Source organism: Undibacterium paludis (assembly GCF_022568815.1).
Classification (GTDB): domain Bacteria; phylum Pseudomonadota; class Gammaproteobacteria; order Burkholderiales; family Burkholderiaceae_D; genus Undibacterium.
Genome location: NZ_JAKZHX010000012.1, coordinates 57672 through 115342, shown reverse-complemented (window position 1 = coordinate 115342; position 57671 = coordinate 57672). Strand labels below are relative to the sequence as shown.

Annotated in this window: 47 protein-coding genes (2 of these 47 cut by a window edge); 21 read left to right on the top strand and 26 right to left on the bottom strand. The window is 54.3% G+C overall.

Translation table 11 applies throughout. The features are described 5' to 3' along the window. The 10 genes from LZ463_RS20465 to LZ463_RS20420 all read right to left on the bottom strand — a co-directional run. Positions 1-298 carry the 5' end (the start) of a hypothetical protein gene (locus tag LZ463_RS20465; protein WP_241457892.1) on the bottom strand. The gene continues 350 nt to the left of window position 1, outside the view, so the window shows 298 of its 648 coding nt (coding positions 1-298); it begins with the start codon at positions 296-298; the stop codon falls past the left edge of the window. 23 nt (positions 299-321) lie between these two features. Beyond that, positions 322-1266, bottom strand: coding sequence for a 4-hydroxy-tetrahydrodipicolinate synthase (dapA, locus tag LZ463_RS20460; RefSeq protein WP_241457890.1), 945 nt, complete (start codon positions 1264-1266; stop codon positions 322-324). A gap of 44 nt (positions 1267-1310) precedes the next feature. Next, the gene (locus LZ463_RS20455) at positions 1311-1538 is read right to left on the bottom strand and encodes a hypothetical protein (RefSeq protein WP_241457888.1); all 228 of its coding nucleotides are present in this window, start codon (positions 1536-1538) and stop codon (positions 1311-1313) included. A 304-nt stretch (positions 1539-1842) separates the two neighbouring features. Next, the gene (locus LZ463_RS20450; protein WP_241457886.1) at positions 1843-5562 is read right to left on the bottom strand and encodes a two-component regulator propeller domain-containing protein; all 3720 of its coding nucleotides are present in this window, start codon (positions 5560-5562) and stop codon (positions 1843-1845) included. 165 nt (positions 5563-5727) lie between these two features. Further along, on the bottom strand, positions 5728-6792 hold the full coding sequence (locus LZ463_RS20445; RefSeq protein ID WP_241457884.1) for an ABC transporter ATP-binding protein: 1065 nt from the start codon (positions 6790-6792) through the stop codon (positions 5728-5730). A gap of 69 nt (positions 6793-6861) precedes the next feature. Further along, the gene (locus tag LZ463_RS20440; protein WP_241457882.1) at positions 6862-8640 is read right to left on the bottom strand and encodes an ABC transporter permease; all 1779 of its coding nucleotides are present in this window, start codon (positions 8638-8640) and stop codon (positions 6862-6864) included. A gap of 199 nt (positions 8641-8839) precedes the next feature. After that, a complete protein-coding gene (locus tag LZ463_RS20435; protein ID WP_241457880.1) occupies positions 8840-9946 on the bottom strand; it encodes an ABC transporter substrate-binding protein in 1107 nt (368 codons plus the stop codon). A gap of 84 nt (positions 9947-10030) precedes the next feature. Further along, the gene (locus tag LZ463_RS20430; protein ID WP_489686137.1) at positions 10031-11047 is read right to left on the bottom strand and encodes a Bug family tripartite tricarboxylate transporter substrate binding protein; all 1017 of its coding nucleotides are present in this window, start codon (positions 11045-11047) and stop codon (positions 10031-10033) included. A gap of 104 nt (positions 11048-11151) precedes the next feature. Continuing rightward, positions 11152-12267, bottom strand: coding sequence for an ABC transporter substrate-binding protein (locus LZ463_RS20425; RefSeq protein ID WP_241457878.1), 1116 nt, complete (start codon positions 12265-12267; stop codon positions 11152-11154). Positions 12268-12551: 284 nt separating this feature from the next. Then, positions 12552-13670: a LacI family DNA-binding transcriptional regulator gene (locus LZ463_RS20420; protein ID WP_241457876.1), complete on the bottom strand. Its 1119-nt coding sequence runs from the start codon at positions 13668-13670 to the stop codon at positions 12552-12554. A 70-nt stretch (positions 13671-13740) separates the two neighbouring features. On the opposite strand from LZ463_RS20420, the gene LZ463_RS20415 reads away from it, so the two are divergent. The 7 genes from LZ463_RS20415 to LZ463_RS20390 all read left to right on the top strand — a co-directional run bounded on the left by LZ463_RS20415 (position 13741) and on the right by LZ463_RS20390 (position 22731). After that, the gene (locus LZ463_RS20415; protein ID WP_241457874.1) at positions 13741-16242 is read left to right on the top strand and encodes a TonB-dependent receptor; all 2502 of its coding nucleotides are present in this window, start codon (positions 13741-13743) and stop codon (positions 16240-16242) included. 54 nt (positions 16243-16296) lie between these two features. Then, complete coding sequence (locus tag LZ463_RS29140) at positions 16297-16422, top strand: hypothetical protein (protein ID WP_277624120.1); 126 nt, start codon at positions 16297-16299, stop codon at positions 16420-16422. 157 nt (positions 16423-16579) lie between these two features. Further along, positions 16580-18556 (top strand): glucosidase family protein, encoded by a 1977-nt coding sequence (locus tag LZ463_RS20410; RefSeq protein ID WP_241457872.1) that lies wholly within the window; start codon positions 16580-16582, stop codon positions 18554-18556. A 67-nt stretch (positions 18557-18623) separates the two neighbouring features. Continuing rightward, positions 18624-19853, top strand: coding sequence for an extracellular solute-binding protein (locus LZ463_RS20405; protein ID WP_241457870.1), 1230 nt, complete (start codon positions 18624-18626; stop codon positions 19851-19853). Positions 19854-19861: 8 nt separating this feature from the next. After that, a complete protein-coding gene (locus LZ463_RS20400; RefSeq protein ID WP_241457868.1) occupies positions 19862-20773 on the top strand; it encodes a carbohydrate ABC transporter permease in 912 nt (303 codons plus the stop codon). Continuing rightward, complete coding sequence (locus LZ463_RS20395) at positions 20770-21594, top strand: carbohydrate ABC transporter permease (protein WP_241457866.1); 825 nt, start codon at positions 20770-20772, stop codon at positions 21592-21594. The genes LZ463_RS20400 and LZ463_RS20395 overlap by 4 nt, the downstream gene beginning before the upstream one ends. A gap of 12 nt (positions 21595-21606) precedes the next feature. After that, entirely contained in the window at positions 21607-22731 is a 1125-nt protein-coding gene (locus tag LZ463_RS20390) for an ABC transporter ATP-binding protein (RefSeq protein ID WP_241457864.1), read from the top strand. A gap of 199 nt (positions 22732-22930) precedes the next feature. Here the strand turns inward: LZ463_RS20390 and LZ463_RS20385 are convergent, their stop codons facing one another. Continuing rightward, positions 22931-24697, bottom strand: a complete 1767-nt coding sequence (locus tag LZ463_RS20385) for a methyl-accepting chemotaxis protein (RefSeq protein WP_241457862.1) — start codon at positions 24695-24697, stop codon at positions 22931-22933. A 399-nt stretch (positions 24698-25096) separates the two neighbouring features. Here LZ463_RS20385 and LZ463_RS20380 point away from each other — a divergent pair, with 399 nt between their 5' ends. The 6 genes from LZ463_RS20380 to LZ463_RS20355 all read left to right on the top strand — a co-directional run bounded on the left by LZ463_RS20380 (position 25097) and on the right by LZ463_RS20355 (position 30901). Beyond that, the gene (locus LZ463_RS20380) at positions 25097-25771 is read left to right on the top strand and encodes a response regulator (protein WP_241457860.1); all 675 of its coding nucleotides are present in this window, start codon (positions 25097-25099) and stop codon (positions 25769-25771) included. Beyond that, positions 25771-27195 carry a sensor histidine kinase gene (locus tag LZ463_RS20375; RefSeq protein ID WP_241457858.1) on the top strand — a complete coding sequence of 475 codons (1425 nt, stop codon included), beginning with the start codon at positions 25771-25773 and terminating at the stop codon, positions 27193-27195. The genes LZ463_RS20380 and LZ463_RS20375 overlap by 1 nt, the downstream gene beginning before the upstream one ends. Positions 27196-27315: 120 nt before the next feature. Beyond that, a complete protein-coding gene (locus LZ463_RS20370) occupies positions 27316-27630 on the top strand; it encodes a metal-sensitive transcriptional regulator (RefSeq protein WP_241457856.1) in 315 nt (104 codons plus the stop codon). Positions 27631-27923: 293 nt separating this feature from the next. Next, positions 27924-28685 carry a substrate-binding periplasmic protein gene (locus tag LZ463_RS20365; protein ID WP_241457854.1) on the top strand — a complete coding sequence of 254 codons (762 nt, stop codon included), beginning with the start codon at positions 27924-27926 and terminating at the stop codon, positions 28683-28685. 393 nt (positions 28686-29078) lie between these two features. Further along, the gene (locus LZ463_RS20360) at positions 29079-30374 is read left to right on the top strand and encodes an AAA family ATPase (protein ID WP_241457852.1); all 1296 of its coding nucleotides are present in this window, start codon (positions 29079-29081) and stop codon (positions 30372-30374) included. Between the two features lie 20 nt (positions 30375-30394). Beyond that, complete coding sequence (locus LZ463_RS20355) at positions 30395-30901, top strand: hypothetical protein (protein ID WP_241457850.1); 507 nt, start codon at positions 30395-30397, stop codon at positions 30899-30901. Between the two features lie 183 nt (positions 30902-31084). On the opposite strand, the gene LZ463_RS20350 is transcribed toward LZ463_RS20355, so the two are convergent. Then, positions 31085-32632 (bottom strand): B12-binding domain-containing radical SAM protein, encoded by a 1548-nt coding sequence (locus tag LZ463_RS20350; RefSeq protein WP_241457848.1) that lies wholly within the window; start codon positions 32630-32632, stop codon positions 31085-31087. Between the two features lie 776 nt (positions 32633-33408). Here LZ463_RS20350 and LZ463_RS20345 point away from each other — a divergent pair. Beyond that, a complete protein-coding gene (locus tag LZ463_RS20345) occupies positions 33409-33732 on the top strand; it encodes a hypothetical protein (protein ID WP_241457846.1) in 324 nt (107 codons plus the stop codon). A 246-nt stretch (positions 33733-33978) separates the two neighbouring features. Here LZ463_RS20345 and LZ463_RS20340 read toward each other — a convergent pair whose 3' ends face one another. Next, positions 33979-34998: an HDOD domain-containing protein gene (locus tag LZ463_RS20340; RefSeq protein ID WP_241457844.1), complete on the bottom strand. Its 1020-nt coding sequence runs from the start codon at positions 34996-34998 to the stop codon at positions 33979-33981. Positions 34999-35287: 289 nt separating this feature from the next. Between LZ463_RS20340 and LZ463_RS20335 the strand changes: the two genes are divergently transcribed. Further along, positions 35288-36295 (top strand): alpha/beta hydrolase, encoded by a 1008-nt coding sequence (locus tag LZ463_RS20335; protein ID WP_241457842.1) that lies wholly within the window; start codon positions 35288-35290, stop codon positions 36293-36295. Here the strand turns inward: LZ463_RS20335 and LZ463_RS20330 are convergent. Further along, positions 36280-37683 (bottom strand): glycoside hydrolase family 18 protein, encoded by a 1404-nt coding sequence (locus tag LZ463_RS20330; RefSeq protein ID WP_241457840.1) that lies wholly within the window; start codon positions 37681-37683, stop codon positions 36280-36282. The genes LZ463_RS20335 and LZ463_RS20330 overlap by 16 nt on opposite strands. Positions 37684-37692: 9 nt before the next feature. On the opposite strand from LZ463_RS20330, the gene LZ463_RS29240 reads away from it, so the two are divergent. Further along, positions 37693-38061: a SlyX family protein gene (locus LZ463_RS29240; RefSeq protein ID WP_347176285.1), complete on the top strand. Its 369-nt coding sequence runs from the start codon at positions 37693-37695 to the stop codon at positions 38059-38061. Positions 38062-38152: 91 nt separating this feature from the next. Here LZ463_RS29240 and LZ463_RS20320 read toward each other — a convergent pair whose 3' ends face one another. From LZ463_RS20320 to LZ463_RS20295, 6 genes are all read right to left on the bottom strand, one after another. After that, positions 38153-39304, bottom strand: coding sequence for an ABC transporter substrate-binding protein (locus LZ463_RS20320; RefSeq protein ID WP_241457838.1), 1152 nt, complete (start codon positions 39302-39304; stop codon positions 38153-38155). Positions 39305-39341: 37 nt separating this feature from the next. Next, a complete protein-coding gene (locus tag LZ463_RS20315; protein WP_241457836.1) occupies positions 39342-40586 on the bottom strand; it encodes a cytochrome P450 in 1245 nt (414 codons plus the stop codon). A gap of 68 nt (positions 40587-40654) precedes the next feature. Continuing rightward, positions 40655-41230, bottom strand: coding sequence for a DUF4399 domain-containing protein (locus LZ463_RS20310; RefSeq protein WP_241457834.1), 576 nt, complete (start codon positions 41228-41230; stop codon positions 40655-40657). An 85-nt stretch (positions 41231-41315) separates the two neighbouring features. After that, the gene (locus tag LZ463_RS20305) at positions 41316-42296 is read right to left on the bottom strand and encodes an MBL fold metallo-hydrolase (RefSeq protein ID WP_241457832.1); all 981 of its coding nucleotides are present in this window, start codon (positions 42294-42296) and stop codon (positions 41316-41318) included. A 188-nt stretch (positions 42297-42484) separates the two neighbouring features. Then, positions 42485-43336: an HDOD domain-containing protein gene (locus LZ463_RS20300; RefSeq protein WP_241457830.1), complete on the bottom strand. Its 852-nt coding sequence runs from the start codon at positions 43334-43336 to the stop codon at positions 42485-42487. A 51-nt stretch (positions 43337-43387) separates the two neighbouring features. After that, positions 43388-45070 (bottom strand): methyl-accepting chemotaxis protein, encoded by a 1683-nt coding sequence (locus LZ463_RS20295; RefSeq protein WP_277624119.1) that lies wholly within the window; start codon positions 45068-45070, stop codon positions 43388-43390. 420 nt (positions 45071-45490) lie between these two features. Here LZ463_RS20295 and LZ463_RS20290 point away from each other — a divergent pair, with 420 nt between their 5' ends. Then, positions 45491-46216 carry a glycine-rich domain-containing protein gene (locus LZ463_RS20290; RefSeq protein ID WP_241457828.1) on the top strand — a complete coding sequence of 242 codons (726 nt, stop codon included), beginning with the start codon at positions 45491-45493 and terminating at the stop codon, positions 46214-46216. Between the two features lie 20 nt (positions 46217-46236). Here the strand turns inward: LZ463_RS20290 and LZ463_RS20285 are convergent, their stop codons facing one another. Continuing rightward, positions 46237-47262 carry a GlxA family transcriptional regulator gene (locus tag LZ463_RS20285; RefSeq protein ID WP_241457826.1) on the bottom strand — a complete coding sequence of 342 codons (1026 nt, stop codon included), beginning with the start codon at positions 47260-47262 and terminating at the stop codon, positions 46237-46239. A gap of 143 nt (positions 47263-47405) precedes the next feature. Here LZ463_RS20285 and LZ463_RS20280 point away from each other — a divergent pair, with 143 nt between their 5' ends. Together LZ463_RS20280 and LZ463_RS20275 are read left to right on the top strand one after the other, a co-directional pair. Next, positions 47406-47819, top strand: a complete 414-nt coding sequence (locus tag LZ463_RS20280; protein ID WP_241458185.1) for a PaaI family thioesterase — start codon at positions 47406-47408, stop codon at positions 47817-47819. Continuing rightward, a complete protein-coding gene (locus LZ463_RS20275) occupies positions 47819-48355 on the top strand; it encodes a PaaI family thioesterase (RefSeq protein ID WP_241458183.1) in 537 nt (178 codons plus the stop codon). Before LZ463_RS20280 ends, LZ463_RS20275 begins: the two co-directional genes overlap by 1 nt. 145 nt (positions 48356-48500) lie before the next feature. On the opposite strand, the gene LZ463_RS20270 is transcribed toward LZ463_RS20275, so the two are convergent. Next, positions 48501-50162 (bottom strand): long-chain fatty acid--CoA ligase, encoded by a 1662-nt coding sequence (locus LZ463_RS20270; RefSeq protein ID WP_241457824.1) that lies wholly within the window; start codon positions 50160-50162, stop codon positions 48501-48503. A gap of 236 nt (positions 50163-50398) precedes the next feature. On the opposite strand from LZ463_RS20270, the gene LZ463_RS20265 reads away from it, so the two are divergent. Then, on the top strand, positions 50399-51781 hold the full coding sequence (locus tag LZ463_RS20265; RefSeq protein ID WP_241457822.1) for a hypothetical protein: 1383 nt from the start codon (positions 50399-50401) through the stop codon (positions 51779-51781). Between the two features lie 65 nt (positions 51782-51846). Here the strand turns inward: LZ463_RS20265 and LZ463_RS20260 are convergent, their stop codons facing one another. The 3 genes from LZ463_RS20260 to LZ463_RS20250 all read right to left on the bottom strand — a co-directional run bounded on the left by LZ463_RS20260 (position 51847) and on the right by LZ463_RS20250 (position 54856). Further along, complete coding sequence (locus tag LZ463_RS20260; protein WP_241458181.1) at positions 51847-52317, bottom strand: DUF2721 domain-containing protein; 471 nt, start codon at positions 52315-52317, stop codon at positions 51847-51849. A gap of 467 nt (positions 52318-52784) precedes the next feature. After that, positions 52785-54131, bottom strand: coding sequence for an ATP-binding protein (locus LZ463_RS20255; protein ID WP_241457820.1), 1347 nt, complete (start codon positions 54129-54131; stop codon positions 52785-52787). Beyond that, positions 54128-54856, bottom strand: coding sequence for a response regulator (locus LZ463_RS20250; RefSeq protein ID WP_241458179.1), 729 nt, complete (start codon positions 54854-54856; stop codon positions 54128-54130). Before LZ463_RS20250 ends, LZ463_RS20255 begins: the two co-directional genes overlap by 4 nt. Before the next feature lie 397 nt (positions 54857-55253). Here LZ463_RS20250 and LZ463_RS20245 point away from each other — a divergent pair, with 397 nt between their 5' ends. Next, complete coding sequence (locus LZ463_RS20245; RefSeq protein ID WP_241457818.1) at positions 55254-55799, top strand: Spy/CpxP family protein refolding chaperone; 546 nt, start codon at positions 55254-55256, stop codon at positions 55797-55799. 70 nt (positions 55800-55869) lie between these two features. Here the strand turns inward: LZ463_RS20245 and LZ463_RS20240 are convergent, their stop codons facing one another. Further along, on the bottom strand, positions 55870-57671 hold the 3' portion of the coding sequence (locus LZ463_RS20240) for a GGDEF/EAL domain-containing response regulator (protein ID WP_241457816.1). Its footprint extends 430 nt past the window's final position; 1802 of the gene's 2232 nt are visible here — the last part of the coding sequence; its start codon lies off the right edge, out of view; it ends in the stop codon at positions 55870-55872.

Genomic DNA, 57671 nt, shown 5'->3' with positions numbered 1-57671 from the left:
GCAAGGCACTGCGGCTACCCATACAATCACGGGCTTCCGCATCGATGACGATGTCATGATAATGAAACCGCAGGTTTTCCAATTCTGCCTGCAAGCCCTTGCCACTGATCTGACGTGCCATGACGGGTGCGCAACTACCAGAGTAACGACGTACCAGGCTCCAGTTCAGGGAAGCGTGGCGAGCGTCATTGTCCAGCAAGATGAGTTTGCTGCCTGTTAGCGTTCGTAGCGCAGCAAGATTGTCGGCGACGATGGATTTGGCACGGTCACCCGCCCCATGTGCAATGGTAATGATCATAGATAGTGATGTTGTCCCGGAGTTCAGCGCACCATGCGCAGGGAGCGAATATTGTTGATGACTGGTGTTGGCATAGGCCTGGCTTTGACAGGTAAAACCAAATCCGCCAGCCTCTCCAGTTCATTGGCGAGTTTGATTTTTCCTGCCAGGGACATGGCCGTCATGGGCAGACGCAGTTCCTCTTGTATCAATCCCTGCATGGCCAGGGCAGCCTTGACCGGGGCCGGATTGGATTCGGAAAAAAGCAGGCGTATCAAAGGCTGCATTTCAGCAAACAAAGCCTGCGCTTCGGGGAAATAATCAGCACGTATGAGTTCATACAGTTGCACAAACAGATCAGGCCTGACGTGGGCGGCAGCAGATATCGCACCCTGGCCCCCCATGCTCAGTGTATCCAGCAGCATGGCGTCATCACCGCACAGGACTTTCAAATGACTGCAATTGACCAGGCCCATCATTTTCGTCAGGTTGCCACTGCTTTCTTTGATAGCGATGATATTGGTCTGTTTCTCCAGCGCGATGACCGTGCTCAGATCTATGTTCACTCCTGTCCTTGCTGGCACGTTATACAGAACAATGTCTTTTTCCGTCGCCTTTGCAATTGACTCAAAATGCTGGCGTACACCTTCTTGTGAGGGGCGCAGATACGAGGGGGCGCTGACAAGAAACCCTTGCAGGTGCTGATTGGAATAAGCCCGCACTTTTTCTGCCAGTACCCGGGTGTCGCTACCGCTGATACCCATCAGTACCGGGCAAGAATTTTTCGACACTTCAAGCACGGCAGCCAGGAGTGCGGTTTGTTCATTATCAGTGAGTGTCGCAGCTTCACCTGTGGTGCCGCAGACTACCAGGCCATGGATGCCTGCTGTCATTAATTGCCTGGTCAGTTGCTGCACTTTATCCAGATCAGGTTTGCCCTGGTGAAATGGCGTGACGAGCGGAACCCAGATGCCTTCGTAAATAGACATGATGTTTGTGTGTTAGCTGAAAGGTTGTGCCGGCGTGTGTCGGGTCAGGTCGGCAGGAGTGGTGTGATTTTTCCGAATTCTGCTTGCGGCAAGGCGCGCATGATATGGCTGATGATGGTGTCCACCGAGGATTTACTGAGACACAGCCATACTTTCATTTTGCTGGCCTGGTTTACTGGTTTGACTCGCATGAACAAGACCAGGTCACCACAGGATATCAAGATCAGGTGACGTAATTCAGTGATGCTGGCAGAGTCAACTGTGATACGCATGACGAAATCATTTTGAATTAATTTCGCTGGCGTTTTATATGTCACAAGGGGTTGGTGTTGTGGCAGGGCATAGGCGCCTTTGCGCTGGCGATGATTTTCAAATAAAAATTTCTCGCGTTTGCATGATTTTAATACGTCTGAATAATTTCCAGACGTGTGACCGGGGTGCTGATTCATCGTAATCTCGTGTTGTTTGACACAGATCCAGATTAGCAGTTGAGAAGTAAAAATTCTCTAAAAATACCGGGTGCAAAGCGTAAACGCTACGTAAAATATTCGTAAGTAATGATTGAAGTTGATCAGCTTATATTTTTGCATTGTTCAGCAATTGTGCCACGGTGTCATGCAACATATCTGCCTGTACCGGCTTATGCATCAGTATCAGGTCGGCTGATCTGGCGTCCTGCGCCAGCTGGGGTGAAATGTCACCGGTGATCAGGATGCCAGGTATGTGATGATTGAATTCTTCGCGCAGCCTGGCGACGACATCGATACCGGTTTCATTCAGATTGAGGCGGTAATCGCAGATCAGCAGATCCGGGATTTTTATTTCATCCCCACAGAGTTCCAGCGCAGCAGTGCCAGAGGTGGCCGTGATGACGCGGCCGTCCCACTGTTCCAGCAGGGCACGCATGGCGTTCAGTATGCTTTCATCATCTTCGATGACGACAATTAATGCCTGCAATAATGAGGCAGTTGCATTGCTGGCAGTACGGCTCTGGCTGCCATTGATGTAAGGGCTCGATACCAGCGGCAGGGTAATGGTAAATGTCGAGCCCAGGCCAGGCGTGGACTGCAACTGTATGGCGATGTGCAGGAGCCTGACCAGCCTTTGCACAATGGCCAGCCCCAGTCCCATACCCTTGGTGCCGCGCTGTGTTTCTACCTGGAAGAACTCTTCAAAGATGGTGTCCTGGTCATGCCTGGAAATCCCTATGCCGGTGTCATTGACAGCAATGTGCAGACGGTCATTGGCTTCACTCCAGGTCACGCTGACCTTGCCTGCTTTTGTATAGCGTATGGCATTGGCGATCAGGTTGCGCAGGATTTGTTCTACCAGGGCCGGGTCACTTTCCAGCATGGCCTGGCAAGGCTGGATATGAAATTCCAATCCCTTTGCCAGCGCTTGCGGATGGAACTCCACATCAAGCTTATGGAAGATATCGGCGATGGAGAAATCCTGTATCTGTGGCTGGATAATCTGTGCATCAAGGCGTGACAGATCAAGCAGGTTGGCAAACATGTCATCCATGGTGCGTGCACAATGCCTGAGATTATTGACTACCGGACGTACATCTTCAGGCAGTTCAAATTTCACCAGTGCGCCAAGATAAAGATTCAGTGCGTGCATGGGCTGGCGCAAGTCATGACTGGCGACTGCGAGGAAGCGCGTCAGTTCGCTTTGCTGTGCTTCCTGCAATTTATTGACACGCATCAGGGCCTGGTTGCTTAATTCCAGTTCGGCTTTCTGCACACTGACTTCCATGGTCCGGTGATTGACTTCTGCTTCCAGCGCATGCTTTTGCTGCACCAGCAAGCGCACCCGCCATTGATACACGCTCCAGACGACACCGAGTAAAAATGCAGCAAGCAACAGCCTGAACCACAGGGTTTGCCAGAAGGGTGGCAGGATGGTGATTTGCAGGCTGCGGCCGGTTTCATTCCAGACACCGTCCTTGTTGGCTGCCTTGACCCTGAATACATAATTGCCCGGCGCCAGGTTGGTGTAACTGGCAAAGCGTTTGCTGGCATCGGTCATGACCCAGTCTTCATCAAAACCCTGAAGCTGATAGGCGAATTTGTTGCGCTGGGTATCTGCATAATGCAGGGCAGAAAACTCAATGGAAAAGATCGCATGTTTGTGCGTCAGTATGATTTCACTGGCATCCTGGATCTGACCTTGCATGCTGAAGCCTTCAGGGAATTTTCCGCTGGTGACAGATTGATTGAAAATCTGCAGATCGGTCAGCAAGACCTCGGGTGCTACCGGGTTGTCCCTGATGTTTTCAGGCTTGAAGCTGATGATGCCGGAAGGGCTGCCAAAATACATGCTGCCATCCTGATCCTGATAACAGGAATTGATGTAGAAACCATGTTCAGCCAGGCCGTCGGTATGGCTATAGTGCTTGAATTCTCCGGTAGCGGGATTGAAACGGGCAATTTCATTTTCCAGGCTCATCCATAGCCAGCCACGCTTGTCTTCGAGCAGGCAATTGACCGGTTGTGAGGTGGCATAATTGCTGAATTGCGGCTGGTGGTTTTTCCAGCTGCTTAGTTTGCTGAGGCCGGCTTCTGTGCCTACCCATAACTGTTTCTTACTGTCGTAAAACAGGTGCTGTACATTGTCGTTGATGAGGCTGTTTGTAGTCCTGCTGTCGTGCCGGAAATGCTGGAATTTGCCAGACTGGCGGTCAAATAATTCCAGGCCCCTGAGCGTACCTGCCCAGAACATACCCTGGTCGCCAATCAGAATGGAATTGACGTTGTCGTTGACCAGGCTATGCTCATCTTCAGCCTGGTGTTTGTAGACCTGGATGTGATCCTGCCTGGTGTCAAAGCGTAACAAGCCATTGATACTGGCTATCCACAAGACAGAATCCCCATCGGCACGCATCTGGTTGACCGAATTTTTTGTCGTCGGTTCGTCAGGCTTGGGTTGACGCAGTACCAGTTGATTGCGGTTTGCTTCAACGCGGGCAAGACCGGCGCGGGTTGCTGCCCAGGCTTGACCGGAGCCATCCTTTTGCACGGTATGGACGATATCAATATCGTCGAGACGGGTGTCCCCATCCGGGGTTTTATGAATGTGTTTCAATTCCCTGTCTGAGACCGGGTCATATACCTTAATGCCCTGGCCTATGGTGCTGATCCACAAGAGCCGGTCGGCATGTCCCGTAATCGAAGAAACCTTGCTATTGATGACCATGCCACCGCTGGTTTGCAGATTGGCAAAGTTGGTGAAACCACCGCTGGCCAGGTCGACACGATTGATGCCACCTGACCAGGTACCTAGCCAGAGCGAACCTGTGCGGTCCTGGTAGATGGACTCCAGTTGATTGTCGGACAGGCTCTCTGGCACGCCGGCCTGATGCTGGAAGGACAGGAATTTCCGGCTGGCCGCATCCCAGTGTAACAATCCTTTGTCTGCCATGGCTATCCAGATACCCTGCTCCATGTCCTGGTAAATTTTATAGGCGACACCCGGCAGCAAGCCTTCTTCGCTACCGAACTGATGTCTTTCTGGTTCTCCTATACCCAGTTTCCATACTTCCAGTCCGTTATTGCTGCCTATCCACAGGTTTTGCAGGTGGTCGACCAGCAGACCGCGCACGGTTTTTTGCGTAGCATTCCCGTCTTCCGAGGTATCGATGGAAAAATGGCTGAATTTCTTGCTGCCATGGGCCTTGCGGTCCAGTCCCTGGCTGGTCCCTACCCAGAGATTCCTTTGCCCGTCGAGGGCCAGCGAGGTCAGGCGGTTGTCAATCAGGGAATCCGGGTCATTGGCGTCATGCTGATACACGGTGAATGTCTTGCTGGCGGTATCAAAGTGTTTGAGACCGTTGCGGCTGGCCAGCCACAAGCCGCTTTCACCATCGCTGATGATGGCACGGATGGAGCCATTGCCTGCATCCGCGTTGTCGCTGGAGTAATAACGTTTGAAGCTGTTGCTGACATGGTCATACTGATGCAGCCCGCCACGGTTACTGCCGACCCAGAGTTGCCCGGTTTTATCGATGTAGAGGCTGCGTATCCAGTTGTCGTCCAGACTGCTGTTGTCATCGGGCTTATGCTTGTAACTGGTGAACTTATAGCCGTCAAAACGGCTCAGCCCCTGCTGGCCGGCTATCCAGATGAATCCCTGTTTATCCTGGACGATGTCCAGGATGGGCCCGGATTGCAGGCCCTGCCTGGCCTTGATGTGTTCAAAGTTCAGACTGCGAAAGCCGGTTGCCGTACTGATGGCAGGCCAGGCAAGGCAGGTCAGAGTGAATAGGCAAAGTAGGCAGGTACGAAAAATACGCATCTTTGATTGCTGGCAGGGGACAATAAGGCATGATGAAGGCATATGAACTTTACAGCAAGTTGTGCCAAGCCTGCTTCATACCTAAGTATGAATAAGATGTCAAAATAACAAAAATCCCCGGGATGCATTACGCATTCCGGGGATTTTTGCAGGGATATTTGTCCTTCAGTACAGCCAGAGCTTGTCCGCATCAAGTTGCAGATAATACTCACCCTGCGCCAGCTTGAAGGGTGAATAGGCACGCAAACCATCTTCGGCATGACCAAACAGGCATTCCCAGCGATCACCGAGGTACATGCAGGTGGTCAACGGCAGTTTGATGGCGTTTTCTGTATGGCTGTCGGCAATCCTGACTTTTTCCAGACGGATGATGGCAGTCACTTCTTCGCCGACATGCTTGCCGCGTACCGTCGCCTTCAATTGCTCGCCGCCTACATTGATGGTGGCCAGGTCGCCGTCACGCTGCACTATCTTGCCCTTGAGCTTGTTGTTGCTGCCCATGAACTCGGCCGTGAACAGGGTGTTTGGCGTTTCATACATGCTTTGCGGCGTACCCTGCTGCTCAATAACACCGTTGTTCAGAAGCAGGATGCGATCGGATATCGCCATCGCCTCGCCCTGGTCATGCGTCACCATCAGGGCAGACAGGTTGAGCCTGACGATCAGCTCACGCAGGAAGGCGCGCGCTTCTTCACGCAGCTTGGCATCCAGATTCGACAGGGGTTCGTCCAGCAGTATCACCGGTGGGTTGTACACCAGGGCACGGGCAATCGCCACGCGCTGCTGCTGTCCGCCAGACAATTGATGCGGGAAACGTTCGCCCAGATGGCCCAGGCCAAGCTGGCCCAGTACATCCTTGACCTTGTCGCTGATTTCGCTGCTACCAAGTTTGCGCAGCTTCAGGCCATAGGCCACATTGTCAAAGACAGTCTTGTGCGGCCACAGGGCATAGGACTGGAATACCAGGCCCAGGTTGCGCTGTTCGGCAGATACTTCCAGGCCCTTGCTGCCATCAAAGATGGGGCGATCGCCTATGCTGATGGTGCCGGTCTTGGGTGACTCCAGGCCGGCGACGGCACGCAGCAGTGTGGTTTTGCCACTGCCCGATGGTCCCAGCAGGGCGACCACTTCACCACGCTGCAAATTCATGGAAACCCCTTTGAGGATGGGGTTGGCTGTCGCACCGGAACCGTATTCCAGGGTTAAATCTTGTACGCTTAATTCTGACATAGTGTGCTCTCGTCTAATTTTTGTAAGGCTATGCAATGTTCTGTTCTTATTGTGCTATCCGTGGCTGACTCAGTGACTGAGCTTGACGCCGAAACGCAGGGCCAGACCCAGGCCTATCGCTACCAGGGTGATATTGATGAAGGACAGCGCCGCCACCAGGTCAACCGAGCCGCCAGCCCACAATGAAACGATCAGCGCACCTATTACCTCGGTACCCGGTGATAGCAGATACACACCGGTTGAATATTCACGTTCAAAGATCAGGAAAACCATCAGCCAGGCGCCGAGCAGGCCAAACTTGACCAGTGGCAGAGTGACGTCGCGGGTGACCTGGCCGCGGTTGGCGCCAACGGCGCGTGCCGCTTCTTCGAGTTCCGGCCCGACCTGCAGCAGGGCTGTCGAAATCAGGCGCAGGCCATAGGCCATCCACACCACCGAGTAGGCAATCCAGACCGAGAAGATGGTGGAGCGCAAGGCCCGCAGTTGCGGAATGACGCTTTCCACCAGCCAGACGCAGAAGGCATTGTCAAAGCCCTTGAGGCCGCTTTCCAGCCAGCTCGGCACAAACAGGAATACCCAGAGAAAGGACAGGCCGGCCAGCAGACCAGGGATGGCGCGTGGCACCAGCACGCTGTAATCAAGCAGGCGGGTAATGCCGTCAGGCTTGCGGTGCATGGCCAGTGCAATACCGGCATAGCACATCACCGCCAGTGCACCGCCGATGACACCGATCAAGACAGTATTGAAGATACCGCGCATCAGGGACGGCTGCTCCAGAATGTCCCTGAAATGCTGCAGGGTGATCACGTCGGCCAGCTTGACCCCTTCACCCCAGTAAGACACGAAAGAGCGCAAGACGATGCCGGACAGCGGCAATACGATGGTAAAGATCAGCCAGGCTGCCAGCAGGCCAAAAGCCAGCCATTTCCATTTGCCCAGCGGCAGTGGCTTCTGGCGTGAACCCTTGCCCTTGATCGATACATACTTATTGGCAGATTTCAGCATCCAGCGCTGTACCATGACCAGTGGCATGGTGACCGCCACCAGGCAGACTGCAGCTGCCGCCATCAGGTGATAAGACGGCGTGCCCAGTTTGTTGGTCAGCTTGTACAGGTAAGTCGCCAGCACCAGATGGCCTTCAGGGTCACCGAGCACCAGCACCAGGCCGAATACTTCAAAACCAAGGAAGAATACCAGCACTGCGGCAAAAGCCAGTGCCGGCATGATCATCGGCAGCGATACATGCAGGGCCACCTGGAAAGGCGAGGCGCCGGTTACCCGCGCCGCTTCTTCCACGTCCGAGCCCAGGCTCTTCAGGGCGGCAGAGGAGTAGAGATAAACATGCGGCACGTGGGTCAGGCCGGCGATCAGGACGATGCTGAAGAAAGAGTAGATATTCCAGGGTTCAACACCGGTCAACTGCTTGACCCATAGCGTGTAAAAGCCGACCGGTCCCATGGAGACGACATAACCAAAGCCCATCACCATCGGCGATACGAAGATGGGTACCAGCAGCATGGGTTCTATCCAGCTGCGTCCCGGCAAATCAGTACGTATCATCAAAAAGGCCAGCAAGCCGCCCAGAGGCACGGCGATGGCAGCCAGACCCGACGCCAGGATCAGACCATTCCAGAATGCCTGGCGAAAATCCGGGTCATCAAAAATAAAGCGATACGAATCCAGTCCCAGTTCTTTTACCGGAGAAAAGAAGGGAGCGTTCAAGAAACTCTGGAACAGTATCAGTGATAGCGGCGTAAAAATCGCCAGCAGCGTCAGTATCACAACCAGGCCGCGTGGCCAGTTGAATTGTGACAATTTGCCGCGCGCAGGAAGACTCAAGGTGCTCATGCCAGGCCCATTAAAAATATTGAAATGCGATCAGGGTGGAGAAAAGACCCACCGGGGGGAAACGGCGACCTTTACGGAGTAGAAACCAGAGGTCGCCGCATCTAGTGGACTGTAACAGTGAAAATCGGAGTGCCCGTCTTGCCCTGATGCGCCGGGCGCATGCCTTTCACTCTCGACTCCACTGTTACAGTCCACTAGCTTATTTTTTACCTGCGGTTTCTTTCCATTGCTTCAGGAAAGCGAGGCGTTTGTTTTGATCCAGATACTGCAACAGCATGGGATTGACCGGCAAAGGTTTGAGGCCGATGCCAATGAGTTTTGCCAGGTCAGAGTAAGTGGTTTCACCCTTGACGTCAGCACGTATCGCATACAGCTTGGCTTCATTCGCGATCATGGTCTGTCCGCGTTTGGACAGGGTGTAATCGAGCCACAGCTTGGCGGCATTCGGATGCTTGGCGGCCTTGCTGATGAACATCACGCGTGACAGCACCAGGGTGTAGTCCTTGGGTATCTGTACACCGATGGACGGGTCCTTGGCGGCGCGCACCAGGGCGTACGAGCCAAGGATGTTATAACCAAGCAGGTTCTCGCCTGAAGACAGGCGCTCGAGCATGGTGCCGGTGGATGACTGCACGCGCACGCTGGCATTGCCGAAGGCTTTTGCCAGGTCCCAGAATTCCTTGTTTTCACGGCTGTCCTGGGTGATGAACATAAAGCCTACGCCGGATTTTTCGATGTCGTAAGTCGTGACCTTGTTCTTGAACTTGTCGAGTTTGCTGTTGATGATCTTGGCAAATTCGGCGTGAGTCTTGGGGACTTCGTCGGCACTGACCAGGCGTTTGTTGTAGACAAACACGGCGGGTTCGAAGGTGGTGCCATAGGCAGCATTATTCCAGATCGCCCATTGCGGTATGCCACTGATTTCTGGCGACGCATATACCATGCCATAACCGTCAGAGACCAGTTTGGTCTGCAAGTCCATGGCAGAGGACCACATCAGGTCAGCACTGTTGCCGCCGGCAGCCATTTCCGAGATATAGCGGTTATACACTTCGGTGGAATTCATGTCATTGTATTCGACCTGCACATCTGGATACATGGCGCGAAAATCCTTGATCAGCGGTTCCACGGCCTTGGTGTCGGTAGCGCTATAGATGACCAGTTTGCCTTCTTTTTTTGCGCCGTCAATGATCTTGCTGTAGTCGGCAGGGTAACCGGCTGGCACCTGGGCCTGGGCGTTGAACAGGGTGATGCTGCTGATGGCGATGGCCGCCATGCTCTTGACCAGGTAATTTTTTGCTTTCATCTGTCTTCTCCTTTTATTGTTTCTGGAATTATTACTGGGTTGTTGCCATGTCTGTTACTTGTTTTTGCAGTGGTATGTTCAGGTTTAGCGCACCATGCCAAATTCCTTTGCCTGCAACCGGTAATTGTTGACTGCTTTCTGTATGTATTCCGTTAGTTCCTTGCCTGTCATGGCGAAGGGGAACAAGCCATGCATGCGCCTTTGCTCATCAAAGGCTGGTGTAGCCATCGCCTGCTGGAAATGCTCCACCCATTTCTGGTAATCACGGTCGCTGACTTGCGGGCCCATATAGACGCCACGGATGATAGGCCAGGTCACATCAAAACCCTGTTCACGTGCAGTGGGCACATTAGCCAATGGACCAGGCAGGCGGGCGTCCGACAGCACGGCCAGCACACGTATTTTGTCATCACGGGCATGCAGGCTGGCTTCCGAGGCATCGCCGGAAACGGCTTGCACATGGTCAGCCAGCAAGGCAGTAAACGACTCGCCACCGCCTTCAAACGCCACCAGGCGCATGCTCTTGGGGTCTATGCCCGCCTGTTTGCCGACCTGGGCCATTTTCAACCAGTCCTGGCTGCCTACGGTGCCGCCAGCACCAATGGCGATCTGCGCCGGCTTGCTCTTGATGGCATCCATCAGTTCGCGCAGGTTTTTGTAGGGAGAGTCCTTGCGTACGGCGATCATGCCGTAATCGGTGCCTATGGCGGCAACCCAGCGCACATTGCTGGCATCGGATTTGCCAAATTTGCCTTCAGCCAGGTTGAGCAGGGAACCACCGGAATAGGCCACCAGGGTATTGGCTTCGGCCTTTCTTTGCGAAATGATGGTGGTCCAGGCGATTGCCCCTACTCCGCCGGGCAGGTAGCTGATGTGCATGTCATGGGCCGCAGTTGCTGTCTGCGCCAGTTTGCAGGTCAGGTCCATGCCGCCGCCGGGCTTGGCCGGAACGATGCATAAGGGTTTTTCTGCCGCGGGCTTATCGAGGGCATAGACCTGGCTACTCATGCCGACAGGCAGACCGGCAAGCAGGCTTGCCAGTATCAGGGTCAGTTGTGTACGCCGGATTTGCATGATAAGACCATGTAAGGTGGATTGCATGGATCATACCGAATTGAAACTTTCAGTACGCTTTCACAAATTGCCTGAGTGCATTTCATCATCTTTGTGTCGTATTCGCTTGCCCCGGTCAGCTTACCTTGCATTTATCTTAATATCACGCCATTTTTGCCGACGATGGTCAATTCGACGAAATGTGAGCCATCATGGTCTTTGCTGCCGTAGCCTACCTGTACACCACCCAGGTCCACGTTGTGCATGTTTTCCAGTGCCTGCATGATTTTCCTGGCGTCCGGATTGCTGCCGGCACGGCGCAGGGCTTCTGTCATCAGTTTGGCTGCTACATAACCTTCCAGTACAGCATAGGACAAAGGCGGCGGGTTTTTTGTCGATTTCAGCAATTTTTGCAGGTCCCGTACCACCGGGACACCGATGTCCCTGGGGTAAGGCATGACTTGCATGACGCCGATGCCACGACCTTCACTACCGAGGGATTTGAAAAAATCGTCTGAATTGACGTTTGACAGCATCAAAAACTGTGGTTTTTGCCCGGTTTTTTGCATTTGGCGGATAAAGTCTGCACACGCAGCCGGGGTACAGGCCATCAATACCGCTTGTGGTGATGTGGCTGCAATGCTGGCTACAGCAGCATCGAGCTTCATCTCTTTCCTGTCATATTTGGCGACCACGCCAGCCTTCATCGAGCGTTGCCCCAGGCTGTTGACAAAGCCTTGCAAGCCATCTTTGCCGAAACTGTCGTCCTGATGCAGGATGGCGACCTTGCTGATCCTCAGGTCAGCCAGCGAGGCCACCATCTTGGCCGCTTCATCCTGGTAGCTGGCGCGCAAATTGAACACATAGGGCTGCAAGGGTTGGTGCAGACTTTGCGCGCCGGAAAAAGGTGCTATCAGGGGTATCGCATGTTTCTCCAGCAACGGCAGTATGGCTTCTATGGTGGGTGTGCTGCGATAGCCAAACAGGGCGACGGCATGGTCTTCATTGATCAGCTTGAGGGTATTTGCTTTGGTCAGTGCCGGGTCGCGCTTGTCGTCATAGCTGATCAGTTCCACGGTCTTGCCATTGATGCCGCCCTGCTTGTTGAGCCAGTCAAAGTATAACTGCGCCCCTTCGCGGTTTTCCTTGCCGGTGGCCTGGCCCGATAATTCGACAGACTGGCCGATAACGATTTTGCCCTCTGCGCTGGCGATGGCTGGCGTCATCAGGCAGGCGAGCAGGAATAAACTGAGGCGTAAGGGCTTCATGATGGTAGTCTCCGTGATATTTTTTGTCAGAGAGCATAGGGCCTGGCGGCTTTCAGTTTGCTTGCAGTGAGGGATTAGGAAAAATTGACTATGTTTGGCTATTCGTAAGCCAGTGTCATAGTGTCATACGCAAGGGACATTTTTTTTTGATATATCCTCATATCCGACGTATTTCCTTGACCTGGGGAGCTCCTCAGCAGAGCTTTTGCTGAACATGTCAATCAACAACCCCAGACTGTTTGAAACATGAGTTTCCGCTAATGACAGAGCACCTCATCTATTGTTCAAAAGGAGGAGCATGCAGCCGTAGTCGCGCCCAGACGAAGTGTCACAGGAACCACGATCTCGCGTAGCGGTCCTCCGTCGATCAATTGTTCCGCCAGTGCGATTGCTTCCACTGCGATGCGTTCGATGTCCTGCACGACCGTGGTCAATTCATAAGGCATGCCGGGCAGGCCATCGAATCCGACTACTGATATCTGTTGCGGTACCTGCAGCCCCAAGTCCTCCAGCGCGCCGATGGCGCCTATCGCCATCTCGTCGCTGGCGCAGAACAGTGCGGTGAAACGCAAACCGCTTTCCCATGCGCGACGTACGGCGCGATAACCACCCAACACCGAAAACTGGCCATCCAGTTCCAACTCAGGACGCAAGCCTATGCCCGCTGCGGTCAGCGCGCTACGGTAGCCATGACGGCGATCGACATCGGACTGCTGCGCGGTCGGCATGCCGACAAAACCAATCACTCGGTGACCCAACGCCAACAGACAGCGTGTTGCATCGGCGCCACCGCCTGCGTCGTCCGGCACCACAAAAGCAGCATTCGGCTGGTGACCCAGCACCACCGACGGCACTTTGCGCTTCGCCAGCAATGCCAGGCGCTCTTGCACTTCGTCGGTATTGTGTAGCAGGACAGCATCGGGCAGTCGCGCGTAGCTATCGAGCGGCGCGCTCATTTCGACAAAGCGGGTACCGCGTTCGCCAGCCACCTGCACCAATGCGCGCCAGAACAGGGTGAAGTAGGGGCCGAAGCCGCCCTTGTTCAAGGAAATGCCGACGCTGTGACGTGAGCGCAGGCTGAGCTCGCGCGCGGTACGGTCCGGCGTATAGCCAGAGGCATCCATCGCCGCCAGGATGCGCTGGCGCGTTTCTTCCGCCATGCGGCCCTTGCCATTCAACGCGCGGCTTACCGTACCTTTCGACACGCCGAGATTTAGCGCAAGTTGGTCCAGCGTCATCTTCACTACGGCTCCCCCGGCCCTGCAGGCCAACCCAAAAGCGGCATGATACCGCCATTTGTGCCCGATGCGATAAGCTTGTGTATTGCGCCGCCGCACAAAATTCAATTGCAAATAATTTTTTTGCATTGCATAATCAAATTCGTTGAGCAACCGGTTGCTCAAATAAGAAAAACCGGTTGCTCAATCATTTATGATTATGATCGCAACAAAAAGATAATAAACGGAGACTAAAATGAGGAATCGCAAAGGATTTGTGCTGTCCACCATCGCCCTCGCAGTGTGGACGCTGACGCAGCAGGTTCAGGCGCAAGAAGTAGCTGCCACTGCAACCGAGGCTGTCGCTGCCGCTAAACAGGCGCCGGCAGACGACAAACTCAATCAGGTTGTGGTCACCGGCAGCACTTCGCTCAAGCGAACTGTGCGTGAAAGCTCGGTCGCCGTCACAAGCGCCGACCGCGCCGACCTGGACCGCAAGGCACCGCGCAGCACGGCCAGCGCGCTGGAACTGATTCCAGGCATGATGGTCGAGGATTCCGGGGGCGAGGTGTCGAATAACTACACGGTACGCGGCCTGGCTGGCGGCGGTCAGAACTTCGTCCAGCTGTCCGAAGACGGATTGCCGGTGTTCTACCATCCGGGCCTGGCGGACACCATCCTCAAGCAGGAATTGTCGATTGACCGCATGGAAGCGGTTCGGGGAGGCACCTCCGGTATCCTGACCGTGAATGGCGCCGGTGCCACAGTCAACTTCATCACGGTGCGCTCGAAAGATGAACCCGAGGGGGTACTGCGCCTGACCGGCTCCGACTACGGCACCAAGCGCATCGACATACGCTACGGCGGTGCCATCGGCAATGGCTGGTACGCTGGCTTTGGTGGCTTCTACCGTAACTCGGACTCGGTGCGCGACGTTGGCTTTACCGCCGACCATGGCGGCCTGCTGCGCGCCTACGTGGGCCGCAAATGGGGCGACGGCGAATTCAGCGTCAACATAAAGCTGGTCGACGATCACAACACCTTTCTGTTACCGACCCCATTTCAGAATCCTTCCCATCCGGAGCCGGTACCTGGCTTCAACGGCAACTACGGTACTCTGCTGAGCCCGGACAACGCGGTGCAGGCTGGCCGCAATTCCAACGGCGTTCAGACCAACGACCTGACCGAAGGCGTGGCCACCAAGTCAGGCTCGATCGGCTACAACTTTGAGAAGCGCCTGAGCGATGCCTTCACCTTGCGTTCCAAGGGGCGATACACGAACTTCAAGAACGATTTCAACGCCGTCTTCACTTTTGACAACAACAGCCTGCGCAGCGCCGCGGACCGTTTGAATCCAGCACTCAACGGCGACATCAGTGCCATGCTGGCGCGCTTCCCCGGCACCATGCCGGCCATCCGCGGCGTTGCCAGCGGCACTATCTATGCGGGCGCCAATCTGGCCAATGTCAGCGGCAACGGTCTGCTGACCGACAATATCTCTGCCAAGAACCGCGCCTATCGCCAGAACTTCGTCAACGACGTAAGCCTGACATGGACGACGGCCCGCAATAGCCTGACCGCCGGCTTGCTGACCATCAATCAGGATGAGCAGAGCAGCAATGACGGCAATACGCGCTTCCTCGGCGAAGTGCGTAACAACCCGGCCCGTCTCGACATCGTCGCCATTGACGGCGCTCGCAAGGTGGTCGGTCAATTGACTGACAAGGGCGTGCTTGAATACAACCCCTGGGGCGTGGGCGTGAACCGCTCGTCACTGTCGTCGCAAAACTTCTACCTGAACGATGAATACCAGTTCAACGACCGCCTGCGCCTGGACGCCGGCGCGCGCCTGGAACACTTGCGCTACCGCGCCTGGCGGCCGCAAGGCTCGACGGTGGCGATTCCGGGATCGAGCAAGCCCGATGGCACCGATGCCGACAACATCATGGTCAATAACACCATGCCAGCGTTTAATGGCCAGTACGACTACGTCGACAATGGCTCGACCAACAACAGCTCACTCACGGCAGGGGGCAACTACCTGATCAACGACAACCTGGCCGCCTATGCGCGCTATTCGAAAAGCTACCAGGCCAATAACGAGAATCCGGTGACACCCCTCAGCTTTGGTGAACTGGGTGCGCGCTATCAGCGTCGCGGCTTCTCAGCATCGCTGACGGTGTTCCGCACTAACTTCAAGGACTACCAGTTCAGCCGCCTGCTGAAAGGTGACTCGCTGGAAACCCGGATCGCCGGCGACATCGTGGTCAACGGCCTTGAGTACGATCTGCAATGGAAGCCGGTGCGCTATGCCCGCCTGAATGTGACGGGTGTGGTGCAACACTCGACGATGAAGATCAAAAGTGTCAGCGGACCGTCGGCCGGCACCGTGGACACCGCCAGCCTGGGCTCGCACCCCGAGCGTGTGCCGGACCATAACTTCACCATCACGCCGACCCTACTGCTGCCGGATAACAAGGGCGAGGTCTACCTGTCCTACCATCAGGTCGGCAAGCGCTATTCCGATGCCGCCAACTCCTTTGTGCTACCGTCGTATCACACGGTGGCGCTGGGTGCGAATTACCAGCTGTCACCAACGCTGGCGCTCAACTTCAGCGTGCAGAACCTGACCAACAGCATCGGCCTGACAGAAGGTAATCCACGCGCTGGCTTCACTGAAGTTGCCAGTGGAAATTACTTCTTTGCCCGTTCCATCCTCGGCCGCAATATGCAGCTCAGTCTGACGGCATCGTTTTAAATGTTGTGCTCTTTACCGGGTGACGTGAAAGTCATCCGGATTTTTTTGCTATACATGGAAAAATATCCCAGCATTGTCGTGCTCCTGGGTTTCGCAGTAGTACAGACCAGCGCGCAGGATGAGCGGGCCAGCGTGGCTGTCACCATCGACCTGGCCCGTTATATAAATGATTATCAATGACTATCGATGACGCTAGCTGCCATCGGCGCAAGATGCCTTTGTCCTGGCGCTCGAAGACGTTGGAAATCCGTCGTGTCGGCGTAGACCGCGAGATCTTGACGCTGTCCTGAGCCACGTATCTGACAGTTTTTTATCACCAGTTTTTTGGAACTTATTCATGGAACAGATTCACCCGATGCCGAATACCACCGAATCAGTCTTGCGCTTCTCCCTGCCTGAGGGGCTGGTCGCCAACGAATTCCTGCGCGAGGGACCGGTCGCAGTCCACCTGTTGCTTACCTCCGGCACAGAAGCACGCCTGCTGGCTGCCTTCCCGGCCGGGAACAGCGCTACCGGCCTCTGGTTCGAGCCTGATGGCGCGGCTCTGTTCTGGCATGGGGCGACGCAACTGCAGGCCGCGCAAAGCAAGGACGACCAGGGGCGGCTGCTGGTCGGCGTCACGGTTGACATCGGCGTTGACCGCGCACGTCTGATCGTGAGCGGTGCCGTGCTGAGCTCAGCACGTGTGCTGCGCGATTACCAGCACGACCGCCGCTTGCCACCCGGTATGCACAACACCATGCATATGGGCACCAACAGCGTGCGCTGGTCGCGCGACCGCATCGACGGCTCGGCCGGTTACGCCATGGTGCTACAAGTGCTTAACGGCAGCGTCAGCACTGACGCCCACGGGCAAATCACGCTAAGTACCGCCGGGCAGATGCTGCAACTGCGCCTGACCGCCTTGACGGGCGAGCCCGCGTTGCAGCCTTTGCCTGCGGACCAGTTGCTGCGCGAACCGACGGCCGGCACCTTGCGCGCGCGCCAGAGTCTGGCGTTTCTCAGCTACCGCGACAAGCTGCTGGCCGGCTCGTGGCGCTTCAACACCTATTTCGGTCGCGATACCCTGATGTCGCTGATGCTGCTGATGCCGGCACTGACACGCCAGGCTACCGAGGCCGGCCTGGCGTCGGTGCTGGAACGGCTTGATCCTAAGGGAGCCGTCGCCCATGAAGAAGACATCGGCGAGATGGCGCTGCTGCACGGTAGCGGCGGCGTCCCCGTGTACGACTACAAGATGGTCGATGACGACTTCATGCTGGCGCCGGTCGCCAGAGCCTATTTGCTGGAGCATGCAGGCAGCGCGCAGCACGCTGCCGAATGGCTAGCCCAAAAAACTGCTGATGGAGAGTCTTACGGCACTGCGCTGTGCCGCAACTTCCAGTTGGTACAGCGACTGGCGAGCGACTACGCTCAGCGACCCGGCGTCGATACGCTGATCCACCTGCGAAATGGCCAGGTCACAGGCGACTGGCGCGACAGTGCGGACGGCTTGGGTGGCGGTGTGGTGTCGTACAACGTCAACGCCATTCTGGTGCCGGCGGCGTTGCACGCCATCGCCGCGCTTCATGCCAGCGGCCTGTTGGCGCCGTATCTGCCGGACGACGCCACGGCGGCCGGACTGGCACAGTTGTGGGAAGAACAGGTTCCGGCCTACTTTGCGGTGCAGCGCGACACCACCTCGACGCAGCTCAGTGTGCGCCGTTGCGCGCAGGAACTGGGCATCGATGCAGCACCGGCTCTGGCCAGCCTGGATGAGCAGGGGCTGGCCTTCAGCGCCATCGCGCTTGACGCACAGCACCAGCCTATCCCGGTGCTGCATTCCGACTTCGGCTTCGCGCTGCTGTTGCTGCAGCCGCCCACCGACGTGATTGAGCGCGAGCTGGCTGCCATGATGCGGCCGTACCCTGCTGGCCTGATGACCGGCGTCGGCCTGGTGGTGGCGAACGGCGCATATGCCAGCGATGCGTTGCGGCCTTTGTTTGGCCCGGACCGCTACCACGGCGCAGTGGTGTGGTCATGGCAGCAAGCCTTGCTGGCCGCTGGCCTGGCGCGGCAACTGCTGCGCGTGGACTTGCCTGTCAGCACACGCGACTTGCTGGTGGCGGCGCAGCAGGCGCTGTGGCCGGTGATTCAGTCGACCCAGGCACAAAGCAATTCCGAGTTGTGGTCCTGGACCTGGGGCGATGGCCAATATCGTCTGCAGCCGTTCGGCCCTGGTGCGGCCACTACCGACGAAGCCAACGCCGTGCAGCTGTGGAGCACGGTCTATCTGGCAGTGCGGCCGCCGCTGGCCGCTAGTACAATGACTTGATGAGCTGACTTCTATGCCGACCACACGATGCGCCGATCACGGCCAACGAAGTATCAGGAGACCAACTATGGATAAGCAAGTCGAGCGCCGGGGCATTGTCTTGCTGTGTACGATGCTGGCGCTGACAGCCCCTGCGCAAGCCGTCGAAGCCGTCACCGTGGCGGTGTGGGGTTCATCCCCGGCCGAGGTCGCGGCCTTCGACCAGGCCGCCGCCGCCTTCACCCGCAGCACCGGTATCGCGGTACGTAAGCAGGTGATCGAAGATAAATACCAGGACGTGCTCAAGTCACGGTTTGCCGCCAGCAACCCGCCCGATGTATTTTACCTGGATGCGTCCGAGGCGCCGGTGCTGATCGAAAGCGATGTACTGGAGCCACTGGAACTGAGCCCGGCCGACCTGGCCGATTTTTATCCACAATTCCTACAGGCCTTTCGTGGCCGCGACGGCAAGCTGTATGGCCTGCCCAAGGACTATTCGACTCTGGCGCTATACCTGAACCCACGCCTGCTCAAGCAGGCTGGTTACTATCCCGATGACGTGCCGCGCGATTTCAATGGCCTGATGCGCTTTGCCCGGACCTTACAAGCTCGCCTGCCACGCGGAGTGGCGGCGATGATTGTCGAAAAGGATCTGGCACGCCACTTGGCAGCGCTGGAGACCTCGAGTCAGCCCCTGATCGGTGCCGATGGCCACGCCCACTTTATCGGCAATGCTGCTGCCTATGCCTACCTGAATCAGTTGGTCAGTGGCCATTTGCTGAAGTATTTGTATTCGCCCAAGGACGATCTGGGTGCCGACTGGCCCGGCGCTGCTTTCGGTACGCAGCGTACCGTCATGATGATGGAGGGGAACTGGGTGCAGCCCGCGTTAAAGAACGATTACGGGGACGTGCCATTCGTCACGCGCGAAATGCCGACCGTGAACCAGCGCAAGCAGACCATGGCGTTTGTGGTCGGCTATGCGGTGCCGCGCGGCGCCAGGAACAAGGCAGCCGGCCTGCGCTTTGCACGCTATATGACTGGCCCCGGCCAGCGGTTGTGGGCCAGCGCCTCCGGCACGCTGCCGACCAGGCGTAGCGTCGAGGCGGCGATGCAAGTGCGTACTGTCCCAGCGCTGGCGGCGCACGTAGAGGGGGCCAGCTATGCCACGGTGTGGTCGCGCGGCATTGAGTTGCCGATACTGAACACCAATTTCGGCAACCAGTTCCTGGCCGCGTTCAACGGCAGCAAGTCGCTGCAGCAGGCGCTGGAAAAAGCCGAAACCGTCTCCAACCGCGAAATCGAGCGTCAGCGATGAAGGCTGCCATGGCAACTATTTCTATGATCAGGCGCATCCGCGTGCCGCGTGGCGCGGTCATCGGTGCCTATGCCTTCCTGTTGCCGGCGCTGCTGGTGGTCGGTCTGTTCACACTGGCACCTATCGTCTATGCGCTATATATGTCAGTGCAGAAGATGGACCTGGTGTCTGGGCGTCATACCTTTGTCGGCTTGCGCAACCTCGCCTATCTGGTCGACGACGATAAGTTCTGGGCGGCTTGCTACAACACGATATTGTACGTGGCGGTGGTGGTGCCGCTGCAAACGGTGCTGGCCATGGTACTGGCCTGCGCCATCAACAGCAAAATCCGTTTCAAGCGCAGCTTCGTGACCCTGCTGTTTTTGCCGACGCTGACCTCATCGGCGGCCATGACCATGATCTTCATGTGGCTGTTCAATAACAACGGTGTGGTGGTGCTGTTCTTGCAGCAGCACCTGGGCATCGGCATCAACTTCCTGGGTGATCCGAAATGGGCGCTGGGCATCATCATGATGATGAATGTGTTTTCAACGATCCCCCATTTCATGGTGGTGTTCCTGGCAGGCTTGCAGGAAATTCCCGGTTCGCTGTATGAGGCGGCTTTGCTGGACGGCGCCGGTCCTGTCAGCCGCCATTGGGAGATCAGCGTGCCGCAGTTGATGCCGATTACCTGTTATGTGCTGACCATGGGGTTGATCGGCTGCTTCCAGGTATTCGACCAGGCCTTCATCCTGTCTGGGGGTGAGGGCGGGCCGGAAAACGCTACCTTGACCTTTACGCTGCTGATTTACCACTATGCTTTCAAGAACTACAACACCATGGGCCTGGCCTGTGCGCTGGCGGTGGTGTTGACCTTGATTATTTTCTGTGCAACGCTGGTCCTCAATCGCTTTGTGCGCCTGGAAGGGGCCAACCGATGAAGCGCCTATCCTATACCAACGGCCTGCTGTATGCTGTGCTGACCTTGTATAGCCTGCTAACGCTAGCACCATTTGTCTGGGCCATCCTTACCTCGCTCAAGAGTCCGCGTGAGATCGCCGAGGCGGGAAGTATTTGGCCGCAGGTACCAACGCTGGCGGCCTACGAGACAATTCTTCAAGGCCCATTCTATCAATGGCTGTGGAATTCGCTGCTGGTGGCGACAGTGGTTACGCTGCTCAATGTGCTGTTCAATACCATGGCAGGCTACGCTCTGGCGCGCTTCCGTTTTCGTGGCCGTGGGCTGGTATTCCAGACCTTGATGCTGCTGATTATGGTACCCAGCCAGGTGACCATGATTCCTGCCTACATGATCGTCGCGCGCATGGGGCTGGTCGATACGCATCTGTCGGTGATCCTGACTTCAGCGGTATCGATCGGCTACATCTTCATGATGCGACAGTTTTTCGTCAACTTCCCAGTGGAGATTGAGGAAGCCGCCACGCTGGACGGCTCGGGACGACTGCACCGCTTTTTCTGCATTGTGCTGCCGATGGCCAGGCCGGCGCTGACCACTCAAGCCATCTTTGTCTTCATGGGCATCTGGAACGAGTTCATGAAACCGCTTCTGTTCATCTCCAGCGTCGACAAGTATCTGCTGACGCAGGGCCTGAACGCAGTGGCCAAGCAGTATGCCAAATCATCGTCATGGAATTTGATCATGGCTGGCTCGGTCATTTCCATCTTGCCGATTTTGATCATGTACATCACACTGAACCGGCGCTTCCTGGACATCAACGACCAGTCCAGTGGCATCAAGTAGAACGGGAAATCCATGACGCAAGTTAGCCTCAATCATATCGCGCTGTCTTACAACGGCCAGCACGTCCTAAAGGACATCAACCTGGAGATTGCGCCGGGCGAGTTCTGCGTATTTATCGGCCCCTCGGGCTGCGGAAAATCGAGTCTGTTGCGGCTGATCGCAGGACTGGAGTCGGTCAGCGCTGGCACCCTCACCATCGATGGCCAGACGATTAATGATGTGCCGCCGGCTGAACGCAATATCTCCATGGTCTTCCAGAGCTATGCGCTGTATCCGCACATGACGGTGTACGACAACATGGCGTTCGGTCTGACCCGGCAACGGCTACCGCGGGCGGAAATCGAGCGTCGTGTCATGGATGCCGCGCGCATCCTGCAACTGGAACCGCTGCTGATGCGCAAGCCGGGCGCACTGTCCGGCGGCCAGCGTCAGCGGGTGGCAATCGGTCGCGCCATCGTCAAGAAGCCCAAGGTGTTCCTGTTCGACGAGCCCTTGTCTAATCTGGATGCCTCGCTACGTGCGCAGACGAGGCTGGAGATCGCGCGCCTGCACCGCACACTTGCCTCGGCCAGCATGATTTATGTCACCCACGACCAGGTGGAAGCAATGACGCTGGCGGACAAGATTGTACTGTTGTGTCCCGCCGCCGATGCGTCTGGCCAATCAAACGTGGTGCAAATCGGTACGCCGCTGGAACTGTATCACCAGCCGGCTAATCTGTTTGCGGCGCGGTTTATCGGTTCGCCGGCGATGAATCTTCTGAAGGCCAGCCTTCAAACTGTAGCGCCAAATGGCATCGTGACCATGCTACAAGGACAGCACTGCGCTGTAGGCGTGGACGGTGACGAGCTAGCGCCGGGTGCAACGCTGACCTTAGGTATTCGGCCCGAACACGTGGTGCTTGGGCAGGGGGAGCGGCGAGCCAGGATCGTCCACGTGGAGGCATTGGGAGAGCACAGTTACGTCCATCTCGAATGGACGGACGAGCAAGCAACGCTGGTGGCAAAAACCCAGAATGAGGAGCTCCGCGTGGGACAGAACGTCGCATTTTCGCTGCCGCCCCGAGCACTGCATGTTTTCGGAAGTGACGGTGTAGCCTTGAGGCGTTTACCGCTCGATGCGATTGTTAGAAATTGAAGGTATGGTCAGCTTGTCGAAGCAAAAAATCGCTACTGGATAATCGAAGTGAAATTGCCACGATCCGGTAATGAAACCGGACGTCTTGCAGGATATTACCTACGCTGGTGACTTCATTCCAGATTGCGCTGTGCATGGCAACTCAACAAATCAAAGGGACGCATAAGAGTCCCTTTGCTGTTGGGAAAGTATTGTACGACTACAGCTTGAACACACTCACCGTCTGCACCAGCGCCTGTGATTGTTCCTGCAAGCCTTCGGCAGCAGCAGCGGCCTGTTCGACCAGGGCGGCGTTTTGCTGGGTCATTTCGTCCATCTGGGTGATGGCGTGATCAATCTGTTCTATGCCTGTGCTTTGCTCGGCGGTGGCGGTGACGATTTCTGACATGATGTCGGTGATGCGTTTGACGCTGGCGACGATGTCATTCATGGCCTTGCCTGCATGGCCTGCCAGTTCGTTGCCGGCGTCTACCTGTTCTACGCTGCTGCCTATCAGGTCCTTGATTTCGCGGGCGGCGGTGGCGCTGCGCTGGGCCAGGTTGCGGACTTCGGTGGCGACGACGGCAAAACCACGTCCCTGTTCGCCAGCACGAGCGGCTTCGACGGCGGCGTTCAGGGCCAGGATATTGGTCTGGAAGGCGATACCGTCGATGACGCCGATAATTTCAGAAATTTTGCGTGAACTACCGTTGATGGCCTCCATGGTGTGGATGACCTGGTTGACGATACCGCCACCCGCTGTAGCGACCTTGCTGGCGTCATTGACGAGCTGGTTGGCCTGCCTGGCACTGTCTGAATTCTGTCTGACCGTACCGGTCATCTGTTCCATGGACGAGGCGGTTTCTTCCAGGCTGGAAGCCTGGGTTTCGGTACGGGCTGACAAATCCACATTGCCTTTGGCGATATCGTGCGTACCATTGTTGATATTTTGTATGCTGTCCCTGACATTGCCGACTATGCCGATGAGGCTGACGCGCATGTCTTCCAGCGCCTGTAGCAGACGCCCGGTTTCATTGTGGCCGCTGACATCAACGGGGAAGCGCAAGTCACCGCTGGCAATATGCTGGGCTACCGTGATGGCCTGTTCCAGCGGGACGCTGACTGAACGTGCAATGGCCCTGGCAAACATGCCGGCCACGCTGATCAGCACCAGCATGGAAGCGATCATGGTCCAGCGGAGCTTGTAAAAATCGCTGATGCGCTGGTCGAGTATGCTGTGTAATTCCTTGCTGGCGTCCGCATTGAGCTGAAATTGGGTATCAATGGCGCGGGTCGTTACCTGCACATAGTCCACCGATGAGAAATCCAGGGTTTCGGCCTTGGCGATTTTTTCCGTCGCCAGTTTCATCGCACCTGTGGCCTGCCCGGTGGCTTCCATCATGATGGCGCCAAGCTTTTTCTCGATATCGGGATTGCTGAGCACCGCTTTGTTGAAAGAATTATTCATTTGCTGGTTGCGGTCATTCGACCTGGCAATCAGGTCCGAGACGACCATCTTGTCTTCCAGTGTGGCTTCTTTCTTGGCCAGCAGCCCAGCCCCTTTGGCGCGCATGCGACCCAGCTCTTCAGTCAGGTAGGGCTGGATATAATACATGGCCTGTATTAGCTGATAACTGTCTATATTAGGGTCAAGGCTCAGGCCGTAATAGTCACCGATGAGATCGTTGACCAACAACAGTTTGGGCACCAGTGCGCTGTGAGCCTGATAACTGCCAGGCACTGTGATGGTCGCCTTGCTTACCTGTTCACGCAAGGTATTCCAGTCCTGTTCTGCCTTGGTCCAGGCATCCGTGATGGCTTTGTCGTTGATGGTTTTGACATAGGCGGCCATACTGGTATAGGCTGCATCAGCTTCTTTCTGTTTGGCCTCGCGCTTGTCTTTTTCACTGCTGACACCACCGAGCACCAGCGCAGACAAACCACGGTGCTGCTGTGTCAGCTGCACGGTTTTGAGTATTTGCGTCATGACTGGCAAGCCTTGTTTTTCGGCTAGTGCCGCGTCCAGATTTTTGGATGATTCAAAGTAATACAATGCTGTGGGAATACTCGCCAGTATCAGGGCAATAACACTTAATAAAACAAATTTTTGCCAAAGAGACAATCTTATTAAGATGGACGTCATACTCATTTTGGCCTCCTGTTGTTGAATGCACAAAATTCTCTTGTTTTATGGTAAGTCCATGGAAATATCTTAGGTCAAGCTTGCCGGGATTGCGATATGGTTTACCGAAAACCAAGCAGTTTTCTTGTCAGAAATAGTTACATGAATAGTGACGCTGTTCCAGCCTGCTGGTAGCCTAGAGGGGACGGAGTTATCAAGACTTAAACCCGAGGCTTCATATCAGGGCTGAACAGGCTTTTATTTATGCGCATACTTTTAGTTGAAGATCATCTTGAGTTGTCCCACTGGCTGGCCAAGGCCTTGCGTGATGCACACCTGACGGTAGAAACTGCTCTCAACGGTGCTGATGCCGATGCCCTGTTACATACACAAGAGTATGCCCTGGTCATCCTTGACCTGAGTCTGCCAAAAATGGATGGCATGGAAGTGTTAAAGCGCATGCGTGCGCGTGGCAGCAAGACCCCGGTGCTGATACTGACTGCCCGTGGCGGTCTGAATGATCGTGTGCAGGGCTTGAATTCCGGCGCCGACGATTACCTGCCCAAGCCCTTTGAGCTGGCCGAACTGGAAGCGCGGGTCAAGGCCCTGCTGCGCCGTGCCCAGGGCAATGAGGCCGTGACCCTGACTTGTGGGGCGCTCAGTTTTGATACGGTGAGCCGGCAGTTCCATTATGATGGGCAGGCCTTGTCGCTGACGCCGCGTGAATATGCAGTACTGGAAACCCTGATCAGCCGGCCCGGCCAGGCGGTCTCCAAGGACAAATTGTTTGATGAAGTATTTGCCCTTGATGACGACGCCAATCTCGATGCGATAGAAATATATATTCATCGCCTGCGCAAAAAGCTGGAGACAGTCAGTGCCGGCAAAGTGGTGATCGTCACCCTGCGCGGCATAGGTTATCTGCTGGAAGCGCGCTGATGGCCAGGCCCTACCGCCTGGGCAGTTTGCGCGGCCAGTTCTTGCGCTGGCTGCTGATACCCCTGGTCCTGCTGGTGGCCCTGAATGCCTTTTCCGTCTACCGCAATGCCCTGGATGCGGCAGACCTGGCGTATGACAGGTCACTATTGTCATCGGCACGCGCGCTGGCAGAGAGGGTGCAGATACTCGATGGCAAGGTTGTTGCCAATGTCCCCTATGTGGCGCTTGACAGTTTTGAAACCGATACGCTCGGTCGCCTGTATTACAAGGTCACTGGAGTCAATGGCGAATTTGTCTCGGGCTATGAAGACCTGCCTGACTTGCCCAAAAATGTACCGCGTTCTGAAATCTATCCGGCCCTGGTGCATTTCTTTCATGCAGACTACCAGGACCAGCCGGTCCGTATCGCGGCCTTGCATCAGCCGGTGTATGACGACCAGATGCGCGGCATTGCCCTGATAGAAGTGGGCGAAACCCTCGATGCCAGGCGTGGTCTGTCACGCAAGATACTGATCGATACCCTGTTGCGCCAGGCTGCGCTGGTACTGGCGGTGGCGCTGATGGTCTGGGTGGCCCTGCGTTTTGTACTGTCACCGATCATGCAATTGCGCGCCGATGTGGAGGCGCGCGAACCCACCGATCTGTCGGACTTTGACCCGAATGTCGTGCACAAGGAAATACGGCCGCTGGTCAATGCCATGAATGGTTACATGGCCCGTCTGCAGACCCTGATCAACGGGCAAAAGCGTTTCATTGCCGATGCTTCGCATCAGTTACGCACTCCGCTGACCGTCTTAAAGACCCAGGCTGAACTGGCCCTGCGGGAAAATGACCCGGTCGCCATGCGCCAGATCGTCGCCAGCATTGCCCAGACCACGGATGCCACCGTGCATCTGGCCAACCGTCTGTTGACACTGGCGCGCACCGGCCACGGTGCCGTTGCGGCTGAAGTCGACGATGCCCTGCTCAACCAGCTGGCCCAGCAGGTCTGCCTGGAACTGGCGATGCCGGCCGTGCGCAAGCAACTCGACCTGTCGCTGGAAGCCGACCAGGATGTGCCCTATCGTGGCCAGGCCCTGCTGCTCCATGAAATGCTCAGTAACCTGCTTGACAATGCCATACGCTATACCCCGGAGGGCGGGCGCATCGTCCTGCGTGTTTATCAGCAGGACGGCAAGGCTTGCATGGACCTGGAAGATAGCGGGCCCGGCATACCGGAAGCGGATCGCGAAAAAGTTTTTGAACCTTTTTACCGTGCTTCATCCAGCTCGGTCGTCAACCCGGGTGGCACGGGTCTGGGTCTGTGCATAGTGCATGATATTGTGCGCCTGCATGATGGCGAGGTCAGTCTTGATTACGCAGTGAAAACAGACCAGGACCGCCGGGGTCTGCTGGTAAAGATACGTTTGCCGCGACGGGCTTGATTGATACCAATATACTCGGTAGAGTATATGAAACGGCTGCACCCACAGGGGGCAGCACCACGACAAGACAGGATGCCGTAATGCGGTGCATGCGCGCATCGATCATCAAGGAGCAAGATCATGGCAGATACTGCCCCGCTGAAAATAGTGCAAGGTACAGCCCTGAGTGAGCAGCAGAAGAAAGACTTGCTACACAGGTTGGCGAGGGTAGAAGGACAATTGCGCGGCGTACAGAAATTGATCGCCAAGGCAGCTGTGCCTGCGGACTGCGAAGCAGTGGCGCAACAGATGTCTGCCGCCCGCAAGGCGCTTGACCGGTCTTTTGTCACCTTGCTGACCAGCGCAGTGGTGACGCATGCAGAAAAGGCGGATACGACCGAAGAAGCCGTCGCCAGTACCAGGCGCCTGGCCAGCCTGCTGGACAAATTTGCCTGATCAAATCCGATTGATGCGCCTGTTGATGACGGACTGAGCTAGTGGACTGTAACAGTAGAAAACAGAGTGCCTTCCGCTTGCGCGACGCCCATGACTGCGTTGCAAATGCTCGCGATAGTTCACTATCACTGTGCTTTGCGCCTTGTCCCGATCGCCGGGCAAGCGCCTTTCACTCCTGTTTCTACTGTTACAGTCCACTAGAGGCCATGATGATGTATTTTCATGCGAAGTCAGTATGGCGATTTCGCAGACTTGTGCAGTCTGTAGCGCATGCTTTGAAACTGCTGACATGTGTGGCACTGTTGCTGGCCTCGCCTGCGCCAATGGCGGCAGATGGGGGACAGAATGACAGGCTGGTGCTGCTGGTCAGGGAACTACGTAATGAAGCAGGCGACATCGTCCCCATACGCGATGAAATCCGTCAGTTGCTGAATTTTTTTGAACGCGAACTACAGGTGAAATTCGAGATCCGCCGTTATCCCTGGACGCGCTTGCTCAACAACGCCAGGAATGGCGAGGGCATCGTTTTCGGCCTGTCGAAAAACCGTGAGCGTTTGCAGGTTTTCCAGTTTTCTGAAGCTATCTATGCCAATTACGTCTGGTTGGTTACCCGCAGCGATGCCAGTTTTACTTATAACAGCATGCTGGACCTGAAAGGCAAGACTGTTGGCGTCGTGCGTGGTACCAGTTATGGTGATGATTTTGACAGTCAGCGCAATGTCTTGTTCCAGGTCGAAGAAGACACCAGTTCGAATGGCGCACGCCTTAAAAAACTGCTGAACAAGAGAATGGACGTCATGGCCTTTGGTGATCGCCGCTCGCAAGCGGATGAGGTGACGCAATTGCTGCAGAGGATTTTGCGCAATGAAACCTCGCAATCCGATAAATCCATGGAGCAGGGTTTCAAGGTCTTGCCCAAGCCCATGCTCATCGACGAATTGCATTTCGCCGCAGTCGGCCCCTACTATGACGAGGCGATACGCAGGCTCAATACCGCCATCCTGCACGGCAAAAGAAGTGGCGAGATCAGTCGCATACTGATCAGTGACAGATAATTATTCGTAATTTTTTTACCTGCGCCATCTTCGTTGCACGTTTTACTAGTGTAGCTATTTCTATGAGAGCTAAGTCAATTCCGACATTGGTTGCATCGGATCATTGTTTTTTAATATCAACTATGTTTACCGTTCAATGGCGAGTAGAGATAATTGTCAAATGCCAAACCTTTTTCCTTGATAGTACTTCATGGAATTTAATCTTTATATAAAGAAAACAACAAAAAATGATGAAAAAAATCAAAATCATTTTATGTCATGTATTATAAATTGATGTGGTTAAAAATATAATTAGCATGCTTATGTTTCTATTCATAGTAAACGTGTTTCCCCAGAGAGCTATACCTATATTTGCAATATTTCGCTATGCTCACTCTCTTCACGGAGAAAAAATTGAAAGCAGTATATTTAGATAATTACCGTGGATTTAAAGCTGAACTGATCCCCTTGCATTCGGTAAATTTTCTTGTTGGTGAAAATAGTACCGGTAAGACTTCTTTTTTGGCGGCACTTAAAGTTTTGGGGTCTGCGCGATTTTGGATTCGACCATCATTTAATGACCCTGATCTTCATTTTTCATCGTTTTCTGAGATCATGAGTAAGAAGTCAACAGATAAAAAATATTTTACTGTTGGTTATTATGACTCGACAAAAGTAAGCAATGAAAAAGGGGCAACGGTATTTCGGTTAATTACCTTTAAAAATGAAGAAGGACTACCTGTTGTACACAAATATAGTTTTTTGAGTCCTATAGGTTTAATCTCAACCGTTATTTCAAATGGGTCATTGCTATATAAAGTAATCGAAAGCAGCGATATTTCGGCAAAAAATTTGATTGAAATATGTACTAGTGAACATTTAGAAAGTCGATCGAAAGACTATAAGAAAATCTCTAAGAAAGGTTTTCCGAGACAGTTGTTTTTTGCCAATGCTTACCAATTTATTGTCGCTGATTTGGAGGGAAAGGATCTACTAAAGGGTAAAAAGACTTTTACATTTGAAATAGAAATTGATGCGCCTGAATGTCGATGGATAGCACCTATAAGAGCCAACCCAGAAAGAATATATTTGAACGAAGCATCAGAGTATTCTTCCGAAGGTAGCCACATCCCCAATATTTTGAATAAGTTGCTGGGGAAGACAGGTAAATCCAAAGAACCCAGAATGTCGGCAATCATTAAAGAGTTTGGAAAATCGAGTGGATTATTTGAATCTGTGAGTATTAAACGTTTTGGTAAAGAAGCGTCCTCACCATTTCAAATAAATGTAAATCTTGGTGGAAACGAATTACTGGTTTCGAATGTAGGTTATGGCGTGTCACAAGTATTGCCGATAATACTTGAAGCTAGGCGAAATTCTAGTGAAGAATTTATTGCAATTCAGCAGCCAGAAGTCCATCTTCATCCAAAGGCCCAAGCAGCACTGGGGGAGTTCATTTACAACGCGAGTGATAAGTCAAATAATAAATTTTTGATAGAAACACACAGTGATTATTTAATTGACAGATTCCGTCTTTGTACAAGTAAGGGAGAGTGTAAAGATGCGCAAGTGCTTTTTTTTGAAAGAACAAGCTTAGGAAATAAAGTGCACAGCATTGCTATAGATAGTGATGGTCGCTACCCTTTGGAACAACCGGAGCAATTCAGAGATTTTTTTCTTAGCGAACAACTTGAACTGATGAGGTTGTAGAAATGTGCTTAGTCATCGATATGAACGTCATCCCAGTAGTTTTTGATCCTTCATCAAAAAACCATGACATTTACAAACCTGTACTGGAATGGGTCATAAAAGGGAAGGGAAAAATGGTCTGTGGGGGAAGTAAATATTGGGAAGAATTAAGTCGACTCAAAAAATTCTTGAGTTATTTTAATGAATTGAATAAGGCAGGGAAAGTTGTAAAAGTGGACGATAATTTGGTTGACGAAAAAATGCGTGACTTAATGAATTTATGTGCGGATAAAGACTTTGATGACCCTCATATTGCGGCACTACTTATAGTTTCCGGATGCAAGGTATTGTGTAGCGAGGATGAACGATCTTATGATTATATGAGAGAAAAAAAATGGTTTGCTAGTTCCAAGAAATTCCCAAAAATAATTAAGAAAACTTCTTCAAAAAAGACAGCTGCAAATATTCTGTCGGAGCGATATATCGCTGATTGTTGCATGCCATGTTTGAAGTTAAAGAAAAAACAGGCAGAGCTACTTATGCCATAAAGTAAACGAAAGCACGGATTCGCATATCAATGCTATATGCCACTCCGGTTCGATATCCAAAATCTAAGGCAATATTCAGTTAATTTGAGTATTTCCTGTTTCCCCATCAAAGTTGGATCACCATTATTCTGCACCACTTTTTTTTCAAGTTGTTGTAGAGAGTATTTTTCAACATCTACTTATTCATGCCGCCAGATGGCGAGCCTGTCTTTGTGGCAGCGCCCGTGCAACTTGCGCTTCTTTTCTGGTTTGTCTTGCCTGTGGGCTGTCTTCTGTACTGACTCGTCCCTGCTTGTGCATGGCCTGCCCGGCATAATCATGCGACATGGTCGCATCCACTGTTTCAGCAGGCACAGCTTGTACCTGTCGCAACCATTTGCCAACCAGTGCTGCCAGCTTGTCCAGGGCTATCCTGTGGGTGGCATCGGTATTGGCAAACAACCAGTCTGACAAGGCCATGAAATTTTCGAACGGAGTCTGTGCCAGTATCAGTGGCAGGCTATGGCTAAACCGGCCGGAATTGGCAATCATGTCCCAGTAGCGGGCAAAACGTATCAGTCTTTGCATGTCGGCAAAACTGATGTCGCGGTTGGCCAGTATCGTATACGGTGGTTGTGGATCAAAGGCCAATTGATATTCTGTTGTGTGGCGAATAATCGGTGTGCCGCGCAAACGTTTCAGAATGCCGAACTGGATTTCATGCGGGCCCAGCGCCACCAATTTATCGAAGCCCTGCGCGAAGCTCTCCATGGTTTCACCGGGCAGGCCGGCGATCAGGTCCACATGTAAATGGGCATGTGAATGCTCGCACAGCCAGCGTATGTTCTCGGCAGCCTTGTCATTGTTTTGCTTGCGGCTGATCAGGGCCTGTACTTCGGGATTGAAGCTTTGTATGCCTATTTCAAATTGCAGGCTGCCTTCAGGGAATTTCTGTATGCCTTCTTTCAGGGCATCTGGCAGGTGATCAGGCACGACTTCAAAGTGGGCGAATACCGGGTCGTGTGGTGCTGCTTCCAGCTTGTCCAGGAAGAACTGCATGATCTTCAGACTGGTCTTGATATTCAGGTTGAAGGTACGGTCAACAAATTTGAACAGGCGTGCACCGCGCTGATACAGACTTTCCATCTCTTGCAGGAAGAGATCAATGTCAAAAGGCCAGGCAGTCTTGTCCAGCGCCGACAGGCAGAACTCGCATTTGAAGGGACAACCACGCGAAGCTTCCACATACAGGGTGCGGTGGCGTATGTCATGGTCGCTGTACAACTGGTAAGGCAGCTTGATATCGGCCATCGGTGGCTGCATACCTGCATGGACTTTCATCAGCGGTTGCGGACCATGGAGGATTTGCTGACACAGGGAAGGGAAAGTGACATCGCCCCAGCCAGTGATGACATAGTCGGCCAGGCGTATGATTTCCTGGTCACCGGTTTCATGCGACACTTCTGGCCCGCCCAGCACCACCACCACATCGGGCGCAACACGTTTCAGGACAGCGACGATCTGCGTGGTTTCCACCACGTTCCAGATATACACACCAAAGCCGACGATGAACTTTTCACCGGCGGGGCGCAGCGCCAGGATTTTTTCGACGATGTCCGTACTGCGAGCACCGATGACGAATTCCTGGATACGGGTGACGGCCTGCAGCTCACCCATGTTTGCAAGCAGGTAACGCAGTCCCAGAGAGGCGTGGGCATAGCGGGCATTCAGGGTGGTCAGCAGGATAGTCATGGCGGTGTGGCTGGCAAAAGGCGGGAACAGCTAAAACCGCTATTGTACGCCTGTCGTGGCTAGCCACACTATCAGGTGTGCCTGGCGCGATACGCATCGGTCGCGCCGGTGAATGTGATGACTGGTCCAGGTCTTCAGTCTTTGGTGCTGGTCACGAACTTGATGTCTTTACTGACAGCGCATGCTGATAATGCACGTTGCAAGATAAAGCACAATAAAACTTCAAAAAAATTGCTAAAACAGGTAATGCTCAGTCAGTCAGTGCAGCGGTCAGCATGACAATCGTGGCCAGCAATTGGGCAAAAACGATAACGGTGATCATGTGTATTTCCTTTGTTGATTAATAACAATGCCATGATAAAAGAAGGAAAGTTGTTGATCCAATCACATGTTCAGATGTCTGTTATATCAATTATGAATGTCATTGATATGTAATATTCTCATTTCACATGAATGTAATAAGCAAATCCAGCTAGCCTGGCCAGTACTTCTCTTGAGCGGGCGATTGAAAATGGGCCCGCCATGCTGTATGGCAGATGCAAGCCCCTGGTCTGAATATTGATGTGGGTCGGTTAGCTGGAGTATCTATTCATGCGCCATTTTTTGCCCTGGCTTCCGCTGATATTCCGTGCCGGGGCCGACTCGGAAAAAATGTTTGATGAAGTCTTTTTTACACTTCATTCTGCGATTTATGCATTTCGTCGCATGCCCCTCGCAGCTTGACGAAGCAAAGACTACAGTACACACATCAACCAACCACTGAAGAGGAAAATGAAATGAAAAACACATCCAAAAACACATTCAAAAACGGCGTGATCCTGTCTGTAGCCTTGCTGACTGGCGCACTCGCAATCAGCTCCGCATTCACCCAGGTCAATGCGAATGAAAGCCATGATATCGCCAGCGTGACTATCGTCGGCAAGCGTATGACCGAAGACCAGAAACTGGCTTTTGATGCTGCACAAGACATGACACAGACAGTATTGATCAGTGCCAAAAGACTGACTGCAGAGCAAAAACAGGCGATGGATATGGAAGACCAGTTTGCGCGTCAGCAAGTCGCACAGAAAGAGGCTGCTCGCAAGCAAATTCAAGGCTGATACTGATGGAAATCGGGATCATGCGCAAAGCCGCCGCAGTAAAACCAGTGACTGGCAGCAGGCTAAAAAAACGGCAAGACCAGGCTTTATATTCATGTTGACGGCCCGTTTTTAAAACAAAGATTTTCGCAGGCAATACAGCATCTTGTACGGAAGTTTTTGTTTTGAGAATGGGCCTTGGCATGAGCAGGAATCCGGTCAGTCAAGCCAGTCAATCAATGAAAAAAGTGTGCGGAGCCTGGAGATTCAGGTTTCCCCTTCACGCGCATGCAGTGCTGAAAAACAGCGCTGTATTTGTGCATCTGTACTCAGTTGCAGACCCTCATCGTCTTTATTGCAGACGCCGGCATTCACCATCTGACTGAGTTTGCTGATGTCGCTGGCCTGTCTGACTACCAACCCCAGACCTTGCAGTGGACTTTCATGACTGACCTGGTCCTTCAAGGCACCCATGACGGCTTCAGGGAAATCCCATTCCCTGGAAATGCGATAAGACAAGATATGAGCCATGTGGAAAAAACGCAAGCGAAATGCCGTCGCCAGCGGCATGGTCGGGCTGGTCATGATCTGATCCAGCGCACGGAAGGCGATGATCAGACCAATGTTTTGCAACAGGCCGGCCAGGTAGGCATGGAAGGCATCGAGCCCTCTTTCCTGCGCCAGCTGTCGGCAGGCTTGTGCGCATTTTTCTGACTGTTCCCAGATCAGGGGCGCCACTACGCTGGTGACATGACCTGCCTGCAGTTGTATCAGCGGGCGAAAAGCCGTGCGCGCTACCAGCATGCGCAAGCCATTGATACCGAGCAGGCGTATCGCGTTATCGAGATTGCTGATTTTGTCCGCCGGGCTGTAATAGGAGCTGTTGACCTCACTGATGATTTCAGCCACCAGGCTGACATCCTTGGCGATATGGCCGGCCAGTTCGTCGCCTGATACGTATTCATTGCGCAGGCTTTTCAGCAATTGCGGCAAGACGCTGGGTACGCGTGGTATATGCCGCGTGTCACTGAAATCAGCCCGGCACAGTCGTTCCAGCGCCACCAGCAAGGGTTTTTCAGCACCATTGCTGACCTGGCTGGCAAAACGACCAAGCAGCCAGGGGTAAAAGCGCGAATCCACGTCGAAGGCTGCCTGCCATTCTGTGCTGGCAGGCGCATCGCTTTCTGATGCAGGTACTGTCTCGGAAGTGGCCGGTTGTGACGCCGGTTCTGCCGTTTGACCGGACGGTGGCGACATGCCAAACAAGCGGCGCAAAAATGTCAGCACTGAACCTCCGGCTGAGGGGCCTGGCTGGCTGTTGGCGATATGGCAAGCATGCAGTTTTGCGTCGACATGTCTGGGTTGTTCCAGTGCTTGTTTTTGACCGGGTTTTCATATATTCGCATAAACCCGGGTTGATATGCACGTATGCCGTGATCAGGTATGGTATTTACATGTCGAAATACGGCATTACAAGTTGTTGCATAAATTGACTGGAGTAGCCACCCTCACTTTTCATAAGATATCCATAGTCGCTTTTTTGTCATGCAGCCAGGTTGCCATTGAGGAGTTGAATATGAGCCGTTCGTCAAACATCACATCGCTTTGCCGCTATGGATTGCCAGGGCTGGCGCTCGGCCTTGCCAGCATGCTGATCTTGCCTTCAGCCCATGCCGGAACCTTGCGCGACAAAATCATGGAGCGCCGACAGGAAAGACAGGAGCAAAAAGCGGCAAAGGCTGCAGAGCCGAATGACTTGAGTGACGCAGAAACAACGAACATGACTGCCGACGGTTTGCCAGCCGGTACCAAAGTGTTGCGCGACCTTGCCTATGGCAGTGACCGCAGGCAGACCATGGATGTGTATCTGCCGGCAGATGCCGCCGCGCATAAAGACATGCCGGTGATCCTGATGGTGCATGGTGGCGCCTGGAAAACAGGCAACAAGACTGCCCGTGGCGTGGTGGAAAACAAGGCGGCACACTGGTTGCCAAAAGCCTATGTTTTCATATCGATCAATTACCGCATGTTGCCCGGTACCGGGCCGCTGGAACAGGCCGACGATGTGGCCAAAGCCATGGCCTATGCACAAAGCCATGCAGCAGAATGGGGTGGTGCGCGTCAGCGCTTCATCCTGATGGGGCATTCAGCCGGGGCGCATCTGGTCGCGCTGCTGGCGAGTTCGCCCGGTATTACCGGTACGGCCGGTGTTTCACCCTGGCTGGCAACGGTCGCTCTCGACAGTGCGGCCTACGATATCAGCAAGATCATGGAACAAAAACATTATCGTTTCTACGATGAAGCCTTTGGCAGCGAACCCGGCTATTGGCAAGCCAGTTCACCGACGCTGCAATTGCAGAAAGCCGGCGCACCCTTCATGGCGGTTTGTTCCAGCCAGAGACCGGACAAACCCTGCCTGCAAGCCGATGCCTTTGTCCAGAAAGCCCGGTCGCTGGGCATGCAGGCGCAATTATTGCCGCAAGCATTGAGCCATGGTGAGATCAATAAAAACCTCGGCCTCAACAACGCCTATACCGCTGCGGTAGACAGCTTTTTGAAGAATGTCGATCAGTCCCTGCCCTGATAGTGCAGTCCGCCGCTGAGTTTGACTTTGACAGACTTGCCGGACAGGCCCTGGTGCAGGCTACGCAATAAACTGCCCTGTTCATCATCCTGACCCAGGTGCCAGAACATGGCGCCTGCCAGCCTGTATTTTTTGATGTAGGCAGTTTTGTAGGCGAATGACTCTTCATCATCATAGCTGACAAAAATCTTTTCAGCCTGGTTGTATAACCAGGGTACCTTGGTGTCTTCGCCAAAGAAGCGTACATAGCCAGCTTTGGCTGCCAGCATTTTTTTGATGTCGGCATACGTCGCCAGGCGCGGGTCCTTGCGGGCAGTGCAGGCATCGCAGGCTTTCAACAAACCGGGGTCACCCTGGTAGACATCACCAGCCGGTGTCACAAACGCCTGGTGCAGGCCCTGCTTGTCGGCGGTAACCTGGAAAAAAGCCCGGCCATAAAACGGCAGGCCCAATACCAGCTTGCTGGCAGGGACTCCTGCTTGCAGGTATTGCTGGACGGCAGCATCGACCGTCAATGCAAACGGTGAAGGGAAACGTTTTTCCAGCTCTGTTGAAGACAGTGCCGGCTCGAATGGCAATGCCCGCAAGGGATTGTCAAAGAGATGCTCACCCGCCGCGCCATACAGGTGGGCATTGTGGTTGGTCTGCTTTTCCCAGGGGCCGTTCAGGTCATAAGTCATCAGATTGATGTAATCAAGTTGGGCGGCTATCTGTGGCAAGTGCAGGTAGGTGCGCGCCATGTTGAAAGCGCCGCCGGCAGCAGCGATGGTCAACTGATAAGCCGGTTTACCGGGACCTTGTACCTGTTGTAGCTGCTGACGGATTTCTTTGAGTAGGGCGACAAAATTCTGTGCGTCTTCCTTGCGCGGATATTCCCAGTCTATGTCTATGCCATCAAAACCATACTCACGCATGAAGGCGACGCAGGACTGCGCCAGCTTCTGCCGGGATGCACCGCTGGCGGCAGCCAGGCGGTAACGTTCTACGGTGGGGCTGTCATCATTGGTATAGGCCCAGCCGCCGATGGAAAACAGCACATGCAAACCGGTATTGTATTTTTTTAATGCCTGCAGTTCTCCAAAGACCTTGCGCGCCATGTCAGGATTGGTGCCGTCTTCCAGTGCGCACTGACCTTGCTCATTGATATTCAAAAAAGAATAGTTGATATGAGTGAGCATGCGCGCCTTGTCCGGCGTGATGGCAGATACAGGGAAATCAATCTTGCCCTGGTCATAGTTGTTGATCTGGTCTTTTTCCAGCAGGTAATAGCCGATGACGACAGGTTTGCTGACTGGAGCAGCCTGACTGAGCGGGCTCAGGCATAAGACCAGTGTGGATAACAGGCCCTTGATCAGGCTACGGTAGTGGTGATGGTGAGTATTTTTCATGGCCCAAGCATGCAAGTGCAGTCAAACCGGGTCAACAGGTTTTTGCACGGCACCGCTTTGGTGCATACCACTTTGCCAGCCAGCCTGAACCTCATGCATACCAGTGCACAGCCTGACCTGACTGGTATGGCATACTGTGCACTTATTTTGAATGAGGGCAGCATCATGACGACAGAAGAAAGATTGATCGACCTGGAAATACGCCTGACCCGCCAGGACGACCTGGTCGATACCCTCAATACCCAAGTGTATCGCCAGCAAAAGAAAATCGATGAGCTCGAAGCCCTGTGTTCTGCCCTGGCAGCACGTTTGCGTGAACTGGCGGTGACGGCGAGTCAGCGGACTGCGGTAGTGGATGAGAGACCGCCGCATTATTGACAGCGGTCTAATCTGCTTGCCATTTCTGTATTGATTTTGTCAACAGGCCGTATCTGAATTAACCTCATTCCTGCACAGGCAGGAAGATTGTTTACTCCGCCTGATAAACCCATTTCCCGCCTTTGATCTGCACCATCACGCGCGCCCGCTGGTCCAGGCCCAGGTGGTCGGATTTGTTCATGTTGACGACGCCATTGGTGGTGGCCAGGCCCTGGGTGGCTTCCAGTGCATCGCGCAGGGCGGCGCGGAACTCAGCCGTACCTGGCGCTGCCTTTTTCAGGGCGACGGGGATAGCCTGTTGCAGCAGCAGGCCGGCGTCCCAGGCATAAGAGGCAAAGGCAGCCAGGCTGCCGGCGCCATAGGCTGTTTCAAATTTGTTGGAGAAATCGAGCGCGGCTTTTTTGACGGGGTTATGGTCAGCCAGCTGTTTCGCTACCATCACCGGGCCGGTGGGCAAATAGGTGGCGTCACAGTCCTTGCCGCAGACGCGCAGGAAGTCGCTGTTGGCGACGCCATGGTTATGATAGATGCGGCCTTTGTAGCCGCGTTCTGCCAGAGTCTTGGGCGGCAGGGCTGCCGGTGTGCCGGATGCGCCGACGACGATGGCGTCGGGGTTGCCCGCCATCAGCTTCAGCACCTGGCCTACCACGCTGTTGTCATTGCGGCTGTAACGTTCGGTGGCAACGACCTTGATTTTTTTCAGCTCTGCATACTTTGTCACTTCAACCAGGAAGGCTTCGCCCAGTGCATCAGAAAAACCGATGAAGCCCATGGTCTTGACGCCCTTTTTGCTCATGTCTTCAGCGATGGCGATCGCCATCATGGTATCGGTTTGTGGTGTCTTGAACATCCAGGCGCGGTTGGCATCCATGGGTTCGATGATGCGGTTGCTTGATGCCAGGCTGATCGCCGCTGTCTTGCCTTCGCCAATCACAGGCAGCATGGCGAGGGAGTTCGGCGTGGTGGTGGAACCGATAATGGCATCAACCTTTTCTTCGGATATCAGCTTGCGCGTATTGGTGACAGTCTGTGTCGTGTCAGAGGCATCATCGAGCACGATGTAGTCGACTTTTTTGCCGGCGATTTCCCTGGGCAGCATGGCGATCGCATTTTTCTCGGGTATGCCCAATGACGCCGCCGGGCCGGTTGATGAGATGGTGACGCCTATCCTGATCTGTGCCTGGGCAGAAAGGCTGGCGCAGAGCAGGCCGCTGGTCAGGGCAAGCAGTTTGATCTTGTTCATGTTGTCTCCGGTTTTTGTTGTGGATTTATTGTGATGATTATTTTTGCAGCTTGCAAGGTACTGACAGAAACCCACGGAAGCGCGCGCGTCCACCCCTGACAGGTGTTGCTGTCAATTGATAGTCAGGGAAACGCGCCAGCAGGCGCGAAATGGCCACCCTGCCCTCCAGCCTTGCCAGGAACATGCCGGCACACTGGTGTATGCCAGAAGCAAAGGCCAGATGACGGTTGGGGTTGCGGCTGATGTCAAGCCGGTCGGGTTCAGGGAATTGCTGCGGGTCGCGGTTGCCTGCCCCTATGCACAGACTGATGCGGCTGCCTGCAGCGATGTCGACATCACCTATGCGGGTATCAACCGTGGTGATGCGGTTGCCAAGCTGGTTGGAACTTTCAAAGCGCAGGAATTCTTCGATGGCGGTGCTGATCAGTTCAGGCTGGGCAATCAGCCTGGCTTTTTGTTCGGGCCATTCCAGCAAGGCGACCAGGCCGTTGCCGATCAGGTTGGTGGTGGTTTCATGGCCGGCATTGAGCAGGAAGACGCAGTTCTGCAAGAGCTCGGTCTCCGTCAGTTTTTCCCCATCGGCTTCGCCTTCGATCAGGCGCGTCAGCATATCGGCTTTCGGGTCACCGGGATGCAGCCTGCGGTCAGCGACCAGCGCCTTGAGGTAGTCAAGGAATTCGGTCACGCACTGGTTGGCATGGGCAAAGAATTCAGGCGTAATCGCCGGTTCCAGCGCACCGAGTATCGCCAGCGACCATGCCCGCAAGGGCTCGCGCTCATCATGCGGTACGGCCAGCAGGTTGCCGATGATTTCTACCGGTATGGCAGAGGCAAAATCACTGATCAGGTCTGCTCCGGGTTTGCCTGCCATCTGGTCAAGCAGACTGTCCACCAGCTGTATCAGGCCGGTTTCGGTATTCGCCATGGCGGCAGGCGTCAGCCCGCCCATGATCAACCTGCGCACGCGGGTATGCAGGGGCGGGTCATTGAAGACCAGGCTGGTCGTGTGGTGTTCGTACAGCAGTGAATCGCCATAGCGCGGCTTGAATTCCAGTTTTTTATCCGAGCTGAAGGTTTTGGCATCCTTGTAGACCTGCATCAGGTCAGCATAGCGTGTCAGCAGATAAGAGCCGTCGGGCATCTTGCGCACCGGGCTATGTTCACGCAGTGCATGGTAATAGGGATAGGGGTTGTGGTAGAAGTCGTCAGGCAGGTGCCGCAGGTCAAAATCGTCCGGCAGAACCGGACAGGCAGTTGCGGTGTGCTGATACGCAGTCGTCATGTATAAGCTCGGCAAAGGACAGAGTTTGCACTGTGTCCGATTTGCCGGGTGCTGTCAATCAGCTTGATTTACTGCGTTTTTTCCAGCACGACGATATTGATTTCTTTGCTGGAAATGTAGTAAGGCACATGCTTGTGATCGGCAAACAGCAGGCGCAAGGTATGTTTGCCTGGCGGCAGGTCAAGCAGGGTCTCGGTTTCACCCTTGCCGAAATGCTTGTAATGCTGGTGGGCAAATTCGTTGGGTTTGTCGAATGGGATGGGGGCCTTGATGTCCACTGGCATGGGCATGTCTATCAGGATATGGTGATGCCCGGTATCAGGGATATCGCCGGCGACCACGGGCGCCACGCCCATGCCGGTGACGGCAAAGGCGACACGGAATGGTGATTTGACCTGATCACCATCCTTGATATTGACGAAATAGGCGGTTTTTTCGCCAACAGGAAAAGGTCGCGTGCGTTCGGAAGCGCTGATGCCGCTGATGATGGAATCGGTATCGACTTTTTCCTTGCTAGTCTTGTCTTTGGCCTTGGCTGTTGTTGCAGTGGATGTCTGTGCAGCAGCAAATGCCGTCAATAGCGCCATGACTGCCAGCAGTGCTGCACTTTTCAAATACCTGCTTTGTTTCAGCGTGATCGTCATACCGACTGACTCCGTGGGACTGAAGATAGCGTGTACCCCGGCGTGGCTGCCGACAGTGCGGCCTTGACCGGGGTAACGTCCATGATTATGGCAATGGAGCGTAGTTCAACGGCATCCAGGCATAGCCTTTGCCTTCCTTGCGGATATAACCTACGCCAGGGAAGGACAGGTGGGCTGCGCCAACCATGTAGGAATGCTCGGCCGCGTCAGAATAGGCTTTTTGCCTTTGGGCATAGGCAGCCTTGCTGTCACTGTCGAACTGTATGGTGACTGAAGGTTCTTCAAACTGTACCGCAGCGACGTGCATCAGGTCTCCCCACAGCACCAGGGTCTGGCCCTTGCTTTCCACCTTATAGATGCTGTGGCCCGGTGTGTGGCCATGACTGGCAACGGCTTTGACGCCGGGTACCAGTTCCGTGTCGCCTTCGAAAGGTTTGAGTTTGCCGGCCTGTATATAGGGTTTCAGGATGGCCATGGCTTTTTCAAAGCTGCCTTTGGCGTCCGCACTGGCCTTGTCCATATTGGCCTGGCTCAGCCAGTAATCGGTGTCATGCTGGTCTATGCGTATGATGGCATTCGGGAAGGCCGCCTTGTCACCGTCAGCCAGACCGCCGATATGGTCGGTATGCATATGGGTGATATAGATTTCATCAATCTGGTCAGACGTGTAACCGGACGCTTTCAGGTTGGCCTGCAGCTTGCCCAGTGTCGGGCCAAAGAAGGTGCCGGCACCACTGTCTATCAAGACCAGCTTGCTGCCGGTATTGATCAAAAAGCCATTGACCGATGTTACCAGCGGGCTTTGCTGGTGGTATTTGGCCAGGGCCTTGCCGACTTTTTCAGGTGTGGTATTGGTCAGCAGTTTGTCGACCGGCAGCGGTACGGTGCCGTCAGACAGCACGGTCACTTCAAAATCACCGAGCATGCTGCGATAAAAGCCGGGTGCCGAGGTCTTTGCCATCGGGGCGGCGGCGAGCGCATTGCTTGCCGGCAGGCTCAGGGTGGCAATTGCTGCCATCATGCTGGAAGTCAACAGGCTGGTACTGAAAAGGCGTTTCAATGGCATGGTATTTTCCTTGGTTAAGTGACTGGTCTGGGCGTACCGGGACATGTGCACCATACGCTACTTGCCCCGGTTGATGGGGCAGGCAGGCGGACAGGTGCAATAATTATGCGACAAGTATTATGCCGATATTTTTGAAAACTTGTTGAGCAGGAGTTAATTTCTGGCTGGCAGCAAAAAAACTGGCAGTGTCAGCTGATCAGGGTGGCAGTCAGCGCATCGACTTCTTCGGCCGATTCGGTCAGTATGGTCAGCAGTGTGCCATCGCCTACGGCAAAGTCGATTTCAGACGCTGCCTGGCGTATGCTTTCAGGTGACCGTACGTCCAGCGGCGAGGGGACGGCCGCCAGTTCATTGGCCAGCAGCAGGGTGTCACCCAAGGTCTCGGGTGGCATGACGCGCATGCCATACCACAGCGCTTCAACGGCACTGACGACACGTTTGGGCACCAGCAGTTTGTTCAGTACGGCCCGGCCTATGAAGGTTTCGTCAGTTTCCGCCAGCGGGTCTGCTGGCGCGTCTGGGCCAGTCATCTCCAGCAGGGCAGGGAATTCCTGGGCGCGCGACAGCAGGTAAAAACCGCCGACTTCGTGGACGATGCCGGCAAACAAGGCAGTTTCTGCATCGACCTTGCTGACCTTGCGTGCTATCAGGTGCGCCAGCGCAGCAACATAAGCGGAGTGGCGCCATAAGGCATCCATCTTGGCGCGTATGGCCTTGTCAGAGACGGCGGCGCTCAACTGGCGCATGACGACGGCTGCCGTCACCGAGCGCAGGGTATTAAAGCCGAGTATGGTAATGGCAGTACGGATATTGGTGACGCCGCCGCCAAAGCGGTTATAGGCTACAGAATTGGCAATGGCAACCACGCGGGCTGACATCAGGGGTTCGGTCATGACCAGTTTTGCTGCCGTTTCTATGCCGCAATCAGGGTCGTCGAGTGCCTGTTGTATCTTCAATGAGGCATTCACATTGGTGGGGAACACCAGATCGCCCTTGCTGGCCTGTGCAACAATACTCTTTAATGCTTCCTGCTTGTTCATAGTGTGTATGTCGGAGCAGACCTGAAGCAAGGCGCTGCTCCACACTGTCCGCTAATAATTTTTATTGAAACCCAGCGCCCTCACCAGTTTACCAGCAGTTGCCTTGATCAAGGACGTTTCCCCTTCAGTATAGTCGTTCCCGACGGGCTCGGCGTTGACAGCCTGTACCCGGCGAGGCCGATTATTGGTATTGTCCAGCTTGAAGGCAGAGACAGCGCGGGCCAGGTTATTGGCCTGCTCTTCCATGCTTTCGGCAGCGGCAGCGGCCTGTTCCACCAGGGCGGCATTTTGCTGGGTCATTTCATCCATCTGGTTGATGGCGCGATTGACCTCTTCTATGCCTGAACTCTGTTCCTGGCCAGCCGCAGTGATTTCCGCCATGATATCGGCCACATGTTTGACCGAACTGACAATTTCAGTCATGGTCTTGCCTGCTGCATCAACCAGCTTGCCGCCGGCATCGACTTTTTCGACCGAATCGCCGATCAGGGTCTTGATCTCTTTGGCGGCACTGGCTGAACGTTGCGCCAGATTGCGCACCTCGCTGGCCACTACGGCAAAGCCACGACCCTGTTCACCGGCGCGCGCGGCTTCGACCGCCGCATTCAGGGCAAGGATATTGGTCTGGAAGGCAATGCCGTCAATCACGCTGATGATATCGACAATCTTGCGCGAACTTTCCTTGATGGAATTCATGGTGTGCACGACTTTGCCGACTTCTTCCCCACCTTTGATGGCGAAGTTGGATGCTGATGTCACCAGGCCATTGGCCTGGCGCGCATTATCAGCATTGTGCCTGACGGTGGCGGTGATTTCTTCCATGGAACTGGCAGTCTCTTCCAGCGCACCGGCCTGGGTTTCTGTGCGTGAAGACAGGTCAGAGTTACCGCTTGATATTTCGACTGCGGCAATTGCAATGGCATCGGTGCCCTGGCGGACTTCACTGACGATGTGATGCAGGTTGTCGCTCATTTCTTTCAGGGCATTCAGCAGTTCACTGATTTCATCCGTACCGTCCGCTGTTTCACGGAAGGACAGTTCACCTGAGGCGACGCGTTTGGCAATGCTGACAGCGTCACGTAATGGTGCAGTAATGCTGCGTGTCAGGAAAATGGAAACACTGGCGCCAAACAGCAGGATGACGGCGCCGATGGCGAACAGGGTAAAGCTCAGCTGCTTGCCCTTGGATTCGGCAATTGCCGATAGTTCAGACGAAGCCTTGTTTTGGATATCGACCAGTTTGTTGATCTCAAGCAAGGATTTTTGCTGCAGGGGATCGACCTGGGTGGCAATCAGTTTGACGGCTTCTTCACCATTGAACGCCAGCAGCATTTTCATGGCTTCCTTGATGGGCACATCGACCTGTTTGTCGAGTTCAGAGATGGCGTCAAGAATCTTCTTTTCTTCGCTGCCAAGACCAAGGGCAGTCAGTTTGTCGCGGGCTTCGGCAAAGCGGGCCTGTTGTTTTTTGGAGATGGCTTTCTGTTTGTCGATTTCACCTATGTCACTTTGCAAGCCTATATTGCGTATGGCGATGCCACCTTCGAGCATGCTGCTTTTCATGGTCGCGGCAAGCTCGGTTTTGGTATGTGACAGTTCCAGGCCGGCGATCATTTCCTTGCGGTTACTGGCGCTGAAGATACTATTGATGATCAGTATCAATACCAGGGTGGCGAGTATTACACCAAAGCCCACAGCAAGTCGGGTTCCTATGCGCAGGTGACGCAAATTCATAGTGAATCTCCCAGAAAGATGTTCTGTTACTGCAAGGTATTGCTTACATGAAATCTTTACCTGGACAGGCAATGGCTTTTGTCTGTTTGCTATCCGGGTTTGCTGTGATACATCACTTCACCGTTACCCGGAGTGTAAGCATAAGATTTCAGATAAGCTGAAAATAGAAAAAATAATTTTCAAAAACAACATATCAGATTATGGGAAAGAGAAAATCCGGTAAAACTTCCAAGCTTGGAATAAGCTTCGGTCTCCTACCGCACCAAGCCTGTCCCAACATCTTTTCAGCAAACAAAAAGACAGATACCGGTACAAACCAGGCGAACCCCTTGTGTCCATACTATGCCAAAATTGCTGTGGTGCAAAGAAGGTCAGCGACAAGTTTTTGTTAAATTCTATTGATTGAGAGCAAGCAGTCTTATGCCCATCGTATTAAGCCTTATCGTATTCATACTTGCCGCCAGTCTGTTCATCGTCTGGCGACGCTGGCGCCTTGCTGCACAGGCTGACTATATCCGCACTTACATGTTCCCGCCCGGACTGTTGGAAAAGCTGCACAGGCAGCGCCCTTCATTGTCGCTGAAAGACCAGCAACTGGTGGCGCGTGCGCTGCGTCAGTTCTTTCTGGTGTACCTGAAATCGGGTTACAAACATATCTCCATGCCTTCTCAGGTTGTTGACGATCTCTGGCATGAATTCATTCTCTATACAAAAAACTACGAACAGTTTTGCAGGAAGGCGTTTGGCCGTTATATGCATCACACACCGGCTGCCGTGCTAGGTGCTAGCCGGCGCAGCAATGAAGGTTTGCGGCGTACCTGGTGGTTTGCCTGTCTGGAAGAAAACATCAACCCGCGCCGGGCTACCCGCCTGCCCTTGCTGTTTGCGCTCGACGCCAAATGGGATATTGCTGATGGTTTCCGTTACGAACCGGATTGCAGCGCCTTGCGCATGAATGGCGATGGGACCGTCTATTGTGGCGGTGATTTTTACGGCGGCAGTGGCGGTGAGGGCAGCAGTGACACAGCCTTTGATTTTGGTGATCATGGCAGCAGCAGTGCTGATAGCGGGGACTCAGGCAGTGGCGGTGACAGCTCAGGCTGCGGTGGCGGTTGTGGCGGTGGCTGTGGCGGCGGAGGTGATTGATTTACCACTACACTTTGCATTCAGGTCGTTACCATGCGCCGGGCGGGCCGGAATTGTTCGCGATAATTGGCCGGTGACAAGCCGGTGTGCCGTTTGAACAGGCGTCGGAAAGAACTGGGGTCACTGTAACCGGTGCGCTCGGCAACCTGTTCCAGCGTCAGCGTGGTGGTTTCCAGCAGGCGTTTGGCAACATCCATCTTGATCTGCTGGGCATAGCTGGCTGGTGTGGTTTCCAGGGTTTGCTGGAAATGACGTATTACGGTACGTTCGCTGACTGCCAGAAAGTCAGCCAGGGCCGGCAGGCGAAACGGCAGGTGGTGGTTCTGATTCATCCATTTCTGCGCCCTCTGCACCAGCAGGTTTTCATGCGGCTGACTGTCTTGCAGCGTCAGGCTCAGCAGTTGCATATACGGCATCTGCGAGGCGCGGTTGGCGTCAATCAGCAGGGTCTTGGCCACACCGGTGGCAATATCCTGTCCGGCAAAGCGTTCCACCAGGTGATAAGCCATGTTCAGGTAACTGGTGGCGGCGCCGCTGGTAAGGACATTGTCATATTCATCAAGTACCTCTGCCAGATGCAGTTCCACCTTGGGGTAACGGGCCTTGAAGGCACGTTCCAGCCACCAGGTCGTCGTGCCGTGACCACCGTCAAGCAGGCCGGCTTCGGCCAGCACAAAGGTGGCGCTGCAATTGGCTGCCAGCACACAACCCTGGGCATGCCTGTCGCGCAGGATGGGAAATAGCGCACGCATCTCATGCAGGTCGCTGAGCAGGCCGGAAATACCCTGTTCTATGTAGATACCGGGCAGCCAGATCAGGTTTGCCTGGCTGTCAGCCCTTATCTCTGCATCAGCTGCCAGTGTGACACGGGCCGGTGTCGTCACCGGCTTGCCATCCTGGGAATGCAGGCTCCAGGTGAACAGGGGATGGGTATCGTCCTTGTGCTTGATGGCCCAGATGGCGTTCGCAACGGCGAATACATCGAGCGGGCCGGTCACCGCCGACGCCATGCACTGAGGGTAAAGCCAGACCTCGATATGGAACATTTGTCGCAATCTGCATTAAAAGAGTCAATACTGACACTGTGCGCGCTTTCCTGCAATACCTAGAATAGTCATCAGCTACATCCACTACAGAAAAGATCATGACACAAGCAGAGTCAGCAACAGCGTCAATCAGCCAGGCAGCGATGGAGCAGGCCGGGCGCCTGAATCAGTTTGGCGCAAAATTCCTGCCCGGTTACCTGGGCATTAACATCCTGTCACTGGAAAAAGGCCGGGTCACTGCTGAATTGCTGGTGCAGCCGCATTTGCTGGCGCCTAACGGTTATCTGCATGCCGGCAGCGTGGTGACCCTGGCCGATACTGCCTGCGGCTATGGCTGCATCAGCAGTCTGCCAGAAGGGGCGCAAAGCTTTACCACGGTTGAACTCAAGTCGAATCATTTGGGGACAGCACGTGAAGGCAAGATCAGCGTTGTGGCTACCGCCGTGCATATGGGGCGTACCACCCAGGTGTGGGATGCCGTGGTCAGTTATGAAGACAAGACCATCGCCCTGTTCCGTTGCACCCAGATGATTTTATTTCCGCGTAAGGATACATGATGAGCACTGATGTCGATGTTGTAGCAGTTTTAAAAGCCTGGCAAGACCGTGAAGCCGAAGTGCGTGCGCAGATGGCCGAACCCGGTGTTGCCAGCCTGGAACAATTGAAAGCCGTCAGCGGGATAGAATTCCTGCGCGGGATATTGAATGGCCTGTACCCGGTTGCCCCCATAGGCAAGACCCTGGATTTTTTGCCGGTAGAGGGTGAACCTGGCCGCATCGTGTTCCAGGGCACGCCGGGTTTGCAGCATTACAATCCACTGGGCAGTGTACATGGCGGCTACTTCTGCACCCTGCTTGATTCGGCCGTTGGTTGCGCCGTGCAATCCATGTTGCCGGCAGGCATGGGTTACACCACGCTGGAAATCAAGGTAAACCTGATACGCGCCATGACCAACAAGACCGGGCCAGTGCGCGCCGAGGGCAAGGTGATACAGGTAGGCCGGCAGGTCGGAACGGCGGAAGGCCGCATCGTTGATGCAGCTGGCAAGGTGTATGCCCATGCCACGACGACCTGTCTGATCTTTCCCTTATAAAAACTTTGATAACGCAACTGCGCGGCGCAATTTTGAGCCTGCGATGCTCACCGTACTTGAGTACGGTTGCGCTTCTTAACTCAAACTTGAGCCGCTCGCTACGCTTTCTCAAAGTTTAAAAGACGATCAATAAAATCGTGCAGGACTACCCCTTCGCCGTCTCTTTCTCCTGCAAAGTCCGCCACATCACCTTACCTGTTCCCGACTTGGGCAAGGTATCGACAAATTCTACAAACTTGGGCACTTTGTAGGCCGCCATTTTTTCATGCGCCCAGGCCATGATGTCTTCTGCTGTGACCTCACTGCCTGGCTTTTTGACGATCACGGCTTTGACAGTTTCGCCACGGTAGGCGTCGCGGGCGGCGATGATGCAGCATTCCTGTATGGCCGGGTGCTGGTACATCATCGATTCGACTTCGGCTGGCCAGACCTTGAAGCCGCTGGCGTTGATCATGCGTTTGAGCCTGTCGGTGAAAAAGAAAAAACCTTCTTCATCCATGTAACCAAGATCGCCGGACCGGAAGAATTTTTTACCATCGAGTTCGGCAAAGGACTCTGCGGTTTTTTGTGCATCATTCCAGTAACCCTGGAAGACTTGTGGGCCGTGTATCCAGATTTCACCGGTTTCCCCCTGTTTGACTTCCTGCAGTGTGGTGGGATCAACGATGCGTGAGTCGACATTGAAATACGGCACGCCCAGGCATTGCTGCTTCATGCGTTGCGGTGGATTGACGTGCGAGGCTGCCATGGTTTCCGACAGGCCATAACCTTCCATATAAACCTGACCAGACAGGTCCAGCAATTTCTGTGCGATGGCGGCTGGCATGGCTGCGCCGCCGCCTGACACCCTGGTCAGTCTGGAGATGTCGTATTCTGCCAGACGCGGGTTCGACAGAAAATCGATCATCATCGATGGCACCAGGGTCCAGTTGGTGACGCTATAGCGGGTGATCAACTGCCCGGCCACGTCCCTGTCCCAGCGCGGCAGGATCACCAGGGTGCCCCCGCAGTAAATCATGCTGTTCATGACTGATTGCATGCCGGTGACATGGAAGAATGGCAACACCGCCAGCGAAACATGGTTGGCCACGATGCAGCCTGACCAGGTAGGGCTGGCGACAGAATTGAAAATGACGGACCTGTGTGTATGTATGCAACCCTTGGGTTTGCCTGTCGTGCCCGAAGTGTAGGGCATGCAGGCCAGGTCATCCGGGCCGGCCAGGTGGGGCTGCGGTTGATGACCGGCATGAACAGCCGCATGCCAGCTGACGACACCGGCCTGCTCTGGCACCTGTCGTGTGGCTTTGACAAAATCGGGGATATTCAGGCTGGTGGTTGCAGTGAGGTGATCTGAATAAGTGGCGACGATGGCGTGTTTCAACACACTATGACCAACCAGTGGCTGCGTACGCGGGAAAATGTCTTGTGACACCAGGGCCACCCTGGCGCCGCTGTCATCAATGTAGTGAGCCAGTTCATCCGTCATCAGCATGGGATTGACCGGCACCACCATGGCTTCGGCACGCAAAATGGCGTAGAAGCCGATCAGGAATTGCGGGCAGTTTTGCATGTTCAGCAAAACCCGGTCACCTCTCTGCACACCGCAGACCTGCTGCAGGTAACCTGCCAGGGCCAGCACTTCTTCATGCAATTGCCGGTAAGTCAGTATGGCGTCATAGAAGATGACAGCTGGCTTGTCCGGGTAGCGCAGGGCCGATACCTGCAAATTGGTATACAAACTGGCTTCGGGTGTGATCAGTTGATGGGGCAAGCCTTGTGGCCAGTGGGCGTAGTGCAAGGTGTTCATCGTGGTCTCCGTTTTGTATCCGGCCCTGTTTGCTGGCCGATGCTGTCAGTTTTTTTATCTGGTTTTTTTATTAGAGTGCCACACCTAAATCAATTTTTGCACGGTCGTTCTAAAATAATTTGCAAGCCGTCAAAAAGATGAAACATTTTGTCAACACTTTGCGTAAAGGTATTGCAATTGCTGGCATGAAGCTACAATGATGAGAATTCACTATTTTGTCAGTCATCGGAGTCAGCGTGTTTCAGCAAATCAGAACAGCCTTCATTGTGTTATCGAGCCTGGCGATGGCAGCTTGCGGCGGTGGCGGCAGCAGTTCAGGCAACAATTCGGGCGCGACGCCAAGCCCCATGGCGATCTCTGTCCCTGATGCCCAGACCGTTATCACCAATGCTGCACTGAGTTTCACCGGCCAGGCCAGCAGTACGGCGGGTGCCATCACCAATATGTACTGGCAGGTTGAGAACCTGACCTTGTCGGCCAATGCCCTGGCGGCCGTGATCAACGCCGACTGCAAGACCATGCAAAAAAGCAGCAGCGGTACAGAAGCCAGCTGTGTCCTGCAAGTCACGCCACCGACCACCCTGACCGCGGACTACACCTACAAATTCACCTTGAATGCTGTTGATGTCAAAGGCAATACCATCAAGGCATCGACCACCCTGCTGGTCAAGCAGGAAGCCTCGGCCACGGCTGCTCCGGTGGCCAAGGTCAGCGGTACAACGACTGCCGTTTCAGGTGACAAGGTCAATCTCAGCTGTACTGGTAGCGGTGGTACGCCGGCTGCCACTGGTGAGCCGTATTCTTATCAATGGGTAGTCAGCGATGCTGCCGGCACCACCATCAACCTGGTGCCGACAGATGCTGCCACGTCCAGCTTTACTGCGCCAGTCGTGACTGCTTCAACCACGCTCAAGCTGCAATGCCGGGTGACCGACGACAAGCAAAAAGTCGGGACGGCTACGCAAACTGTTACGGTCACGCCTATCGTCAAACCGACGGTAGTGCCTATCTCTTACAGTGGCGGAGTGGTGACTGCGGGCAGCAACGTCACTCTTGATGGCAGCAAATCAGTCAAATATGACGCCAACGGCAAGGTCGACAGCAGCACGCCTATCTACTATTTGTGGAAACAGAAGTCTGGTCCCTTTGTCGAGATTTTCAACAGCTCCAGCAGTGTTGCCAGCACTTCTTTCCCCAAGTTCCTGGATGCGCGTACACCGTTCGTGTTTACCCTCAGCGTGTCGAATTCTTCCATCACGCCTGGCGGCTTTTCACTGGACCCGATCACGACCACAGACGTGGTCTACTATGTTGACCCGCTACCGCCGATATCCCTGGTGTCCTACACGCCGGTGCAGGTAGTGCAGACCGGCGCCGCCGTTACCCTGAAGGTGGATGCACCGTCGAATACGTCCAACATTATTTATTACAGTTGGACGCAGATCGCTGGTCCTACCGTTGCCATCGCCGGCGCATCAACCAACAATGCCGGTTTTATTGCTCCGGCAACTGCCGCTACCATGGTTTTCCGTGCGACGGGCAGTTATCAACCGATTACGGTTGCCAATCCGGGGACAGCTTCTGTGGATGTCATCGTGATGGTACAGGCGGCCAAATAATCAACCCTCATAGTTAAAAAGCCCCGCGAATCACAGTTCGCGGGGCTTTTTCTATGGAGATTTTTTCAATTTTGCTGGCTCTTGATCTTGCGCCTGCCTAATTTACGCTGTCGTGTCAGGGTTTTGGTGGCAACCACGATTTCACGCATGAAATAGATGAAGCTGCCGATCAGCGACAGGACACCGCCGACAAACAGGGCGGCAATCAGTTTGTCGAGGTTGAGACCGGTAGCGTCGCCGGTGAACAGCGCAGCAATCACCAGACAGATCAGCAAGCCGCAAGAAGTGCTGAGCGTGATGGCACGGTTGATCAGGTGCGAACGCTCATACAACTCATGGAGTTCTTCTTCCAGAGCCGGATTGGGTGGTGCGTCAATCTGTCCATGCAAGAGGTCCTCCAGCACCCTGGACCTGTCTATGATGCGGGCCAGACGGCTGGTCAAAACAGAGAGCTTGGTGCCAACACCGGTCAGCAGGAACACCGGGGCAATCGAAAGCTGGATAATGTGGCTGACGTCGCCTAGTTGCAAATTGATCATGAGTGGGCCCTTGGGATTTTTTTCTGAATTTTACAGGGGCAGGGGCTGGAGTGGTGGGGCTGTTGAGTACTTTCGAGGTATTTTCAGGTGTGGGGATGTAGTCAGGATTTCACAAAGCATACTTTGCGCTGATGGAATCTAAGTCGCCTGCAAGCGGTTCAGTGGAAAGGTTGGGATGGGTTTTTGTCGCGACCTGATCGTTTTTAATAGCCCACATTCGTTACTTGAGATTGCTGGCCGGTGGTAGAGCGGCGGGCACTTAGCTTTTTTGCTTCGCCAAAAAGCTAAGCCAAAAAGGCAGCGACACATCGGAACGGCAAAAAAACAACCCCAACCCAACGCCAATACAACCGCTAACCATATTCTTCTGAATCTTTTTGATCAACTCTGCTGGGCGGTCCACCAGTGTGGCTTACGAAGGGCAATCGCCTTAATTCAGGAACATGACCTACAAAAGCTGAACACTACGCTACCTGCATAGGCAGAGTCAGTCTTACTTCCAGGCCGCCTTCAGGCAGGTTGTTGAGTTGCAGTTTTCCACCGTGTTGCTGGGCGATATTCTGGGCAATGGTCAGGCCCAGGCCGGTGCCGCCAGATTCGCGGGAGCGTGAAGTTTCTATGCGGAAGAAAGGTTCGAAAACCTTGCTCTGCAATTCTGGCGGTATGCCAGTACCGCCATCGCGTATCAGCACATGCAATACGTCCCGGGCAGCGTCTTTGCCGGCTACCAGGCTGACAGTTGCGTAATGGCCGTATTTGACGGCATTATCGATCAGGTTGGTCAGACAGCGGCGCAGGGCTTGTGGCCTGGCCATGACGGTCAGGCCGGGTTTGCCTTCAAAGCTGACATTCTGTCCGGCATCAGCCGCATCGGCGCAAACGCTGTCGAGAAGCGAGTCAAGATCCAGCGGTTTCAGTGCTTCACTACTGTCCATGCTGCGCGCCAGGTCCAGGCCTTCGCGTATCATCATCTGCATGGCGGACAGATCGTCAATGAGCTTGTCGCGCAATTCTTCGTCCTTGACCTTTTCCAGGCGCAGGCGCAGACGGGTCAGCGGGGTTTGCAAGTCATGGGTGATTGCTGCCAGCATATGGGTGCGCTGGGAAATATGCTGACGTATCCTGGCCTGCATCGCATTGAAGGCGCGCGTTGCCTGCAGGATTTCCGTCGCGCCTTTTTCTGGTAATGGCGGGCGATTGATGTCCTGGCCCAGAGCAGTCGCCGCCTGCGCCATCTGCCGCAGCGGGCGCATGGTCATACGGGCGATCAGGAATGCCAGTATCGCAATACTGGCCAGGAACAGGAAGAAATACTGGACAAAATCCTGTCTCAGTGGCGGCGCCGGATTCCGCGGTGGCAGCACGGTCAGACGCAAGGCGGTGCCGTCGTGCAAGGTGATGCCCAGGGCTTCACAGGGCAGACGGTTGGTCTGGAGATTGGCCGGCATGCGCGGGCAGGAGGACGGATCTTGCGCCAGTGACATCACACGAAAATTCTTGCCCAGCCTTTCACTGACGGCTGCGGCATATTCCGAGCGTGGCGCCTGGTCCGAGGTCTCAGCTGGCAAGGTGGCCACTTTCAGACCCAGGCGTGGTGCGGTTGCCAGGAATTTTTCGCGGTTCTCGGCAGGCAGTGCATCAAGCGCCAGCACCAGTTGTTCGGCACGTTCTACCGCATGGGAATCGCGATACTGGGAAATGGTCTTTTGCCTCTCGCCAAAAGCGAGTGACCAGGTCAGCGCAGCAGATGCCACGACACCCAGCAAGAGGATGGCAAATACCCTGCCCCACATCGACGACAAAATTTTCATGAACCCTGCTCCACCTCCACGGTCACGGCCAGTACATAACCACCATTTCTGACAGTCTTGATAATTTGCGGTGAACGTGCATCTTCTCTTAGTTTTTGCCGCAAGCGGCTGATTTGAATATCAATGGAACGGTCAAAAGGGTCGGCATCGCGGCCATGTGTCATGTTCAGTAACTGGTCGCGGTTGAGCACACGATTCGGGTGTTCCAGGAAAATATTCAGCATGCGGAATTCAGCGCCGGACAAGGATACCACCATCTCGTCAGGGCTGATCAGGTGGCGCGCTGTCAAGTCCAGGGTCCAGCCGGCAAACTTCAGTTTTTGCAGGGCTTCGCCGGTATGCGCATTGTGATTGCTTTGTGCGCGCCGCATCACGCTGCGTATGCGCGCCAGCAGTTCGCGTGGCTCAAAGGGCTTGGGCAGGTAATCATCGGCCCCCATTTCCAGGCCCAGTATGCGGTCCAGTGGTTCCCCGCGTGCGGTCAGCATGATGACCGGCAGGCTGGATTTGCTGCGCAGATTGCGGCACAGTGTCAGGCCATCATCACCGGGCAGGTTCAGATCCAGCACCACGAGGTCAATCTGGTGGGCTTGCAGGGCAGTCCACATGGCGTTGCCCTCGGCAGCTGTGACTGTGGTATAGCCGTTATTATCAAGATAATCGGCCAGCAAATTGCGAATGTCGCGATCGTCGTCAACGATGAGAATTTTATTTGGTGTGTCCATGTTCTTCATTATGAGCCTGCTGTCAGCAATGGAAACGATGATTTTGTATCGGCATGTTGTCGCATGTTGTAAAGGGGGACTCTTATGGATGAAACGAGTTCTGGTAATGATATACCCATGTGGAAACGGTAAGTAACATGCCAACCTGCAATTTTTGTCTGTGTTACACGTCGATACAAAGCGAAGCGTGACAGACATTTCATCGTTACAAGCATACTGCAAGATACATCCCATGTCTGGGACGGTAATGTCAGTTTGCAGGCGCTGTCGACAAGAGTGAAAACATCCATCTTCTTTTGGACTCCGCTTGCATCAGTCCCCAGAGTCAGGTTACTCAGATTTTACCTGTATGTCATGGGCGAACTGATGAGTATGTTCCTTTGTTCAGAAAGTAAAAATGATGAATACTTTGCAAAAAAAAATATTGACAGGTTTGACGGTACTTAGCCTGGGCCTGGCCGGTGCTGCCGGGGCGCAAACTGCTGCGCCTGCGGCTCCTGTTGCATCGCCTGCCGGTCATGGACAACATGGCGATCCGGCCAAATGGGCGGAAAAAATGAAAGAACGTCTGGCCAAACACCAGGCTGAACTGCATGACAAATTGAAAATCACTGCAGCCCAGGAGCCAGCCTGGAAAACCTTTACAGACGCCATGAGTCCCGGCGCCATGCCAGCACATTCTGACCAGAAAGAACTGGACAAGCTGACCACGCCGGAGCGCATGGAAAAAAGGCTGGATAAAATGAAAGAGCACCTGGCAAAAATGCAAACGCGCCTGGCTGCACTGAAGACTTTCTATGCGGTACTCACACCTGAGCAGCAAAAAATCTTTGATGAAAGTCATCGCCGCATGGCTACACACATGCGTGAGCGCATGGCTGCTCACATGGGCGGCATGCACAAGGAGGGTGGTCACCCAGCGATGATGGATAAAAAACAATAAACTGCAATAAATCAGAAAACATTGCCCGGCCTGGTTTTAATTGCCAGGTCGGGCAATTTGTTTGTCCAGCTTATTTGCGCTTGTTGATCCACTCCTCCAGATTTTCTTCCAGCATGGGCCGGCCTATATAAAAGCCCTGACCTTCATGGCAACCCATGGCTGCCAGGGTTTTCCAGTGGACTTCATGCTCCACCCCTTCTGCAATGACCTGCAGGCCGAGCTTCTTGCCAAGCTGGGTGATCAGTTCGGCGATCCGTGGCCCTTCCGGGGTATCAATCTGGTTGACGAAGGCGCGGTCTATCTTCAATCTGTCCACTGGCAATTTATCGAGGTAGCTGAGCGAAGAAAAACCGGTCCCGAAATCATCAATGGCAATTTTGATACCGAGTTCTTTCAATCTGGCGAGCCGTGTTTCAAACAGCATGGCGCTGCTCATGGTGACCGATTCGGTGATTTCCAGTTCCAGATACCGGGGTGACAAGCCGGTATCTTTCAGGGCATTTTCCACGATCTCGATAAAATCATCCTGGCGGAATTGCACGACCGAGACGTTGACGCCCATGCGTTGCGGAGCGATGCCGGCTTTTTGCAGTTTGACCATCATGAAACAGGCAGTCCGCAATACCCAGGCACCGAGGCTGATGATCAGGCCGGAGTACTCAGCCAGGGGGATGAAGTCATTCGGCGGTATCAGCACCCCCTCATCGGTACGCCAGCGTATCAGTGCTTCCAGGCCGGTGAACTGGCCGGTTTCGAGGTCTATCTGTGGCTGGTACATGAGAAACAGGCGCTCGGCGTCAAAGGCCTTGTGTAAATGCTGCATCAGCGTGGCGCGCTCACGTATTTCTATGCCCATGCTGCGGGTGAACAGGGTATAGCTGCCACGCTGATGGATTTTACTGCGCTTCAAGGCAATGCTGGCGTCTTTCAGTGGTTCGGCACCGTCACCTTCATAACCTTCCAGGGCCACCATGCCTACCGACATGGATACGGCATGTGCCGTATTGCCTATGCTGAAGGGGTCGATAAACAACTGTCTCAGTATCTCCGGGTCGAGCAAATCCTTGTCTCCGAGCAGGCCAAATACATCACCGGAAATGCGCGCAAAAAAGACGCCTTCGCCAAGCTGCTCACGCAGCCTGTCAGTGACGGCTTTCAAAATCAGGTCGCCATAGTGATGGCCAAGCACATCATTGATTTCGGCAAAATCATCGATATCGATCAGCGCCACCATTTGATCCTGCCGTTTTTCCTGCAGGACGGTGCTGATCTGTTCTATGAACTTCAGCCGGTTTGGCAATTTCAATAACTGGTCGCGATAGGCATGGTTCTTGAGCTGGTTGACCAGGTTAAGATTGTCGAGGCAGACGCCAAGATTCGAGCAAAACACTTCGAGCAGGTTGCGGTTGATCTCTGTCAGCGAGTAAGGCAGATCTATATAGGCGGCCAGCGGGCGATTACCACGGCCGGAAAAATACAGGGTCATGCTGTGTTCGGTAAACAGCGGTTCACGCCTGGTCAGCGCATACCTCAGTGCTTCCCTGACACCGGCGTCGTGTATGTCTTCTATGGGGCAGTTCATCAGATTGCTGTAATGCCCGGCCGAGGCGATCACATTGAAAACCTGTGGTGTTTCTTCGTCATCGTTGTCACACAGTTCGCCCTGAGCACAGAGCAGGCCCTCGGGGGGAACCCCGCACAGTGCAGCGATCTGGGTTATCACGCCGCTGGCAAAAGCCTGAATCCCATGTTCAAACGTAAAAGCGGCGCTGGAGTTGATGATCTGGTGCAGGCCACGGCGACTGGCGTCAATGGTGCGAATCTGTTCATAGGAGCGTATGGCCGCTGTCAGCGAGGTCAGCAGTTTCTTGC

Bases quoted from the DNA above. Each gene is read 5' to 3' on its own strand.
- dapA (WP_241457890.1), bottom strand. From the start codon at position 1,266: ATGTCTATTTACGAAGGCATCTGGGTTCCGCTCGTCACGCCATTTCAC.
- LZ463_RS20455 (WP_241457888.1), bottom strand. From the start codon at position 1,538: ATGCGTATCACAGTTGACTCTGCCAGCATCACTGAATTACGTCACCTG.
- LZ463_RS20450 (WP_241457886.1), bottom strand. From the start codon at position 5,562: ATGCGTATTTTTCGTACCTGCCTACTTTGCCTATTCACTCTGACCTGC.
- LZ463_RS20445 (WP_241457884.1), bottom strand. From the start codon at position 6,792: ATGTCAGAATTAAGCGTACAAGATTTAACCCTGGAATACGGTTCCGGT.
- LZ463_RS20440 (WP_241457882.1), bottom strand. From the start codon at position 8,640: ATGAGCACCTTGAGTCTTCCTGCGCGCGGCAAATTGTCACAATTCAAC.
- LZ463_RS20435 (WP_241457880.1), bottom strand. From the start codon at position 9,946: ATGAAAGCAAAAAATTACCTGGTCAAGAGCATGGCGGCCATCGCCATC.
- LZ463_RS20430 (WP_489686137.1), bottom strand. From the start codon at position 11,047: ATGCAATCCACCTTACATGGTCTTATCATGCAAATCCGGCGTACACAA.
- LZ463_RS20425 (WP_241457878.1), bottom strand. From the start codon at position 12,267: ATGAAGCCCTTACGCCTCAGTTTATTCCTGCTCGCCTGCCTGATGACG.
- LZ463_RS20415 (WP_241457874.1), top strand. From the start codon at position 13,741: ATGAGGAATCGCAAAGGATTTGTGCTGTCCACCATCGCCCTCGCAGTG.
- LZ463_RS29140 (WP_277624120.1), top strand. From the start codon at position 16,297: ATGGAAAAATATCCCAGCATTGTCGTGCTCCTGGGTTTCGCAGTAGTA.
- LZ463_RS20410 (WP_241457872.1), top strand. From the start codon at position 16,580: ATGGAACAGATTCACCCGATGCCGAATACCACCGAATCAGTCTTGCGC.
- LZ463_RS20405 (WP_241457870.1), top strand. From the start codon at position 18,624: ATGGATAAGCAAGTCGAGCGCCGGGGCATTGTCTTGCTGTGTACGATG.
- LZ463_RS20400 (WP_241457868.1), top strand. From the start codon at position 19,862: ATGGCAACTATTTCTATGATCAGGCGCATCCGCGTGCCGCGTGGCGCG.
- LZ463_RS20395 (WP_241457866.1), top strand. From the start codon at position 20,770: ATGAAGCGCCTATCCTATACCAACGGCCTGCTGTATGCTGTGCTGACC.
- LZ463_RS20390 (WP_241457864.1), top strand. From the start codon at position 21,607: ATGACGCAAGTTAGCCTCAATCATATCGCGCTGTCTTACAACGGCCAG.
- LZ463_RS20385 (WP_241457862.1), bottom strand. From the start codon at position 24,697: ATGACGCAAATACTCAAAACCGTGCAGCTGACACAGCAGCACCGTGGT.
- LZ463_RS20380 (WP_241457860.1), top strand. From the start codon at position 25,097: ATGCGCATACTTTTAGTTGAAGATCATCTTGAGTTGTCCCACTGGCTG.
- LZ463_RS20375 (WP_241457858.1), top strand. From the start codon at position 25,771: ATGGCCAGGCCCTACCGCCTGGGCAGTTTGCGCGGCCAGTTCTTGCGC.
- LZ463_RS20370 (WP_241457856.1), top strand. From the start codon at position 27,316: ATGGCAGATACTGCCCCGCTGAAAATAGTGCAAGGTACAGCCCTGAGT.
- LZ463_RS20355 (WP_241457850.1), top strand. From the start codon at position 30,395: ATGAACGTCATCCCAGTAGTTTTTGATCCTTCATCAAAAAACCATGAC.
- LZ463_RS20350 (WP_241457848.1), bottom strand. From the start codon at position 32,632: ATGACTATCCTGCTGACCACCCTGAATGCCCGCTATGCCCACGCCTCT.
- LZ463_RS20345 (WP_241457846.1), top strand. From the start codon at position 33,409: ATGAAAAACACATCCAAAAACACATTCAAAAACGGCGTGATCCTGTCT.
- LZ463_RS20335 (WP_241457842.1), top strand. From the start codon at position 35,288: ATGAGCCGTTCGTCAAACATCACATCGCTTTGCCGCTATGGATTGCCA.
- LZ463_RS20330 (WP_241457840.1), bottom strand. From the start codon at position 37,683: ATGAAAAATACTCACCATCACCACTACCGTAGCCTGATCAAGGGCCTG.
- LZ463_RS29240 (WP_347176285.1), top strand. From the start codon at position 37,693: ATGCAAGTGCAGTCAAACCGGGTCAACAGGTTTTTGCACGGCACCGCT.
- LZ463_RS20320 (WP_241457838.1), bottom strand. From the start codon at position 39,304: ATGAACAAGATCAAACTGCTTGCCCTGACCAGCGGCCTGCTCTGCGCC.
- LZ463_RS20315 (WP_241457836.1), bottom strand. From the start codon at position 40,586: ATGACGACTGCGTATCAGCACACCGCAACTGCCTGTCCGGTTCTGCCG.
- LZ463_RS20310 (WP_241457834.1), bottom strand. From the start codon at position 41,230: ATGACGATCACGCTGAAACAAAGCAGGTATTTGAAAAGTGCAGCACTG.
- LZ463_RS20305 (WP_241457832.1), bottom strand. From the start codon at position 42,296: ATGCCATTGAAACGCCTTTTCAGTACCAGCCTGTTGACTTCCAGCATG.
- LZ463_RS20300 (WP_241457830.1), bottom strand. From the start codon at position 43,336: ATGAACAAGCAGGAAGCATTAAAGAGTATTGTTGCACAGGCCAGCAAG.
- LZ463_RS20295 (WP_277624119.1), bottom strand. From the start codon at position 45,070: ATGAATTTGCGTCACCTGCGCATAGGAACCCGACTTGCTGTGGGCTTT.
- LZ463_RS20290 (WP_241457828.1), top strand. From the start codon at position 45,491: ATGCCCATCGTATTAAGCCTTATCGTATTCATACTTGCCGCCAGTCTG.
- LZ463_RS20285 (WP_241457826.1), bottom strand. From the start codon at position 47,262: ATGTTCCATATCGAGGTCTGGCTTTACCCTCAGTGCATGGCGTCGGCG.
- LZ463_RS20280 (WP_241458185.1), top strand. From the start codon at position 47,406: ATGGAGCAGGCCGGGCGCCTGAATCAGTTTGGCGCAAAATTCCTGCCC.
- LZ463_RS20275 (WP_241458183.1), top strand. From the start codon at position 47,819: ATGAGCACTGATGTCGATGTTGTAGCAGTTTTAAAAGCCTGGCAAGAC.
- LZ463_RS20270 (WP_241457824.1), bottom strand. From the start codon at position 50,162: ATGAACACCTTGCACTACGCCCACTGGCCACAAGGCTTGCCCCATCAA.
- LZ463_RS20255 (WP_241457820.1), bottom strand. From the start codon at position 54,131: ATGAAAATTTTGTCGTCGATGTGGGGCAGGGTATTTGCCATCCTCTTG.
- LZ463_RS20250 (WP_241458179.1), bottom strand. From the start codon at position 54,856: ATGGACACACCAAATAAAATTCTCATCGTTGACGACGATCGCGACATT.
- LZ463_RS20245 (WP_241457818.1), top strand. From the start codon at position 55,254: ATGATGAATACTTTGCAAAAAAAAATATTGACAGGTTTGACGGTACTT.